Source organism: Xylanibacter ruminicola 23 (assembly GCF_000025925.1).
GTDB classification, from domain to species: domain Bacteria; phylum Bacteroidota; class Bacteroidia; order Bacteroidales; family Bacteroidaceae; genus Prevotella; species Prevotella ruminicola.
On the sequence record NC_014033.1, the window covers coordinates 173,014 to 230,684 of the forward strand.

Below are 57,671 nucleotides of genomic sequence, written 5' to 3' on the forward strand. Positions count from 1 at the left end.
GTTTCATCTTAGAGGATTATCAAAAGGAGGTGGAGCTGCAGCCTGTTCATAAGGCTGTCTATCTGTTGTTCCTAGCGCATCCTGAAGGTATTGAATTTAAACGTTTGTTTGATTATCGTGATGAGTTACTTCGTTATTATATGGCAACAGGCAAGATGATGGATAAGGAGAAGGTGATAGAAAGTGTAGATCATCTAGTAAATCCTCTCGACAATGCCATCAACGAGAAGTGCTCACGTATCAAAAAGGTGTTTCTTGATCTTATGGATGTATATACTGCTAGTTATTATATAATTAGTAGCCATACCCAGAAACAGTTTTCTGGTTCAGATCGCATATGGTATCAAAGATTGAAAAATATAACACTTCCAAGGGAATTAGTAATAGATTATAATAGATGAAAGATGAAGAAGATTTTGATATATTTAGTATTCCTACTTCTCCTTGGTTGTGGTAATAACAAGCAAGCGCGAGATGTCCAGAAAGAGACGAAAACAACTGGAGATTGTTCGTTCAAGAAGGAATATGTGTCTGATTCTACACCACACTGGGTGGAGAGGTTGAACGATATACCACTCCCGGATTATATGCAGGGCGATTCTTTGATTGATGTTTACTTCAAATATACCCAGGCAGTCAAGGGATATGAGGTGACAGGCAGATGGATGCCATACGATAAGTTAGCAGAAACAGGAAATGTGGTTGTCAACTTCCATCATAAGGAAACAGGAACTGAATTTCAGTACTTTGGCGAAAAATACCATTCATTCGATACTGATGATATTTCTTTTGCCAAGGATTTCAAAGGGCATAAAAATGGAGATATACACTATTTCAACTATACTTCCCCTGATACGATTGATATATACAAGGAGTATAATGATAACTCGCCTATTGGCTATTACTCGTCATTTCAGTTCTTAGATGTAGATTTTGATGGGAATGATGAACTTCTCATATCTGATATGTGTAAAGGACGGGCTGGCAACAATTATGAGGTGTATAAACTTTCTAAGGATGGCTTGCAGAAAGTGACCTATATGCCTTTAGGCGGATTGACGAATATGGACAAGATTGATCTTAAGAATAAGACCATAACGATTTATCAGAATGATGGAGCCTATGATGAAGCTGAATTCTTTTTCTCATTTAAGAAGCGGCGAGTTGCAATTAAAGATATTCCAAAATTCTATTCAGCCAGTGCAAGTTATTTTGACTTTGACAAATATAACAAGGAACTTGGCTCACCTTTCGTTTTAGATTCTATCAAGGAATACACGAAAACTGATAGCGAACGACGTGTGACATATCAGGTTCGTGGTAGTAGGTTAGTGAAAAAAAGAAGAAACTGATAATAATATAATAGACAAGAAAAGATGGAAAAATTTTATTGGTCAAAACTTATATTGAACAAAAACGAAGCTGCTACAAAAAGTACCTTGATTAAATACATACTTGGTATAAAAGATAGTTCATCAATTACAGTTGAACAACTAAAATGCTTGACGCAAGAAGTTATTGATGGTACTGATCAGAATTATGATTTGAAGGTGTTTTTGGAATCTATAACAGATTTTGAAGAGGCTGCTAGTTGGTTAAGTAAAAATGCCTATTCTTTAGATATGTCAAGAAACCTTCTGGGGATAATAAAGCATCCTAAGGGCAAGAGAGGTCTTTAATATGTTAATTATAAGGACGTTCAATTAGATTTAATTATGGGGAAGAGGGAGATAAAGTTTATCATAGTTGCCGTTGTAGCTATAATGATAACTTGCCTGGCATTAATGCTGATATGCAATCAGATCGTTGTGAACAATGCAGAGGGTAAGGTGTTCTCTAACATCGATAGCATCAAGTATAATAAGGTGGGACTATTGTTGGGTACCACTCCGCAGGCTCGCATAACAAGAATTTCAAACCAGTTCTTTACCTATCGTATTGATGCAGCTGAGCAGCTGTACAAGGCAGGGAAGATTGAGCAGATATTGATTAGTGGCGATGAGAATAGTCTTGATGGTGTCAATGAGCCTGAATGTATGAGGGATTCGTTGGTTGCGAGGGGGGTGCCATCGAGTGCAATAATCTTGGATGGTAAGGGGTATAGGACAATAAACTCTATTGTTGATGCTAACAAGGTGTTTGGTTTGAAGAGTTTTACGATAATATCTCAGGAGTTCCATAATGAGCGAGCCATTTACCAGGCAGAGCATCTTGGGCTGGATGTGGAGAACATTCAGGCATATAATGCAGAAATGCCAAAAGCAAGACGGGCGTTTCTTACCACAATCCGCGAGTATTTTGCAAGGGTTAAGTTGTTCATCGATTTGTGTTTTACAGATAGCAATGATCTCAGTCCACAAAACTCAAGGAAACTTGTAAAATGGAAGTCTGTACCTTGTCATCGAATTCCAAAAGAGTTTGCAGATAGTTTGAAAGTAGATAGATACAGCAAGGATAGTATCCTCGTTGTCTATAGACAGCCGGTTAATGGATATAAAGTGAAAGCTATTGCCAAGTTGGCTGTATCTGATGATGATATTATCTCTGCAGATTTTACTTTTACGAAAGGCGGACAATCATTTAAGCTCCATACACAATGCTTTGGAGATACAGCGTTCTGTAAAGGTAGGCTGGACTTCCAATTTGAGAATCCAAAGTTATTCAAAAAGTATAAGAACAAGACTATAAAGGCTAATTATCATTATTATAAAGATGAAGATCAGTTGATGCCGATGTATACACCATTCTTCTTTATGGACTTGGATTTCGACGGAAAAGAGGAATTGGTTATAGTGCACAAGTCTATGGCTGTTAGATATCACGATGGTTACGATGTGTATCGTATTGTAGAAGGACGTCCTGTGCTCATAGACTATCCTCCATATAATGATAATAAGGATGGCTGGGGATTTGGTATGACCGACTACCCTGAGTTTGATTTTAAGAAGAAAACAATATCATGCCCATATCCTGAAGGTGAACTAAAGTGGGCTGGCCGTACCATCTATGGCGTCAGTAAAAAGCATAAAGATACAGTGGTGGTGAATGGTAAGAAACATCTATTTAACCATATGGAAGTGATTAAGGAGATAAAGTTTGATGAATGATCTGCCTGGCTTTATAATAAATACCCTCAGGCTTCGTGTTGGAAACCTGGGGGTGATTATGCCTGCTGCAGTATGCGTGGCGGGCCGCGCAAGTGCAGGTCCTTGGCTGTTCGCAGGGCTTCACAGTCCCGAAATATGAGATGGAAAAGTCGTCTATAGTGTTTTAGACCATTTTCCTGACGTCAGGAAAACGATACCAATGCCTAGATGCTATGGGATAGCTCATGGTATTCTGAGGACCATTTTGCTGACGCTAGCAAATTGGTATCACTAATTTCAGAAACGGAATGTGAGGTGGATGATTTAAAAAAAGCGTATAGAGCTTGCGAAACAAATCAGGGAGTGCATAAACACTCCCTGATTCTATTATAGGCCCATGCAGCTCGTGGCACCAAGGGCAGTTACAATCGCAGTTGCGATACTGGCAATCATCTGTACGATGAACTTCAATGTCTCTTTCTTTGTCATAATTATTAATGGTTATAGGTTAATGTTTCATGTTTAATGTGAAGGGTGGGGCTTGCGCCCCAACCCTTAGTCTCCGATAGGCTCGTGGCTTCCACCACCGGTATTGCCACCGCCGCTATTCCCGCCGCCTCCGGTGTTTCCACCGGTATTGCCGCCCTGGCTGCTACCACTGCCGTTGGTGGTCTTCTCACCATCGCCGCTCAGCAGACTCTCGGCGTTTACAAACTCGGCCTTCTTCAGGAACTCTCGACTCGAGATATTCATCTCCTGCTCCTGCTCAGGCATAAATCGGATGTGGAGAGCCTTCAGGTTCTTACCCACATTAAACTCCTCCTTCTTGGGAGCACCACCGGGCTCGTTCTCCAGGGTAGTGAAGAAGGTGCCCAGACCGTCGATCTTCACTCGCTTCGACTCCAGCAGCATCTCCACCAGACAGCTGCGGAACTTCTCCAGCACACCAAACACTACATCCTGCGTATAAACGCTACCGTGCTCGCTGATGTGCTTGGCCAGCTTGCGGGTGTTCAGGATTTCAATACTCTTGCTGTGGGCAAACCACTTGCCAAATACCTGCGACTTGTTGTTTTTGTTCTGTCGCAACTCATAAAAAATCTTTGCCATACTCTAATACTTTTTAATTTTAATGGTTAATACTAATGTTAATTACTCTCGTGTGTGTCTCAATCCACGTGTGCACTTTGTTTCTTTTTGACGATGCAAAGGTACAAAGAAAAATGTTACCCTCCAAACGTTTTTTGAACCTTGTTTTTGTGTGTAAATAAATCTTACTTTAAAATATGGCGCTCCATTACCAATCTTTAAGATAGTACCTTGCAATCAAAAAGAAAGTTCGGCAGATTTTGCAAAAATCTCGTTAACTATCTACCAGATTCTGCCGTACCGCTTAAAACACCCTGCTGGCGGCAAAGATTGGTACAATGGTACATTGGTACAAATTGTAAAATTAAGTAGTGCAACTTGTGGCTTTTATCTCTTTATATAATTTATATATATTTTAATATATATAAATTTAATATATAATATATAGAATATCTTCTTTGTGCAACAATTGCCAGCGTGCCGCCCTCTTTTACTTTGCATCAGATTTTGAAAATGTACTAATGTACCAATGTACCATCGTGCATATAATTTTGGTTTTAACATTAATTACACTTCTAAACCCGTAACATTTTGGTTTTCTGCATACTTATATGTAGAAAAAGCATTATTTTTGCAAACGATTATGACAACTGAAGAGATAAGAGCTTTGCTCAATGATATTGAGAGTGATAGAGTTGAACGAACAATTTCGACTACTAACACTGATAAGTTTGGACAGGCAATCTGTGCATTTGCTAATGATTTGCCTGACCATCGTTTGCCCGGATATCTTTTCCTTGGCGTAAAGGATGATGGAACTGTAACAGACCTTAACGTAACGGATGAACTATTGAAGAATATTGCTGCTATACGTACTGATGGCAATATTCAACCGCAACCATCAATGACTGTTGAGAAAGTATCGATGGACGAAGGTGATATTGTTATGGTAAGGGTAGAACCATCAGTGTTTCCTCCTGTCAGGTATAAGGGGCGAATATGGATTCGCATTGGTCCACGTAAGGGTGTGGCTAACGAAGATGATGAAAGCATCCTGATGGAGAAACGTCGCACAAATGTTACTTCATTTGACGCTTCACCCTGCATCAATGCGACCATCGACGATTTGGATTTGCAGAAGTTTAAGCATTACTATCTGCCCAAAGCAATGACGGATGACGAAATAGAGGAAGATCGCAAGGAAGGACGAACTGTGAAAGAGCAGATGGCTTCGTTCGGTTTCTTTGATACAAAATATGATTGCCCTACGAATGCGGGTATGCTTTTCTTTGCCAAGAATCTGCGAAGGTTTATCCCTGGGGCATATATCCAGTATGTGCGCTTTGCAGGTAAAGATCGTGCGGGCGATATTATGACGGAGCATGAGTTTAAAAGCAATTTGTGTACAACCTTGGAAGAGTTGGATACTTTTGTGGAGACAACTATTGCCAATCGTCGTCCGATACCAGTAAGCCCCACCCGTGAAGATCCTTTTGTAGATTATCCTTACTGGGCAACTCGTGAGCTGTTGATGAATGCTATATGTCATCGCGACTATACCAGTAATGGTCCAATACAGTTCTACCAGTATGATGACCGCATCGAAATTATGAATCATGGTGGACTGTATGGAAAAGCAAACGAACAGAATTTTCCAAAGGTTAATGATTATCGCAATATCATTGTGGCCGAAGGCATGAAGGTGCTAGGCTTTGTGAATCGTCATAGCCGAGGAGTGCAGAGGGTACAAAGGGAACTTATGGCTAATGAGAATGGCGAGGCTGAGTATGACTTTAGTTACCAGACGGCTGTGATGGTGAAAGAAATGAAGTCACCTCTCGGTGAGCGGGCCTTGCAGGAAGCAATAGCTCGAGGTTTTGTGACGGAAAATGGAGAAAAACGGTCAGATTTGACCATTTCTGAAGATAAAAATGGTCACAAAAATGGTCACAAAAATGGTCATGAGGGTGACCGGAAAACATCACAAAAAACACCTAAAATGAAGGTTTCTAAGTTCCCAGCTCCTATTGTAGAGCAGGTGTACAAGTCCCTTAGGTTAAATCGTAAGGCAAAATACTCGTGGCTTCAGGATAATCTTGGAGTTAGTGAGGCAACAATAAAACGTGCCATTAGCGATTTGAAGGAACTAGGATACATCAACAAGGAACACTCGAAAATTAAGGGCGAGTGGCAACTACTAAAATAGAACACCATACTTAGTATTGTAATCCCGTCTTTCATTATAAGAGGAGTGAGCAGTGATGCTCATTCCTCTTTATTGTTTGTGCTTGTTTTGCGTTGGAAAAATTTGGTGATTAACAGAAAATGCTGTACCTTTGCAACTCTGAAACTAAAAGATTGTTTTTATAAGATATCAACAAATATATAATGGAGGACGTAAGGTACAAACAAAAATTGTACAGGCTAAGATTAACCAGTTGTCAACGATCCATATTTGGCGGGTTCGAAGATCTTGATTCGGATCAGTTGGATGTGTTTGTTGACGCCATTGAAAATGATATTAACGAAACCCGAAAATTAAGATTTGAAAATCCAAAAAATGGTACTATATATGAACGGCACTACGTATTCCGCCTGGTAGAGGGCATGGTGATACTACATGTGGGTAGATTCAGGAAAAATAACGATTATGCCTCGATAGTTCTACACCTAAACAAATGTGGAAATCCGCCATATGTGGTATTGGTTGACTATGAAAAATCATTTGCTAACGACAAAATATTGGTCGAGATTGTTGAACGTGCTTTTAACTGGGCGTTGAACGATAAGGGGGTAAGGGTAGTGCTCGAGAATTGGGAATTGTCGCAGGAGTGCATCAAAGCCATGTGGAACTCGGATTATTCGGATGCACATATTCTTGCTAAGAGAAAACATCCTGAAGCGCCCGTACTTAGGAGTGGCTATGAAAAAATTAAACCCATGATGGAGAAGGTGAGGCTACGGGAGAAACTGAAACACCAAAAGCACACTACTATGAAAAGAACACGAAAAGCATATATCGACTATATTGAGGCCAGTGATAAGGAGATGGTGTTGTATATTCTGCACGAATATGCTGATAAAACAGATAAGCCCAAGCGGGCCATTATAGGGCAACGTGTACTGATGGATTTGAAAATGAGAAACGATGCCATACCGCATCCGGTATTTACTGACGAGTTTGGTAGCGGGAAAGGTCGTGATAGTAGCTCGTACAGTACTTACCTTAATGTAACAACCGACTATAGCGACGATCCTTTATATAAGAAAATATACAAGAGTTTACTGCCTTATAGGCTAAAATAAAATCGGAATTTTCGGAACATTCGGATTTGCCGAAAGTCTCGGAAATGTATGCGAGGCCATGTTCGTATTCCGAGCTTGGCTTCGTTTATTTCTGTAGAACTCTGTATATTTGTCCCCGCTGAAGCAAGAACCTAAAAGTATAACCCCGAGGGAGGGATTAGGCCTAAGACTGAACTCATAATTCTTATAAAGGATATGAGAAATGAAGAAAAGGAGTATGTATGGCACGATGGTATCAGAATCAACGATGCTCAACTTGTAACTTTAGCCATGAATGCTGGTAGCTATCATGTGGCAGAACATTATCTGTTGTCGCTGTTGGCCCATGGCGTGATGCACCATTTACCTGACTATATAAATAAGGTAAACCAGGTGCGCGAGTTCTATGGTGTGGCTCCCATACCTGCCCCCAAAAACAACTTTACTGAGGATGCTAAACCTAAAAAGTGTGACATGGGCACCAAGGTGCGCAGGCTGTACCTGAAGATGACGGCTAGCGAACACGAGGAGTTGCTAAGCCAGTGCCTGCTGGTAATGATGGCAAACTATCCCAAACTGTTTAAGTTTAAGAACCAGTGGCAGGGCATTTATCTGGTGATGAGAGACAGATTGGATTACGGATTATCGCAAATGGATTTTCTGGTGATGGCGATTAAGGCCACACCTTCAGGATGGCCTAAACGGCTGCAGATAAGCGAGAGTGTGATAAAGAACTTCAGTCATGGCATCAAGATAATGGATGCCGATGATGCTTATTACGAGATGACCGACAATCCGCAACGTGAGCTCTGTGATATATTCTGGGAGGTGCTGATGCAGCAATTATTGACGGTAAAATACGGAGCCGATACGGAGTTAATCTAAAAAATACGGAGAAAAATACGGAGTTGATACGGAAATACGGAATCAACCCGAGAGTAATGCTTAATGATCTACCTTTGCATCGTCGATAAGCGACAAAGGTAGATTTTTAAGTATTAAAATAATAAGAAAAAATGAAGAAAGTGAAAACAGTATTGAACCCTTGTGGTTTGCGAGTAAAGAAGTGTTGTGCCAGTTGTATCAACAAGTTAGTAGATAACGATGGCATGAGATTGTGCCCCATCCATAACCTGTTTGTGGAGTCTGGCCATGTGTGCAAAAAGTGGCAGATGGACTACAATACATCGCAGGCAGGCGTGTGCCGAGGTCGCGTTCACAAAAAGGAATATCTGATGTTTGCACTGGCCATCCGATTAGGTGAGAGTGTTGAGGCATTGAAAGCCAAAAAGCAAGGCAAACCTGAGCCTGAGTCAAGAACGATCGAGAGCATCAGACGTGAGTATGAAACGGATTATGGTACCACAATTTTACTGGATATATAATATAATGGCAGAGGAATACTTACTTTACGATGTAGATGGTACAGCTGCAAAAGTAATGCGCTATGTAAAGCATAGAATAAGTAGTGGCTTGTATGAATACTTGTTGCAAATTCTGTTGCCTTATTCAAGCAGGGTTCAGCAGGATATGGCAGAAAACATAGTAGATTATGTGAATGATGTGCCAGTGCAGGATATTGGCTATCAGAGCGCAGACGAGGCGCTGGCATACTGCTACCGACTGATTGATGAAGAGATTTATTAAACAATAGTAACTAACCGAGTCAAATGGGCCCAACGACTCACTAAAAACAAATTGATTATGCGAAAATACATTGAAATCGACGAAGAGGTGCTTAAAAGCATCATGGAAGGAACGTATGTGCAGGGCTCGTTGCACTATAATAAGCAGGCCAAGCGTATCGACTTTAACCACTATAAGCGTAAGAAACGCTTGAAGGATAAGGTAATTGCTATCCTGGAGCACGGCTGGCTGAAAGAGAGCCCTAAGAGAGTGAAGTACTACATCTCACTAAAGAAATCCATCGGAACAGCGCGTATGATTGCTGCCATGGAACGTGAAAACCGCGTGGCCAGCAGCCACCTGATGGATCGAGAGATTGTAGATAGAGTTTAACTTAAAAATTGGAATATATGGAAAAGAAACTGTATAAAGAAGTAAAGAAACTTGGATACAAGGTAATTGACTTTTATTGTCATTGGAGTTTCTATCGTCGTAAGAAAGATAAGTCGATTATGCTGACTGCCCGTAAAGGTGACCTGTTGGCACGCGACATCTTTAGACTGATAATTGACAATGTTGAGCCAGATGCTGAAGGCCTGGTAATAGCCATGATTGGCATTATGCAGAGCTATAATTACCTGAAACTTGCGTTGCCTATGACTACTGGCAAGGAGGCACAGAAGCTGATAGAAGATTTTGATAAATTATTCTATGGTGATTCATGGCGATGGGTAAAGCACGACCACATGCAGATAGGTTATGATTTCTTTTTTGGTGGTCACAAAGTTGATGGCGACAGATTTAAAGAAACAATCGACAATATGCTTGCCCACGAAGATAGTAATAACGAATAAAAAAGGAGGTTGAATGAGTTTTTGTTATCAGAAGAATTTCAGTAATCCTACTTTGCCCGTTGACGAAGCGCAGTTTTATGCGCTCGTCAGGGCAGGGAAATGGAACGAAAACATTGATAAGTTCAGAGAAACGGGCGATGCCAGTCTAAAGCGTAAACTGCCTGCGTTTATCTTCCAGGCTACGTTTGATGCAACAACATCGAAGGCTGGTAAAACAGGTGCCTGGCGCAAACAGGCTGCCACCCTGTTAACGGGACTTGTGGTAATGGATATCGATCACGTGGAAGACCCCAAAGGGGTGTTCGACAAATGGGGATTAGGCACGGATGAACACGGCTTTATAAATAAAGACGCGGCTAGGAGAATACTTTTGGTGTATATCACACCCAGCGGTAAGGGATTGAAAGTTGTGTTTAAGGCTGATGCTGCGGTAGGTAATCTCATCGACAACCAGCACCGGATGGCTGAAATCCTGGGTGTTGAGGTTGACGAAAGTTGCAAGGACGCATCACGCATGTCGTTCATCTGCAAGGAATCGGATATATTATACATTGATAAAGAACTGTTTACGTATGAGAACAAAGAATTTGCCGAGAAATACAATGCTGAGTATAGGGCTGGTCACAGTGGTGTTACTCAAACTGATACTGTGGCCCACCAAGATGGCCAGCAAGCAGCTGAGCAGAGTGGGGACGTGGATAATCATGAAGTGGAAATAAAGTGGAGGGATTATGATATACAGTGTATTATTGATAAGCGCTATAGCGCAAAGCTGCCCTGTGCAGCCGACAGCAACCGACACAACGAAAGTCTTAAACTGGCAAGCGACCTGCTGGTGCTGTTTGATGGCGACCGAAAGCTGGTGCAGCGGATACTTGAACGACAATCGTGGGTGCAGGAGATTATCGAGGAGCGCGACGAGAATGTGGCACAGACGGTGGCATCGGCAGCAGAACGCATGGCGGATCGCGAAAAGAAGTACCTTACCCAATGCCCTTCAAAGGCTATGCAAGAGGCAATTAGCCAAGCGTGCGGCCAAACATGGAAACAGATTACGCAGGGCGAAACGACAGACACCGCCACCATAGGTGAGGAAGAGATTGAGCAGTGGCTGTGGGATTGGGGTGAGAAGATAGAGGCGCTGTTCCCTTATTATCCTGCGCTGCAGGATGCCTGCAAGGGTCTTAAGCGCAATCAGTACCCTGCGGCCTTGATAGTATCTGGAGCCCTGATGATGACGTTGATGACACGCTGCACGTATCGCTTTTATCATCGCCCCTCGAAGCTGCGCCGCCTGAATGCCTCGGCATTGATTATCGGCGATCCTGCCAGTGGTAAGAGTTTCGCTACCCGCCTGTACGAGTTCCTGGCAGCCCCCATCGTGGCAGCTGATAAAGCAGGTAAGGACACCATCAACCGCTATCGCGAGGAGATGAAAACCAAGGGGGCTAACAAGGAGAAGCCTAAGAAACCTAAGGTAGTGGTACGTGTTCACCCCTCGCGAACCAGTAACGCCCAGTTTATCCAAGACATGGTGAATGCTGTGGAGAATGTTGATGGCACGGATATGCAGCTGCACATGTTGACGTTTGATACCGAGCTGGATAATACCCTGAGTGTACAGAAGGGTGGCAGCTGGATTGACAAGCAGAACCTGGAGCTGAAAGCTTTCCACAACGAGGAGGATGGTCAGGCGTACTCGAACATGGATTCTATCATGCAGGATTTTAACGTGACGTGGAACTACGTTTATACCGGCACGCCCATCGCCTTGAAAAAGAAGGTGAACGAACAGAACTTCGGTTCTGGATTGGCAACCCGATTAACCTGCATCCCTCTGCCCAGCACGCACTTTGAAATGATGGACCTTGATGAAGAAGTGGATGAGGACAGCGACAACCGCCTACTGGAATGGGCCAAGAAGTTGGATAAGACCAAGGGCGAACTATCCATTAAACGCATTGTTCGAACGATGTACGACTGGACGGCACGTCGCATGGCCGATGCCAAGGACAATGAGAGCAAGGCCGATGAGATGCTGTTGAAACGTTGTGCCTACCATGGCATTAACTACTCGGCACCCTTTATCGTGATGCGCCACTGGGGCGACTTGCACCAAGAGGGTGACTACTGGTGCGGTGAGTTTGAGACAGACGAGATTGACGACCAGTTGGCTGAGTTAATCGTAAACATCCAGTTTGCCTGTCAGCGCCACTACTTCGGATCATTAGCTGAGAAGTATTTCGACGACAAGTTGCGTGATGCATCAACCAATCGTCGCCATCATCAGCGAACCATCGAGGAGTACAATCGACTGGCTGAAGAGTTTACGATTGATGATGTAGCGAACAATTTCCACATAAATATCAATGCAGCTCGTATGCGCGTTAAGCGCTTACTGAAAGATGGTGCTGTAGAGAAGTGTGGTGAATATACTGAGAATGGCACATGCAAACATCGTTATAGAAAAAAGGCCGTGCTGGTATTCTAAGATTGGTACATTGGTACAATGGTACATTTTAAACATTAAACATTGAACATTAAACATTAAAGAGTATGGAACAGATAGTACAGTTAAACAGTAAAGCAAACCTCTCCCAGCACTTCACGCTGGGGGAGTTCACCAGGAGCAAGTATCCTGAGGTGTATAACATCCCTAGCCATGAGGCTATCGCTAACCTTAAGCGATTGTGTGAGTGGTTGGAAGTATTGAGGGAGAAAGCCTCACATCCTATTATCATCAACTCAGGTTATCGATCACCGCAGTTCAATCGTAAGGTTGGTGGAGCTCCCACCAGTAATCACATAACAGGCTGTGCGGTAGATATTCGCACATCTGGGTATGAACAGGCCATCTGCTATGCGGCCATCATTATCGATTATGCTAAAGAGAGTAATCAGGACTATGATGAGCTGCTAATAGAGAAGAACCGTTATGGTGCCGTGTGGTTGCACTTTGCAGTGAGACCGAAAGATAATCGACGTAAGGTTGCATTTATTATTGTTTAAAACAATAATCCCCGCTCAGTGATGGGCGGGGATTGGTTTGGATAGATGTATGTAATCCTGATTACATAGTAACCTCGACTACGTGCTTGCCAGCAGAGTAGGGGATAACGGTGCCATCAACGGGCTGGCCATCGAGGGTGATGGCTTTAACACCCTTCTGGGCGCCGTTTGGATGGATGGTAATCTCGTACTCGGCATCGCGGAACTTACGCTGTACGGTGTAGTCGGTTGCTGTCTGTGGCAGACAGGGATCGATGCGGATACCATCGTAGTCGGGCTTGATACCCAGGATGAACTCTGATACGGTGTACCACATCCAAGCTGCAGTACCTGTGAGCCATGAGTTCTTACCCTCGCCTGGCTTAAAGGCATCCTTACCGGCTACCATCTGGCAGTTAACGTATGGCTCAACCTTGTGCAGGGTCTGGTACTTCTCCTCGACGTATGAGGGGAGAATCTTTGCGTAGTGGCTCCAGGCATCGTTACCGCGGCCTGCCAAGCACTCGCCGATGATGACCCAAGGATTGTTGTGGCAGAAGATACCAGCATTCTCCTTGTAGCCCTCGGGGTATGATGAGATTTCGCCGTACTCGTAGATATACTTGGTGAAGGCGGGGTTGTTAAGCACCATACCGTGCTCGCACTCGAGGTATTTCTTACAAGAGTCGAGACTCTTGGCAACCATACCTTCCTGAGCGCCAATCTCGGCCATGGTACACCAGCCCTGGCTCTCGATGAAGATCTTAGCCTCGTCGCACTCGTTGCTACCAATCTTGTTACCATAGAAATCGTAAGCACGCAGATACCACTCGCCATCCCAGCCGTGCTTCTTCACAGCCTCGATCATAGCGTCGATAGCCTTCTGCATGCGCTCGGCCTCCTGGGTCTTACCCAGTTTCTGGCACAGGGCAACGTAATCCTTACCTGTTACTACGAACAGGCCGGCAATCATGAGGCTCTCGGCCTTGGTGCCCTCGGATACGTTCTCGGTGGTCTGGAAGCTCTCGTTTGGATCCCATGAGAAGCAGTTGAGGTTCAAGCAGTCGTTCCAATCGGCACGGCCGATGAGTGGCAGCATGTGAGGACCGAGGTTGTTGATAACGTGATCCATCGAAATCTTGAGGTGCTCGAAGAGGGTTACCTCAGAGCCTGGCTGATTGTCGAATGGTACCATCTCGTCGAGGATTGAGAAGTCGCCTGTTTCCTTGATGTAAGCCACGGTACCGAAGATGAGCCAGCAGGGATCGTCGTTGAATCCACCGCCGATATCGTTGTTACCGCGCTTGGTGAGGGGCTGATACTGGTGATAGCAGCCGCCATCGGGGAACTGGGTTGAGGCAATATCGATGATGCGCTGACGGGCGCGTGATGGAATCTGGTGTACAAAGCCTACGAGGTCCTGGTTAGAATCGCGGAAGCCCATGCCACGGCCGATACCACTCTCGAAGAACGAAGCCGAACGAGAGAAGTTGAAGGTTACCATGCACTGGTACTGGTTCCAGATGTTAACCATGCGGTCGAGCTTATCGTTGCCTGTACGTACATTATATATATTAAGGAGGGCATCCCAATACTCGCACAACTCGGCGAAGGCCTTATCCACCTTCTCGGTGGTGTCGAGCTCGGCAATGAGCGCATGCGCCTTGTCCTTGTTGATGACCTGAGGGGCAGAAAATTTCTTGTCCTGTTCGTTCTCGATGTAACCCAGCAGGAACACGAAATCCTTGCTTTCGCCTGGCTGCAGGGTTACCTCGATGTAATGCGAGGCGATGGGGCTCCAACCATGGGCGTGGCTGTTGCGGGGCTTGCCCTCGATCACTACCTGGGGATCGGCAAACTCGTTATAGAGACCTACGAAGGTTTCACGATCGGTATCAAAGCCCTGGATAGGGGTGTTTACATGGTAGAACGCATAATGGTTGCGACGCTCACGGTACTCGGTCTTGTGATAGATGGTGCTACCCTCGATCTCGACTTCGCCAGTAGAGAAGTTGCGCTGGAAATTCTCCATATCGGTAGCAGCATTCCACAGGCACCACTCCTCGAACGAGAATAATTTGAGGTTCTTAACCTCGTTGCTCTGGTTGGTGAGTGTGAGCTTCTGTACCTCGGCCCATTTTTTGAGGGGAACGAAGAACAGCACGCTGGCCTCGACGCCGTTTTTACGACCAGTGACACGGGTGTAGCTCATACCATGACGGCACTCGTAGAAATCGAGTGGAGTTTTGCAGGGCTTCCATCCTGGGTTCCAAACGGTGTCGCCATCCTTGATATAAAAGTATCGGCCACCATTGTCCATTGGTACATTATTGTAACGATAACGAGTGATACGGCGGAACTTGGCATCCTTGTAGAATGAGTAACCACCGGCGGTATTAGAAATTAAAGAGAAAAAATCCTCGTTGCCCAGATAGTTAATCCAGGGCCAAGGAGTCTGCGGGTCGGTAATCACGTACTCGCGGTGCTGGTCGTCGAAATGACCGTAGCGTTTCTGTTGTTCCATGATGCGAAAAATATTTTATTAACGATAGTAATCAATAATTGCGGATGCAAAGTTACGAAATTTGCACAAACGTACAATAGTTGGAGCAACTTAGCGCAAGAATTGAGCATAAAATACCATATATTTTGAAAAAAACTTGTGAGTATTAAAAAAAATTCTTAACTTTGCGCCCTCATTCCAGTGATATTGATTAAAATTTTAGAAAAAAGAAGAAGATTAGGTCGATAATTTTGGTTTATTAAGTTGAATAGTAATTACTAATATATTTTTTATACTTTTAAATTAAATGAAAAGACTCAGTATGATGTTGGCTGGGCTGTTCCTAAGTGTGGGGATGGCGCTGGCACAAACAACGGTTACTGGTACAGTGGTAAGTTATGAGGATAACGAGCCTATTATTGGTGCCACCATTCAGGTGGTTGGCAATGCAGGCATTGGTACCATTACCGATTATGATGGTAACTTCACACTCGAAGTACCAGAGGGTATGAAAACACTGCGTATTACCTATGTGGGCATGGAACCACTTGAGGTGGCAGTAAGCACAAAAACTTTAAAGATTCAGTTAAGAAATGATGTACACACCCTGGACGAGGTAGTGGTTGTGGCCTACGGTACACAGAAGAAGACATCGCTTACCGGATCTATTCAGGAGGTAAAGAGCGACGCCATCGAGCTGCGTCCTACCACTTCGGTAGCATCGGCTCTGGAAGGTTCGGTAACTGGTGTTCAGGTGAACAGCACCGTTGGCGCACCTGGTGAAGACCCACAGATTCGTATTCGTGGCGTGGGAACCGTCAATGGTTCTTCGTCACCACTCTATATTCTTGATGGCGTGCCTTATAGCGGTAGCATCAGCGACCTGAACCCACAGGACATCGAGTCGATGTCGGTACTGAAGGATGCTGCTTCGGCTGCTTTGTATGGTAACCGTGCCTCTAACGGTGTCATCCTGATTACCACCAAGAAGGGTAAGCAGGGTAAGATGAACATCACCTTCGATGTGAAGCAGGGTACCTATTCACGCGGTATTGCCGAGTACGACCGTCTGGGCGCCCGCGAGTGGATGGAGGCTCAGTGGCTCAACATGAAGAACAACCGCATGGCTGCTGGCGACGATGCTGCTACAGCTGGTGCATACGCCTCGAAGCACCTGATTGCCGACCGACTTCAGCTGAATATCTTCGACAAGGCCGACGAGGCACTCTTTACTGCCGACGGCAAGCTGGTGAGCGACGCCCGCATAAAGGGTACCTATGGCGAGGATCTGGACTGGTATAAGCAGGCCATTGGTCACGGCTATCGTCAGGAGTACAACTTCAACGCCAACGGCGCTACCGAGAAGTCAGACTATCTGGTTTCATTAGGCTATCTCGACGAGCAGGGCTACCTGAAGACCTCTGGTTTCGACCGTCTGTCGGCTCGTCTCTCGGCTAACATCCAGCCAGCTGAGTGGCTCAAGGTGGGTGTTAGTCTTAACGCTACCCACCAGAACTTCAATGCCGGCTATGGTACTGGTAATGCCAATACCAACCCATTCAACTTCTGTCGCAAGATTTCGCCCATTTATCCTGTTCATGCCCACAACCTGACTACAGGTGAGTACTATCTCGACGGTATGGGCAACCTGATGTACGATGGCGGATCATATATCGATCCCGATGGTCAGGTGGTTCACACCCGCAATCAGTATCCCGATCGTCACATCATCTGGGAGAACCAGTTGAACACCGATAAGATTATCCGCAATACCGTTAACAGTATTGCCTACGCCAATATCATTCTGCCTTACAACTTCACACTCTCGCTGAAGGGTAGTCTGAACCTGAGCAACGACTCAGAGAACAAGTACTACTCGGCTGTGATTGGCGACGGTAAGGCCAACAACGGCCGTTTGCGCCGTACCGATGTTCGCCAGAAGAACTACACCTTCCAGCAGCAGCTGCATTGGCGCCAGGAGTTTGGCGTACATTCTGTCGACGCTCTGCTGGGTCACGAGAGCTACAAGCTCACCCGCAACTACATGGCTTCGGGTAAGGATTCAGAGATTGTGCCCAATCTCACCAATCTGCTCAACTTCACTCAGTTTGCTCAGCTCTACGACTACAACGACAATTACGCCCTCGAGTCATACCTGGGTCGTGTGCGCTATGGCTACGACAGCCGTTACAACATCGAGTTCTCGTTCCGTCGCGATGGTTCGTCGCGCTTTGCCAAGAATGCCCGTTGGGGTAACTTCTGGAGCACAGGTGCCAGCTGGGTCATCTCTAACGAGAAGTTTATGAAGCAGTATGACTGGGTGAACTACCTGAAGTTGCGTGCCGACTATGGTGAGGTAGGTAACGACTCTGGTTCTGGTCTCTATGGCTATATGGCCCTCTATCAGCAGGATGTTCATGCCGGCAAGGGTGCCTACTATATCTCTCAGCTGCCTAACGAGGATTTGAAGTGGGAGACAGGTCAGTCATGGGGTGTTGCCATCGAGGGTCGCCTCTTCAACAAGCTCAACTTCAATGTCGAGTACTTCGACCGTCGCAACAAGGACCTTATCTTCAACGTCTACAACCCACTCTCTGCGGGTGCTACTGATACCACCACACCTCAGTCGGTAACCACCATGAATCTGGGTACCATCTCAAACCACGGTGTCGAGATTTCTGGCGATATGGACGTTTACAAGTCGAAGAACTGGAGCGTGAACGTAGGTGCTAGCATCACCTTCGAGAAGAACAAGGTGGTGAAGCTGCCCGAGCAGAACCGCGATGGTATCATCGATGGTACCAAGAAGATTGTTGAGGGTATGGACCGCTATCAGTTCTATACCTACACCTGGGAGGGCGTGAACACCAAGAACGGACTCTCGCTCTATAAGTTCAACGGCGATGAGTACTTCTTTACCGATGGCGGCACTACCTACGGTAACCCTGCCGGTGCAGAGATTACCGGTTCGCAGAAGAACGCTGTGGTTGTGATTGATGGCACACCTTACAGCTATCTCACCACCTATGGCAAGCGCGAGTTCCACGGTTCGGCCATGCCTACCGCCTATGGTAGCTTCAACTTCAGCGTGAGCTACAAGGCCTTCTCGCTCTACACCCTGTTCACCTATCAGCTGGGTGGTAAGGTGATGGACAGCAACTATCAGCTGCTGATGAACTCACAGAGCACCCCAACCGCCCTGCATAAGGACGTGCTGAAGGGCTGGACCGCCGAACAGGCTACTGCTACCGATGCTATCGACCGCAACGGTGTGCCTATGCTGAGCGACGTTCCTGTCATCGTGAGTGGTCTTGAGGCCGACCTCAACTCTACCTCTTCACGTTGGCTCACCAGTGCCAGCTATCTCATTCTGAAGAACATCAACCTTAGCTACCAGCTGCCTAAGGAACTGGTGCGCAAGGCTGGTATCGAGAACGTGATGCTCACACTGACCTGCGAAAACCTCTTCACACTGACTGCACGCAAGGGTATGAACCCACAGCAGAACTTTGCTGGCACTCAGAGTGCTACCTTCGTTACACCACGCATCTTCTCTGCAGGGGTGAACATCAAGTTTTAAGAGTGAATAGTTAATAGTTAATAGTGAATAGTTTTATGAAAAAGTATATATATATAGGTATCGCAACGCTGGCACTCAGCGCTTGTAGCAAGGATTTCCTGGATACCGCTCCCGAGTCGGAGATGGGTACTCCCACCGTGCTCAGCAACACCCAGAATGCCGAGATGGCACTCAATGGTATCTGCAAGGCCATGACTACTCAGTATATGAGCAAGCAGGGCTGTAATGGCGAGGGCACCATCCTGAACTGGTATGGCACCTTTACAGGTAACGATGCTCAGAAGAGCAATAACTCTGGTTGGCAGGGTGTGTGGAACTCAACCTACCACCTGCGTCCAACTTCTGATTATACCGTTTATCCTTGGTTCTATTATTACAAGTTGGTGAGCAATGCCAATGCCATCATCAACAATATCGATGCTGCCGAGGGTGAGGAGAACGATAAGAAGTTTATCAAGGCTCAGGCCCTTACTTTCCGTGCTTACTCGTTCTTCCGTCTGGCTCAGCTCTACACCAACCGTTGGAGCGATCATCAGGGTAATACCGATGGTATCGTGCTGCGTGTCGACGAGAGTCTGGGCGAGCAGGCCATCGCTACTCAGGCCGAGACCTATCAGCAGATTTACAACGACCTCGACGAGGCCATTGCCCTCTATCAGCAGAGCGATCGCAAGCGCGAGGAGTTCTTCCAGCCCGGTCTCGATGTGGCCTATGCCGTTTATGCCAAGGCAGCTCTCAACCGCGAGGATTGGCAGAATGCTGCCAAGTATGCAGCTCTGGCTCGCGAGGGCCACAAGCTGATGACGGTTGAGCAGTATCAGGACGGTTTCCACACACCTAACAACGAGTGGATATGGGGTGTGTATGAGGATGAACAGCAGAACATCTCTTACTATAGCTTCTTTGCTTACATCGGTGCCAACTCAAGTGCCAGCAACTGCCGCACTTATCCTGTAGCCATCAGCAAGGAGCTCATCGATCAGATTCCTGCCAGCGACGTGCGCCGCTCGCTCTATCTGGTACCAACCGAAGAGGAGTATGCCGAGTGTAATGCAGCTGGTCGTAGCACTGGTATGCTCTACAACCGCGCAAAGGCTGAGTACAAGGATCGTTTGTATTTCGACCAGAGTGGCAAGCTTACCTCGCTTGTCTATGCTTATATGCAGTTTAAGTTCTTGGTTGACTTCTATCCTGGTGGTGGTTCGTTCCCCATCATCCGTGCAGCCGAGATGCTCTACACCGAGGCTGAGGCTGATATGCACCTGGGTAAGGAGACTGAGGCACAGCAGCTGTTGTTCGACGCTGTGAAGCAGTACGATGCTGCCTATGCCAAGAGCACCAAGACTGGCGACGACCTGATGACTGAGATTAAGTTGTATCGTCGTTTCGACCTCTTTGCCGAGGGTAACGACTGGTTCGACTACAAGCGTTGGGGACAGCCCATCGTTCGTAAGAACCGCAAGCAGGGTGGTAGCTTCTACGAGGGTGTGTTCGACATCACCATCCAGCCTGAGGAGACCAATGCATGGACATGGGTTATCCCTCAGAAGGAGACTGACTACAACGGGCTTGTTGACTAATGGCGCAAGCTACGGTATAAGCGGTGGTCCAAGCGGCTTGGAAATTAAAGCCACCTGTGACACCATCGATATCGAGAACCTCTCCAGCGAAATAAACGCTGGGGAGGTTTTTGCTTTCTAAGGTGTTGGGATTCACACTCGCCAAGTCGACACCGCCACAGGTCACAAACTCGTCCTTAAAGGCCGAACGACCTGCTATCTGGTACTGATCGTTGCACAGGGCATTGGTCAGTCGGTTCAGCTCCTTCTGGTTCAGATTCTGCCAACGGTTCTGGGCACGTTCGCCAAGGGTCTTGGCTACGAGGTAATCCCACAAACGGCTGGGCAATCCAAAGGGACGGATGGTGGCAATCTGTTTTTGCGGATGCTGGGCGATGATGGTGCGCAACTCCTGCTGGATGTCGGGCTCCTTGAGCGAGGTCCAGTTCACAGCCAAAGGCATCTGGTAGTTATGCTCGTGCAAATCGCGAGCGGCATGACTACTGAGCTTCAGAATGGCTGGTCCGCTCATGCCCCAGTGGGTGATGAGCAACGGACCGTTACTGCGGAACTTGGTGCCTGGGATCGAGGCGGTGGCATCTTCTACCACCGTGCCCATCAAGGCACGCAAGGCCTCGTCGGCAATGCTGAAGGTGAACAATGACGGAACGGGTTCGATGGTGGGTACGCCAGCCATCGATGCAGTACCACCACCTGTGGTGATGACCTTGAAATCAAAGTCGTTCAGCTCGTCGAGACTCTCGATTTTATGCTGGATGCATATCTCGATGTTCTTTCGGCGGGCTTCGGCCAAGAAGAGATTAATGATGGTATGCGAATCCTGTGAGGCGGGAAATACGCAGTTGTCGTCCTGGGTGGTAAGCTTTACCCCATGGTTCTCGAACCACGCATAGGCATCGCGGTAATCGAAGGTTTTAAACAGTCGTTTCAGCAAACGGTGCCCACGTGGATATACCTGTTGCAAATCGCTTACAGCCTCGAACGAGTTGGTGCAGTTACATCTGCCACCACCAGATACCTCGACCTTGGCCAGCACCTTCTTGGATTTCTCAAAAATGGTGATGTCCATATCGGGACACATTTCCTTGAGGTTAACGGCCAGGAAGAATCCAGCCGCACCTCCACCTACTATCGCAGTCTTCATTTTTACATTCTTACATTTTTACATTTTCTCATTTCTCAATGAGAATGCGAGCGTCAACGGCTACTACGTCGTTCTCGTCGGCCAGGAGCGGGTTAATGTCCATCTCCTTAATCTCTGTGGCGAAACGCAGCAGGGTTGACAGGCGCACGATAATCTCGGCAAACTTCTGCTCGTTGATGCCCTTCTGTCCGCGTGTACCTTTTAATATCTTGTAGCCCTTTAGCGAGTGAATCATCGAGTAGGCCTCGCCATAGCTCAATGGGGCCAAACCGCTTGATACATCCTTCAGCACCTCGACAAAGATGCCGCCCAAGCCGCACAGGATAACGTGGCCGAAACGCGTCTCGTACTTGGCACCGATAAACAGCTCGGTACCCTTCATCATCTTCTGTACCATCACGCCTGTGGCATCCTTAATCTTCATCATGCGGTCGAACTCCAACTCTAAGTGCTCGGGGGTGCGGATGTTCAGCGTTACACCACCCACATCGCTCTTGTGGATAGGACCAACTACCTTAGCCACTACGGGGAATCCCACACGTTCGGCAAAGGCACGTAGCTCTTCCTTGCTGGTGCTTACCATCTCGGGAACCTGGGGGATGCCTGCGCACGAGAGGATGTCGCGTACCACCTCGGGCGATACGTATCCATTGTTCTCGATACCCTTAATAATAATGTGTAAGCGGGGCAGGTCGATGCCATAAAGCTGCACCTCGGGTGGTGCAGGGCGTGGGGTGCGCATAATCTGACTGAGTGCTGTGGCCAGCGTCACCTCGTCGCTGAAGTTAACATGACCACGCTTCAGGAATTCCTCAACCTCGGGACCTGCTGTGTGCAGACTGGGTAGGATGGGGAAGATAGGCTTTTTGCACTCCTTGATTTTCTTGTCGAGCACATCGTAGGCCTCGTACAGATGGGTGAGGCCAGGGGTGCCGTAGATTACGGCGATGGCATCGATATGATCAAACTTGTTTTCGCAATAATCAATCACGGTACCCAACTGCTCGGCGGTACCTGTGGCTAAGAAATCGATAGGGTTGGCTACTGATGAACCTGGGAAGAGTTGTGCTTTCAGTTCGTCGGCCTCAGGACCTTCGATCTTGGGCACGTTCAGTCCGCCTTTCGACAGGGCATCGGTCAGCATCACGCCAGGACCGCCTGCATGGGTTACAATCGCAAAGTTCTTACCCTTCAGTTCGGGCAATGTGAAAATGCAACCCACGGTGGTGAGCTCCTCGCGTGAGAAACAGCGCACGATACCGGCCTTACGGAACAGCGCCTCTACAGCCGAATCGCTCGAGGCAATGGCACCTGTGTGCGATGAGGCAGCACGACTGCCACTCTCGCTCGAACCAGCCTTGATAGCTGCAATCCTACAACCCTTACGTATCAGGTTGCTGGCATGATACAACAACTTATCGGGGTTAGAGATATTCTCGATATAAAGCAGTTTTACCTTCGAATCGGTCTCGGGGTTAAAGCGCTCGTCCATATACTGTAGCACATCCTCGATACCAATCTGTTTACCGTTACCAATGCTCCATACGCTGTTAAACTGCAAGCCCTTGATAACCGCACTCTCAAGAATAAATACCGCTGTGGCACCCGATCCCGATACGAAATCAACACCCTGTGGATTCAGGTTGGGGATGGGCAGCGTAAACACACTATGGTGGTTGCGGTTCAGCAGTCCGATACAGTTAGGTCCGATGAGTGCTGCTCCGAACTTTTTGCACGTATCCAGGATGCGCTGTTCCAGTTCGGCACCCGCCTTGGTCTCCTCGCCAAATCCGGCTGAGATAATCACAAAGGCGCGCACCCCTTTCTCGGCACAAAGATAGTCCACATAATCGGGACAGAACTTGGCGGCCACCACGAGCACGGCCAAATCCGTGTTGGGGATATCCTTTACGTCATGATAGGCTTTGATTCCCTGCACTTCGTCTTCCTTGGGGTTTACGATGTGCAGCGGACCATCGAAACCACCATTCTTAATGTTACGTACTATAGCGCCACCGGGCTTATGCACGTTGTTAGAGCCGCCGATAACGACGATGCTCTTGGGATTCAATAATTGTTGGTTAATCATAGGTGCAAAGATAGTGCAAATCGAACAAAATACAAAATAAAAAACGTTATTTTTCTTTGTATTTGGGAAATAAATAGCTACCTTTGCATAGTTAAACCAATTAAAGTGGGCTTTATGAAGAAATTTCTCATCATAACTATAGCTTTGATCATGCCAATGTTCCTATTCGGACAATCCTATTCGGCACTCTGGAAACAGGTTTCAGAGGCTGAAGAGAAAGATCTGCCCAAGACCCAGTACGAGGTGCTGCAGAAGATTGTGAAGAAGGCCGAGAAGGAACAACAATACGGACAGCTGCTCAAGGCCGAACTCTATGCCGCCCAAACGATGGTGGATATCGCCCCTGATTCGCTGAAACCTGAGGTGGACCGCATTGTGGCACGCTATCAGAAGGCTACCGATAAGGTGCAGCGATTGGTTTACCAAACGGTGCTTTGGCAGATTGATAACGAGAACTATAGCATTGATTTAGGCATCAAGAAACCCCAGCTTACCCCCGAACTGTGCCAGTTGTTGGCTGCAACCAAGGAGCGCTCGTATCAGCCTTTTGTGGTGATGGGTGCCGATGCTTCGGTGTTTGGCAACGATATGCTGAGTGTGATAGGTGCCGAGTTGGGTGAGTATCAGCAGTTGCGCGATTATTATCAGAAGACAGGCAACCAGAAGGCCGTGAGCATTATCGATGCCCATCTGGCTATCGACAGATATAATGCACTGCCTTATAACACCCCCGCTGTGGATCGTATCGCTTTTATTGATGATGCCATTGCCAAGTGGGGTAGATGGCCTGAGATTAACTATCTGCGTAATGCCAAAAAAGAGCTCACCAATCCCCAGTTCCACCTGTCGTATCCCCTCTCTGTGGTTCGTCCCATGCAGGCCCAGCAGGTGATGCTGAATGATTTACGCCATCTGTCGCAACTCACTATGACGGTGTATCCCGTACGTTGCGAAGGTGATATCGAACACTCGCCATCAAGCGAAAAGGGCTGGACTAAGATCCGCCCGTTGTTAGGAGCCCCTGTGGTTACAGAAACGAAACATTTTGCCGCTCGCCCCGATTACGAGATTTTCGAAGATAGTATGACGCTGAAGGGTCTGCCTATAGGCATGTACCTGGTGGAGTTTAAGAGCAATCCCACTACCGAGGTGATTCGCACGCTGTATCATGTCACCAACGTCTTTACGATTGCCGAGGCCCAGCCCGATGGCAAAACACGTTACGAGGTGGTGAATGCTACGACTGGTCAGCCTATCGCCGATGCCCATCTGCGTATCAAGGAACGTCCATATTCGGTATTTGCCTATACCGATACCGACAAGGCGGGTGCAGTGCTGTATGGTAATGGTCGTTACGAATTCTACGGGGCTGATCGTACGGTGAATCAGACCGCTATTTTTACCGATCGCAGCATTTATCGTCCAGGTCAGACGGTACATGCTTCGGCATTGGTGTATCAGGTGGAGAAGGGCATCAAACAAACCGTTCGTGCCCATCAGACTTTAAAATTTGTGCTGCGCGATGCCAACCATAAGGTGGTGGCCGAGAAGCAGACCGAGAGCGATGCCTATGGTGTGGGGGCAGTAGATTTTACCCTACCTGCCAAGGGACTTACAGGCTTGTTTACCATCCAGGTTGAGAATGCCTCGCGGCCCATTCGTGTTGAGGAGTACAAGCGTCCCACATTCCATGTGGATTTTGCAGAATATAAGGATGCCTATAAGGCTGGCGATGTGCTTGATATCAAAGGTACAGCACTCAGCTATGCGGGTGTGCCTGTTCAGGATGCCAAGGTAGCGTATAAGGTATTGCGCCGTACCGCCCTTTGGTGGTGGTCGTACAATCGCTATTACGACGAGGGTGCTCTGGGCTACAGCAATCACGGTACCGAGATTTGTTCGGGCGAAGCTACCACCGATGCCGATGGTAACTTTGTGATAAAAATGCCACTGGAGATGCCCGAAACCAAGTACACTATGTTCTACAACTTTGTGTTGCAGGCCGATGTAACTGATATGGCTGGCGAAACGCACCAGGGACAGTTTACGTTGCCTTTGGGCAATCGTCCAACCGCACTCAGCATCGATCTCGACGAAAAAGTGCTGGTTGAAGATAACCCCCAAGCCACATTCCATCTGCGCAATGCCGCAGGTAAGGATATCGATGCCGAAGTACGTTATCGCATTGATGGAGGCGAGTGGCAGATGGCCAGAACAAATCAGCAGATAGCATTGGCTAAGTTGGCTTCTGGTAAGCATCGTGTAGAGGCTGCGTATGAGGATCAGACCATCGATCGAACCTTCGTGGTATTCTCGCTCGATGATGAGAAACCTGCTACTGATACAGATGATTGGTTCTACCAGTCGGCTACCCAGTTTCCTAACGACGGCACGCCTGTTACCATCCAGGTGGGTAGCTCGGATCAGAATGTGCATATCTTCTATAGCATCTTCTCGGGGCATAAGCTGATAGAGCAGGGGAGTGTGGATAAGAGTAACGAGCTGATAAACCGTAAGTTTACCTATCAGGATGAGTACGAAAACGGCTTGCTGCTTACCTTTGCTTGGGTAAAGAATGGCAAGTGTTATACCCATACCGCCCAGATACAGCGCCCTATGCCCAATAAGAAATTGACGCTGGAGTGGGCCACCTTCCGCGATCGTCTGACACCAGGACAGAAGGAAGAGTGGACACTGACCATCAAGGATTGTGAAGGCAACCCTGTTGACGCTAACTTGATGGCTACACTCTACGATCAGAGTCTGGATCAGTTGGCTAAGCATCAGTGGAATTTCCGTCCTTATCAGTGGATAGCAATGCCTTCGGTAAATTGGCAGTATGTTTCGCCCCGTAGCTTTGGCCGATTTGCATCGCACGATTGGAAGGGCTTTAGCTTTGACGGGATAGGTTTCAGCTTGTTTGATCACAATGTTTATCCCCAGGCATTCTATCGCCACTCGTTCCGCGGTGTTAAGACTTTGAGTCGTGGCCATGTGGGTGATGATATGATATTAGAAGTGGCCGAAGCCGCTCCTATGGCTGCCGATATGAAGATGATGAAGCAGAGCACCGATTCGGGGATCGCTTATGCCGCTAATGGTGCCGAAGAGGCTGCTAATGAAGAGCAGACTGCAGCATCAGATGTGCAGGTACGCGAAAATCTCAATGAAACCGCTTTCTTCTATCCCCAGCTTACTACCGATGCCAATGGTCGCGTGGCTATCAAGTTTACTTTGCCAGAGAGTTTGACTACCTGGCAGATGTTAGGCTTTGCGCACACGCGCGATTTACATTATGGTAACATTGCGGGTGAGGCTGTGGCTAAGAAGGATGTGATGATACAGCCTAACGTGCCTCGCTTTATCCGCGAGGGCGATAAGGCCACCATCTCTGCCCGTATCTTTAGCGAGAAACAGGCACAAGGCAAGGTAACCCTGCAGCTCATCAATGCCGAGACTAACGCCATCGTCTACGAAAAGTCGCAGCAAGTATCGCTCGCCGCAGGTTCTACAACCCCCGTCGAGTTTGAATGGTCAATGGTCCATGGTCCGCTCGGCTTTGCCGCTTGGCACGTCCAAGAATGTTCAATGTTGATCGTCAAAATGACGATCAGCGGTAAAGGCTTCAGCGATGGTGAGCAGCATTATCTGCCTGTATTGCCAGCTACCGAGCGAGTTACTGTTTCGCTGCCTATCACCCAGCACCAGCCTGGTACTGCTACCATCGATTTGAACAAGTTGGTTCCTGCTGATGCTAAGAACACCAAACTTACACTCGAATATACCAACAATCCCGTTTGGCTCATGGTGCAGGCTCTGCCAGCAGTAGGCTCGCCCAGCGACGATAACGCCATCTCACTGGCCGCCTCGTTCTATGCCAACGGACTGGGACGATATATCATCAATCAGAATCCACAGATCAAGAACGTGTTCGAGCTCTGGAAGCAGGAGCCTAACGAGGCCTCGCTCACCTCTCAACTGGAAAAGAATGAGGATTTGAAGAATCTTGTTCTGAACGAAACTCCTTGGGTGCTGGATGCCGACAACGAGACTGAACAGAAGCATCGCTTGGTTGACTTCTTCGACGAGAATCTGATGAACAACCGTCTTTCTACCACCGTCGAGAAGTTGCAGAAACTGCAGAACGCTGAGGGTGCGTGGACCTGGTTCCCGGGCATGCCAAGCTCGTTCTATACCACTGTAGCTGTAAGCGAAATGCTGGTACGCCTGAATTCCCTCACCCAGAAGCAGAGTTCTACCAGCACCATGCTGAATAAGGCCTTTGGCTATATGGGCAACGAGATAAAAGATCTGGTAAAGGAACTGAAGAAAGCCGAGAAGAAGGGCGAGGTTTACTTCCCAAGTTATAAGGCGCTACAGTGGCTGTATCTGGTAACCCTTGATGATCGCCAGTTGCCAGCCGATGTTCAGCAGGCCAACAGCTATCTCATCGAGCTACTTAAAAAAGATATCAAGCGTCAGAGCATTTACGATAAGGCCCTTGCAGCAGTCATCTTTGCCAAGGTTGATGCCAAGCGTGCTCAGGAATATGCCCAGTCGCTCAAGGAGTACACCGTTTACCGCGAGGATATGGGACGCTATTACGATACCCCACGTGCAGGTTACTCTTGGTTTGATTATAAGATTCCAACCCAGAGTATCGCCATCGAGGCCCTGCAGCAGTTAACTCCTGATGATGTGCAGACTATCGATGAGATGCAGCGCTGGTTGCTGCAGCAAAAGCGCACCCAGGCTTGGGATACACCTATCAACAGCGTGAATGCCGTTTATGCCTTCCTGAAAGGTCAGGAGAGCCGTTTGGCACAAAGCTCAAACATGCCTGCTGTCCGTATCGATGCCCGCACCGTTGCGCTGCCCAAGGCAACAGCAGCTATCGGCTATGTAAAGACCGAATTGCCAAAGGGTAAGCAACTCACCATCCGCAAAATCACCGATGGAACCTCATGGGGTGCCGTTTATGCCCAGTATTTCCAGCCCGCCAAGCAGGTTGAGAATAGCGGCAGTGGTCTCACCATCAAGCGCGAGTTCTTGAAAAATAATTGTCAATTGTCAACTGTCAATTATCAATTCACGGTCGGAGACCGTATCCGCGTCCGCCTTACCATCACTGCCGATCGCGATTACGATTTTGTGCAGGTGGTTGATAAGCGTGCGGCTTGCATGGAGCCCGTTAAGCCGTTGAGTGGTTATCATGCGGGTGCTTATATCACACCTCGCGATAATGCCACATGCTACTTCTTCGGCATGCTGTCGAAGGGTACCCATGTGATCGAAACCGAGTATTATATCGATCGAGCCGGAACCTACGAAACAGGTACCGCCACCGTAGAGTGTGCCTATGCACCCGAGTTCCGCGCCGTTACTCACTCGGAAACATTAAAGATTAAACATTAAATATTATAATATTGATGAAGAAATTAACAGTAATACTACTCTCAATTCTCGCTTCTCAGCTTTCGCCTCTCCAGGTGAATGCACAGCGTCTTACCGTAAAAACAACCACCATCGATGTGGGTGCTACGGGCTACGAACAGCCTGTTACAGCCACCTTCGAGATGCGTAACAAGGGTTTGCGCCGATTGGTTATTCAGAGTGTGAAACCCGATTGTGGTTGCACCAAAATAGAATATCCCAAAGAGGTGGGTATTGGCGAGCGATTCACTATTAAGATGACTTACGATGCCCGTATGTTAGGTCACTTCCAGAAGATGTGTCTGGTAAAGAGTAATGCTTCAAAAAAGCCGTTCTACCTTACCATGACGGGTGTGGTTAAGAGTGATTTCAGAGATTACTCGGGTGAGTATCCTATCGAGATGGGCGACCTGCTGTTGGATAAGGCCGTGCTTGAGTTCGATGATGTGAACAAGGGCGATGTGCCTGAGCAGGAGATTCACATCCTGAATAACGGAAAGAAGGCCATGCGTCCTAACCTGATGCACCTGCCTCCTTATCTCACCGCTATCACCAGTCCCGACCATCTGTTACCTGGTCGTGCGGCTACCATCAGCGTGAAGTTGCTCTCAGAGAAACTGCGTGATTATGGCTTGACCAAGACCACTCTTTATATGGCCCATAACCCAGGCGATAAGGTTCGTCAGGATTTCGCCATCGATGTGGCTACCGTACTGTTGCCCGATATGAAGCAGTTCGAGAAAGAGAATAAGGAACTGGCACCACAGTTGCAGATGTCGGCTACCGATGTGGATTTTACCGACTTTGGCGGCAAGACCAAGAAAACGGCTACTGTTACGTTGCAGAATACAGGTGTTTCGCCCTTGAAGATTACCTCGCTCCAGCTCTTTACGGCTGGCTTGAAGGTTACCCTCTCGAAGAGTGAGATTGCCCCAGGTCAGAGTGCTAACTTAAAGATTACGGGTATTGCCGAAGAGCTCCAGAAGCTTCGTACACGTCCCCGTATCCTGATGATTACCAACGATCCCGACCACGCCAAAGTGGTGGTCAACATCAAGTTGCAGTAAAAAGAATGTTCAATCTTCAATGTTCAATGTCATATGGAACATCCCGAAAATAGCTCAGAATATGCAGGCTTGCAGGTAAACAGTGGGGTAGAGCAACCCTCTATCGTTAACCCCTACCTCAAGCGTGGTCGTTTCCGTCGTCACGAACTCTCTGTAGGTGAGATGGTAGAAGGCATCCTCAAGGGCGATGTCACCATCCTCTCGCAGGCTGTTACGCTGATTGAGAGTGTGAATCCCGACCATCAGGCCCGTGCTCAGGAGGTGATCAACAAGTGCTTGCCTTATAGTGGCAATTCCATCCGCATTGGTATCAGTGGTGTACCAGGTGCAGGTAAAAGTACCTCGATCGACGAGTTCGGTATGCACGTACTCAAGGAGAAGGGTGGAAAGCTGGCTGTGCTGGCCATCGACCCTAGTAGTGAGCGCACCAAGGGCTCGATTCTGGGCGATAAAACACGTATGGAAAAGTTGGCACAACATCCGTCGTCGTTCATACGTCCTAGCCCATCAGCTGGCTCGTTGGGAGGTGTGGCCCGCAAGACTCGCGAGACGATTATTCTGTGCGAGGCCGCTGGTTTCGATAAGATATTTGTTGAGACCGTGGGTGTTGGTCAGAGCGAAACAGCCTGCCACTCGATGGTAGATTTCTTCCTGCTCATTCAGGTGGCTGGTACCGGCGACGAGTTGCAGGGTATTAAGCGCGGCATTATGGAGATAAGCGATGGCATCGTGATTAATAAGTGCGATGGCGATAATGTGGATCGTTGCCAGATGGCGGCTACCAATTTCCGTAATGCCCTCCACTTCTTCCCCATGCCCGATAGCGGTTGGAGTCCTAAGGTGCTATGCTACAGTGGATTCTACGGTACAGGCGTAAAAGAGATATTCGACATGATTTACGAGTATATCGATTTTGTAAAGGCCAACGGCTATTTTGCCTATCGTCGCAATGAGCAGGCTAAATACTGGATGTACGAGAGCATCAACGAGCATCTGCGACTCAACTTCTACAACAATCCCGCCATCCAGGCTCAGTTGGGCACCGCCGAAACTGCTGTTCTCGCAGGTCAGAAAACATCGTTCGTAGCTGCTCAGGATCTTCTCGACGAATATTTCTCTTTGCTCAAAAAATAATGTTTAATCTTTAATGTTTAATGTTTAATATTTAATCATTCATGATTATCGAAATAGATAACGGCAGTGGTTTCTGCTTCGGAGTTACCACCGCTATCAAAAAAGCCGAAGAAGAGCTCGCTCAGGGCGAAACACTCTATTGTTTAGGTGATATTGTACACAACGGTATGGAGTGCGAACGCCTGCGCGAGATGGGACTCATTACCATTAATCACGACCAGATGCGCGAACTGCACAACGCCAAAGTGTTGCTGCGTGCCCATGGCGAGCCTCCCGAAACCTACGAACTGGCCCGCAAAAACAATATCGAGATTATCGATGCTACCTGCCCTGTGGTGCTGAAACTGCAGAAGCGTATCAAGGAGCAGTACGAAACCTCGCCCAATCTTCCCGAAGGTGAGGAGGCACAGATTGTGATTTTTGGTAAGAAAGGTCATGCCGAAGTGCTTGGTCTGGTGGGTCAGACTCATAGTAGTGCGATTGTGATTGAGAGTAGCGACGAGGTGACTAAGCTTGATTTTACCCGCGATATCTACCTGTATTCGCAGACCACGAAATCGCTCGACGAGTTCCGTCGCATCATCGATTATATCCAGACGCATATCTCGCCCAACGCCACGTTTAAGAGTTTCGATACCATCTGTCGTTCGGTAGCCAACCGCATGCCCAATATCTCGCAGTTTGCCACCAAGCACGATCTGGTACTCTTTGTGTGTGGCCGAAAGAGTTCAAACGGCAAGGTGCTTTACAACGAGTGCCTGCGTGTAAACCCCAATACCCACCTGATTGAGGACCCACAGGAGATTGAGCCCGAGTGGTTGAAGGGTATCGAGAGTGTAGGTATTTGTGGTGCCACCAGCACGCCCCGTTGGTTGATGGAGCAGTGCCGCGACGCCATTCAGAATATGCAGCAATGATACAGGTAAGTGTGTCTTCCGAAATATCCAGCGTGTGCCCCAATTTTGTGGGGGCATGCGTTGAGGCTCAGGTGGTAAATACGCCTTATAGCGACCGTTTGTGGCATGCTATCCACGAGGTTGAGGAACGTTTGCGCCAAGAGCTTACTACCGAAAGCGTAAAGTCGTTGCCATCTATCGCCGCCACACGTGCGGTATATAAGTTATGTGGCAAGGATCCCTCACGCTATCGTCCTGCCTCTGAGCAGCTTATCCGTCGAATGCTACAGGGAAAGGAGCTTTACCAGATTGATACGTTGGTAGATCTGGTAAACCTGGCTTCGATTGCCTATGGTTACAGCATTGGTGGATTTGATGCCGATAAGTTTGTGGGGCCCGAACTGGTGCTAGGTGTTGGTAAAGAGGGTGAGCCCTACGAGGGTATCGGTCGCGGTCCGTTAAACATTGCCGGACTGCCCGTTTATCGAGATGCCCAAGGTGGTGTAGGTACGCCTACTAGCGACCATGAGCGCACCAAAATGACGCTCGGGACTACCCATCTCGTTGTGCTCATCAACGGCTACGATGGTAACGAAGAACGTGTTCGTGCCAATGCCGAATACATTCAGAAACTCCTTATCGATTACGCCCAGAGCGATGGCGGAACTATTACGCTATATAGATAATTTAGGTTCAGGTGGTTTTATTTCTTGCCGAAATTACCAAATTTTTTCATAAAAATATGGCATTAGCATATTTCTTGGCATTTTTGCTCCCACACGTGGGAAATATTTTTTCCACACGAGAGCGCTATTTTTTATGCTTGTAAAGGTTATACTGTATACGATTTGTGTAACGAATAATGTAAAATATTATGAACTATCTTTGTATTTGTGCGGATACAGAAATACAGAATACAGTTTTGTTGTGAGCATTGTCAATCCAAAAATTCAGTAATTCAGAATTCAGTTTTCTCATGAGCACAAAGATGACTCAGATATCAGATATCAGTTTATTTGGCTAAGCATTTGTAACTTTAAATATACTCTATTAGAATATTATATATTATTATATATATTATAATATATATAATAATATATAATATTTATAAGATTGATAATTAGAGAGTGAAGCGATAGTTGTATTAGCTCACAAGAAAACTGATATCTGATATCTGAGTCACACACAGATTATCCCTCTCCAAATAACCTGTATTCTGTATTCTGTATCCACTGATGTTTCTTTATCAGTGGATATATAGCTTCCTAAAAAACTGAATTACTGAATTCTGAATTTTCTCGCTCAGTTTAGATAAGTTGGTGGTATGGTGTTGCTAATAAAAAAACGAAAAAATTTGTTTTTTCGCTTACTTATTCGTACCTTTGCAGCACAATTTTGATTATGGGAAAAGGAAAGTTAGCTAAATTTGCGGACATGGAAACGTACGAGAACGTATTCCAGTATCCGTTTTCGGTGATTGAGAATGTGCCATTCGAGATGAAGGGGCACTGGCACGAGCAGTACTTCCACAATAATAACCCGATAGTGCTGGAACTTGGTTGCGGTAAGGGAGAATACACAGTGGAACTGGCCAAACTGTATCCCGACATGAACTTTATTGGCGTGGATATCAAAGGTGCACGTATGTGGACTGGTGCTACACAGGCCCTGAACGAGGGACTGAAGAATGTGGCTTTTCTGCGTACGAATATTGAAATAATTGAACGTTTTTTTGCAGAGGACGAGGTGCAGGAAATCTGGCTCACATTCAGCGATCCGCAGATGAAGAATCCTCGTAAGCGATTGACATCCACCTATTTTATGAACCGCTATCGTAAATTTCTGGTGGATGGCGGCGTGATACACCTGAAGACTGATTCGAACTTCCTCTTTACTTATAGTACCTATATGGTAGAGAAGAATGCGCTGCCCGTAATTTTCCGTACAGAGGATTTGTATCACGATGAGCGTATCGACGAGGGTACGAAGAAGATTCTGGCTATTCAGACTTATTACGAGGGTATGTGGATTGCCCGCGGACTGAATATTAAATATATGAAGTGGAATCTGCCTCGCAACGGCGAGCTGGTTGAACCCGAGGTGGAGATTGAACTGGACGACTATCGCTCGTATCACAGATCAAAAAGAAGTTCATTAGATAAGGCGAAATAATGGAAAATGTAATATACCCCAAGATGGTGATGGATGCCTTGGCTACGGTAACGTATGCAGGCACCAAGAAGAATGTGGTGGAGAGTGGTATGGTGGCTGATACACCTGCTGTGGCTGCTCCACAGAAGGATGGTGAGAACTGGAAAGTAAAGGTGGTGCTGGAGTTTCCACGCGATACCGATCCTTTCCTGAAATCAACTGTAAAAGCTGCCGAGGCGGCTATCAAATACCACTGCGGCAAGGAGGTGGAGGTAGAGATTGAAACAGAATTCAAGTCGAAACCACGTCCAGAGGTAGGCGAGATGCTGCCTGGCGTCAAGAATATTATTGCCGTTAGCTCGGGTAAGGGTGGTGTAGGTAAAAGCACCGTATCGGCTAACCTGGCTATCGCTTTGGCCCGTTTGGGTTACAAGGTGGGATTGCTTGATACCGATATCTTCGGTCCGTCAATGCCTAAGATGTTTAATGTTGAGGATGAACAGCCTTACGCTGTAAAGAAAGACGGTCGCGATTTGATTTGTCCCATCGAGAAGTACGGTGTTAAACTGCTGTCGATTGGTTTCTTTGTATCGCCAAACACTGCTACTCTGTGGCGTGGCGGTATGGCTACAAGTGCGCTGAAGCAGCTGATTGCTGATGCCGATTGGGGCGAACTCGACTATTTTATCCTGGATACACCTCCAGGCACCAGCGATATCCATCTTACATTGCTGCAAACACTGCCTATTACAGGCGCGGTGATTGTGTCAACCCCACAGCAGGTGGCTTTGGCTGATGCACGTAAGGGTATCGATATGTACCGCAACGAGAAGGTGAACGTGCCCATTCTCGGTTTGATTGAGAATATGGCCTGGTTTACACCCGCAGAGCTGCCCGAGAACAAGTATTATATATTTGGTAAGGAGGGTTGCAAGCAGTTGGCCGAGGAGATGCAGGTGCCTTTGCTGGCACAGATACCACTAGTACAGAGCATCTGCGACAATGGTGACAAGGGTACGCCCGCTGCTCTCACCAGCGAAACGGCTACCGGTCTGGCATTCATCAATCTGGCACAATCGGTTGTTACCGTTGTGAACAGGAGAAACAAAGAAAAGCCTGCCACGAAAATTGTAGGTATGCATAAATAAAAATAAAGCCCACTCGATGTTGAGTGGGCTTTATTATTTAAGCTTCTGTCTCGCTGATATATTTGGGCGAATCGCCGTACTGGTTGGCGGTTGGCTTGCTATCGAACAGACACATGATGATTACAATGAGTGCCGCAATGCCATGGATGGTGGACAGAAAACCAACGGAGGCAATCTCGCCTAAGTTGTTTTCTACAATCTTCTCTATGGCATGCTGGCTGGAAGAAATGTAGCTTGATTCTTCTATCAGCATGTTCATGCTTTTGGATGTGGCCACATGGAGATTGGCTACACAGCCTAAAGCATAGCTGACATAAACCCATAGTGCGCTCTTGCCTGAATCGTGCAGTCGACGAGCAGTTACTGCCAGACCGAAGAACATGGTGATAATCTCGATAATCACGCTAACCAGAATGTTGGAGGTGAGCAGCGTAATCAGCCATCCCACCACGATAATTACCAGCATCCACCACCAGAATTCTGAGCGACGGCTGCGGCCTTTGAAATCCAGAATACGACTAGAGGCCAGTTTGATTGCCTCTGCAAATCCGAGCGTAGGTAACTCTCTCATACTTTTCAAAGATCCGATTAGTCGATTACTACCGTAGTCCAACCGTGCTTGTCCTCGAGTTCGCCGTACTGAATACCACGGAGCGTATCGAAGAGTTTCTTTGACTGTGGACCTGGCTTGTCGCCGAATGAGTAGCGCTTGCCGGTATCGAGGTCGTCGATATAAGAAATAGGGCTGATAACAGCGGCTGTTCCGCAAGCGCCAGCCTCCTCAAAGGTCTCGAGCTCCTCCTCGGGGATAGGGCGGCGCTCAACCTTCATGCCCAGATCCTCAGCAACCTGCATCAAGCTCTTGTTGGTGATAGAGGGCAGGATAGAGGTCGACTCTGGTGTGATATAGGTGTTGTTCTTGATACCAAAGAAGTTGGCTGCACCGCACTCGTCGATGTACTTCTTCTCCTTTGCGTCGAGATAGAACTCGCAAGCATAGCCCTTTTCGTGAGCCAGGTTGTTGGCAAACAGGCTGGCAGCGTAGTTACCACCTACCTTATACTTACCTGTGCCGAGAGGGGCTGAACGGTCGTAATCGCGAACAATCACATAAGGATTGCTTGAGAAACCACCCTTGAAGTATGGGCCTACTGGTGTAACAAAGATGAGGAAACAGTACTCCTTAGAGGGGTGAACACCTACCTGAGCGCTGGTACCAATAAGCAGCGGACGAATATAGAGTGTTGCGCCACTCTCATAAGTAGGAATCCACTCCTGATTCAGGCGAACCACCTTCTTAACCATCTCGGTAAACAACTCGGTTGAAACCTCTGGCATCAAAATGCCGCGACAGGTGCTCTGCAGGCGCTTGGCATTCTCGTCAACGCGGAACACACGAACCTTGCCATCGGGGCAACGATAAGCCTTAAGACCCTCGAAAGCCTCCTGACCGTAGTGCAGACAGGTTGCAGCCATGTGCAGATTCAAATACTCGTCGGAGCAAACCTCGATTTCGCCCCACTTTCCATCGCGATAATAGCAACGTACGTTGTAGTCGGTCTTCATGTAGCCGAATGACAGACTACCCCAATCCAAATTCTTCATATTACTTTTTTCTATGTTTGAAATTTCAAATTTGCATGCAAAAGTATATAATTAATATCAAATTAGCAAAACTTTTAGCCTAAAATCTTTTATTCTGTAAGTATTTTCTTGATTTCGGCGTCGGTTTTGGTAAGTTTGTCCTTGCAGAGCTTGATTAACTGCTGGGCACGTTTAAGCTGCTCGGCCATCTGGTCGATGTCGAGTTCGTCGTTCTCCATCTTGTGTACGATGGACTGTAATTCGGCTATAGCAGCCTCGTATTTCAGTTCTTTTTCCATTGTATTTTATACGGATTTAATTACTGAGTGAATGGTACCCTTGGCTAGGCGGGTCTCGATTTCGGCGCCGGGGGGCAGCTGCGATGCGTCTTTTACGGCCCGGCCGTTATGCATAGTGATGCTGTAGCCGCGAGCCAGCAACAGGGTTGGGTCGAGGGCTTTGAGTTTCTCGTCCATCAGTTGCAGACGATGTCTCTCTGATGTGAATCGGCGCTCTATCAACATTGGCAGGCGGGTATAGAGGGCATCAATCTTAGCCTCCTGTCGGGTTTTTACAATCGAGAACAATCGGGGGATAGCCTCGGATATAATTGACAATTGAGAATTGGCAATTGAAAATTTTTGCTGAACGTAGTGCGTAATCATGCTCTGGGCTCCTTCGATGGTTTCGAGTACGCCCTTCAGGTGGTCGATGAGCAAGGCGGCTGCAGCTGTGGGTGTTTTTACGCGGGTGTGCGATATCATATCGAGTATGCTCTCGTCGCGCTCATGGCCGATACCTGTTATGATAGGTATTGGGAAGTTGGCCACATTTTCGGCCAAAGCCAAGGTGTCGAAACCGCTCATATCGCTGGTAGCACCACCACCACGGATAATCACTACGCAATCAAATGGCATATCGTAAATCTGCTCCAGAGCACTGATGATGCTCTGTTCAACGCCCTCGCCCTGCATGATAGCAGGAAAGAGCTGTGTCTCGAATTTAAAGCCGTAAGGGTTATCAGCCAGTTGGTTGCAGAAATCGCCGTAGCCAGCGGCTGTTTGCGATGAGATAACGGCAATACGCTGGCAGAAAACGGGTAACTGTAGTTCCTTTTGCAGGTCGAACACGCCCTCGGCCTTAAGCTTCTGGATGATTTCCTGACGCTTGCGGGCCATATCGCCTAAGGTGTAGGTGGGGTCGATGTCGGTCACGATCCACGAGAAACCGTAAGCCTCGTGAAACTGCGGGTAAACCTGTAGCAGCACTTTCATACCGGCATGCAGTTGTTGACCGGTAGTGCGCTCGAAGTAAGGACGGATGGTGAGCCACTTGTTGGCCCAGCATTTGGCTGAGGCTTTGGCGATAGGTGTGGCGGTTTGTTCATCCTTCTGAATAAGCTCCATATAACAATGACCACGTGATTCGCGGCACTCGCTGAGTTCGGCTTCTACCCAGTATTCCATGGGCAAAGCATCCTCGATAGCCTCGCGTACCAAGCGGTTAAGCTCGAATAATGTGATATGGCGCTCTGTATTCAACTTTTTAATTCTTCGGTTTTACTTTATCTTTCCAATCATGTACGCCCGCCAGAAATTAGGGGTACCGTAGCCGTAGATATTATCGGGCTTCTGATAACTATCGCTGTTCTGGCGTACCAGATTAATGATTTCGAGAGCTGTTTTCTCGGGTAAGGCCTGCCACAAGCAAGCAACCAGTCCGGCTACGATGGGGGTTGAGAACGAGGTTCCCATATCGCGAACAATACCGCCACGCCCTGAAATAAGGTTGGCAGGACTGCCCAGGGCCATCACGTCGGGTTTGATACGCATATCCTGTGTAGGTCCAACGCCGCTAAAGGGGGCGTTTACACGTTGATGATTCAGTGCGCCCACCGTCAGGCAGTTATCGGCATCGGCTGGGAAAGTGATTTTCTTCCAAGGGCCCATGCCGCTATTTCCAGCTGAGTTTACCAGTACCATGCCCTTTTGTGCCACCATCGACGCTGTGCGCGATATGAGGGCTGTGCGACCATCCAGATCGTGCTGGTGGTAATAGCCATGACGGTTATCGTATTCGGTGTAGCCTAAGCTCGATGTGATGATGTCGGCGCCTAACGAGTCGGCAAACTCGGCAGCCATCGCCCAATAATCCTCCTCGACAGGCTGCTCGGTTTCCTGATCCTCGCATCGCAGCAGCCAGTAATGGGCATCGGGGGCTGTACCTATCAGCACCTCAGGCTCGTTGGCGGCCATGGTCGACAGGACCTTGGTGCCATGATCGGTTTCCTGATAAAAGTTGGGACTATTGGGGTAAACAAAGTCTTTTACGCCTGATATGATAGCGTGCTGAAAGGTGGGTAGAACGTTGCAGTTCTGGAATCCGCCATCGAGCACGGCGATGGTGATGCCTTTTCCACGACAACCGATATTATGCAAACGATGACCGTTTAGCATCTCGATCTGTTCGCGACCATGACCATAGAAAGATCCTTTCAGACTGTCCCATGAGTTGAATCCTGCGTTGGCCTTTATCTTGATTTGACGCTCGATGCTATCGGGGGCTTCCCACACCATCTCGCAGTTCTTTACGTAAGCTTGCTCGCCCAAACGACGCAAAAAAGTGGTGTCGGCCGAACGAACCAATACGGTGTTGTTCCATCGGCTGGTACCGATAACCATCGATTCGGTTTGTGAGCGTTTAACGTTGCGATTGGCATCGTTGATCATGCGATCGATGGCTTTCAAGTAGCCGCTGCTTACGGGCAGGTCGGTAGAATCCAAGGGTAATCCCTGCTTGCGGCGGCGCTCAATACTTTTGTGCGAGAGCCAGCGCTGAGGGCGGTCGAGCGTATAACTTGATTCGCGTTTATCCTGCAAAGTATAACGCCAAATATAGCATTTGCCCCCAGGATATTTCCTCTTGGGAAGTGTGGCTGCACTGGCTGTTATGGCGCAGAAAAGTGCGGCAATCAGTAGGTTTATCAAACGTAAATTGGTCATTCAATTTGATTTTACGAGTGCAAAGATACAAAGATTATTTTAAAAAGTGCATCTTATCTCGGAAAATATTCGTACCTTTGCAGCGTTTTAATAAATATGTACGCGAATGAGTGATAACAAACAAGCCGCTTTGGCATTAGGAACGAAACCCGTAGGGCAATTGCTGTGGCAGTATGCCCTGCCTGCAATCGTGGCCATGTCGGCTTCGAGTCTCTATAATATCATCGACCGTGCTATGATTGGTCAGATAGTAGGCCCCGAGGCTATTGCAGGCTTGGGCATTACCTTCCCCTTTATGAACCTGAGTGCAGCCTTTGGTGCAGCAGTAGGTGTGGGATCGAGTGCCAGCATTAGCGTAAAGCTGGGACAGAAGGATTATCCTACAGCGCAGAATCTGTTAGGTAATACCCTGACGCTGAACCTGATTATTGGTTTCTCGTTCATGGTTATCTGTCTGCTTTTCCTGGATCCCATCCTGTATTTCTTCGGTGCCAGCGAAGTAACACTGCCTTATGCACGCGAGTTTATGACCGTTATCCTGCTGGGTAACGTAATGACCCACATGTATTTTGGTATGAACGCTGTGCTGCGTGCAGCAGGCAAACCCAAACATGCCATGTACTCGGTGCTGTTTACAGTGGGCATGAACATATTGCTGGTGCTGGCGTTTGTATGGTGGTTCCGTTGGGGCATCCGTGGTGCAGCTTTGGCTACCGTAACATCGCAAACGATTGCTATGTGCTGGCAGTTGTGGCTATTCTCGAACAAGAACGAGATGCTGCACCTGAAACGCGGCATCTATAAACTGAAGAAACGATTGGTAAGCAATATCATTGCTATCGGTATATCGCCATTCCTGATGAACGTTACATCGTGTGTAATCGTGATTTTCATGAACAACCAGTTTGTTCGCTATGGTGGCGATATGGCTGTGGGTGCCTACTCGATAGCCAACTCGGTGGTGATGATGTTCTTTATGTTTGTAATGGGTGTGTGCCAAGGTATGCAGCCTATCGTGGGCTATAATTACGGTGCCGAGAAGTACGACCGCATGTTGCGATGCCTGTTTATGGCCATCGGATGTGCTACAACTATCCTGCTGGTAGGTTGGATACTGTCAATGCTCTTCCCCCGCGAGATTGCTCGCATCTTTACCACCGACGAAACACTTATAGAACTGTCGGCCACGGGTATCAAACTGGATATGCTGGTATTCTTCGTGGTAGGTGCGCAGGCTACCATCACACATTTCTTCCAGAGCATCGGAAAAGTAAAGGTTTCGATATTCCTCTCGCTGTCGCGACAGCTCTTCTTGCTGCTACCGATGGCGTATGTGTTCCCGCTGATATGGGGGCTCGACGGTGTGTGGTATTCGATGCCAGCCAGCGACTTCCTGTCGTTTGCGATGACAATACCCTTGCTGATGTGGTATATGAAGAAATTTAAAGCTGCGAATGCGAATAACTAAAGAATAATGAAACATATTATTATTAACGTAGGCAGACAGGTTGGTGCTGGCGGACAGGAAATAGGACGCATGCTGGCCAAGGACTTTGAAGCGAAGTATTATGATCGCGAGTTGCTGAATTTGGCTGCTAAAGAGAGTGGATTCTCAGAGAAGTTCTTTAAACAGAACGATGAGAAGAAAGGCTTTTTGCGTGGATTGCTGAATGTGCAAACACCACATTTTATGGGTGGCAACTTGTACGGTTCGAACTTCTCGCAGGAGAGCCTTTTTAAGTTTCAGAGCGATGCCATCCAAAAGGCAGCCAGCGAGGGCAGTTGCGTGTTCATGGGCCGTTGTGCCGACTACATTCTGCGAGATTTCGAGAATGTGGTGAACGTGTTTATCACCGCCTCGATGGACTTCCGCGTAGATATCGTATCAAAAGTAAAACAGTTGGATGCTGAGCAAGCCCGTAAACTGATTGAGCATGTGGAAGCCCGTCGTGCGCAATACTATAATTACTATACTGGTAAGAAGTGGGGCGCTGCTGAAAGCTACGACCTGTGCGTGGATGCCAGTTTGCTGGGACTTGAAGAAACCGAGAAACTGATTGCCGATTTTATTCGCAAGCGTTTTGGATTATGAAGAGAATAGGCATACTGAGCGATACTCACAGCTATTGGGACGATAAGTATCTGCACTACTTTGAACCCTGCGACGAAATTTGGCATGCTGGCGATATCGGTAGTGTAGAGGTGGCCGAGAAGTTGGCTGCATTCCGTCCCTTCCGAGCTGTATGTGGAAACTGTGATGGGGGCGACTTGAGACTGATGTATCGCGAGCTGAACCGATTTAAGTGCGAGGATGTAGATGTGCTGATTAAGCATATTGGCGGTTATCCTGGCAACTACGATCCCAGTGTTCGCTCTACGCTCTATGCCATGCCGCCACAGCTGTTTGTGGCAGGACACTCGCACATACTGAAAGTGAAATATGACAAAACCCTGAATCTGCTGCACATAAACCCAGGTGCCGCTGGAATACAGGGATGGCATAAAGACAGAACCCTGGTCCGCCTTACCATCGACGGAAAAGAATTTAAAGATTTAGAAGTTATAACATTAGGAGATTAAAAAAATATATAGATATGAAAAGAACTATCGTTATTACTGGAGGTGCAGGCTTTATTGGAAGTCATGTAGTGCGCCTGTTTGTGAACAAGTATCCCGAGTATCACATTATTAACCTCGACAAGTTGACTTATGCTGGTAACTTGGCTAACCTGAAAGATATCGAGAACAAACCCAACTACGAGTTTGTGAAGATGGATATCTGTGACTTTGATGCTTTCTACAAGCTGATGCAGGATAAGAAGGTTGACGGTATCATTCACCTGGCTGCTGAGAGTCATGTTGACCGTTCGATTAAGGATCCATTTACATTCGCCAAGACCAACGTGATGGGAACCTTGAGCCTGTTGCAGGCTGCCAAGTTGTATTGGGAGAGTCTGCCCGAGAAGTACGAGGGTAAGCGCTTCTATCACATCAGTACTGATGAGGTGTATGGCGCATTGGAACTGACACACCCCGAGGGTATCGAGCCTCCATTCACAACTACCGCATCAAGCTCAGAGCACCATCTGGCTTACGGCGATAAGTTCTTCCTGGAGACAACCAAGTACAATCCTCACTCACCATATTCGGCTTCGAAGGCTTCTAGCGACCACTTTGTTCGTGCATTCCACGATACCTATGGCATGCCTGTAGTAGTAACCAACTGCTCGAACAACTACGGTCCTTACCAGTTCCCCGAAAAGCTGATTCCATTGTTCATCAACAATATCCGTCATCGCAAGCCTCTGCCTGTTTACGGTAAGGGCGAGAACGTACGCGACTGGCTGTATGTTGAGGACCACGCTCGTGCTATCGACGTGATTTTCCACGAGGGTAAGATTGCTGATACCTATAATATCGGTGGCTTTAACGAGTGGAAGAACATTGATATCATCAAGGTGGTGATTAAGACCGTCGACCGCTTGCTGGGTCGTAAGGAAGGCGAGGATATGGACCTGATTACCTTCGTTACCGACCGTGCCGGACACGATTTGCGTTATGCTATCGACAGCTCAAAACTCCAGAAGGAACTGGGTTGGGAGCCTTCTCTGCAGTTCGAAGAGGGAATCGAGAAAACCGTTCGCTGGTATCTCGACAATCAGGAGTGGCTGGATAATGTAACCAGCGGCGATTATCAGAAGTATTACGATAATATGTATGCCAACAGATAACTTAACTAAAGAACTCCACTCGTATCTGGTGCGTATTGGTATCAATCCCACCAGCGTTACTCCCCAGATGGAGCACTATCTGGAGCATCTGCTCTACTTGTTGCCACCTGAGGAAGAGGAGGCTGTGACGCATTACTATGGACTGTTTGGCTGCGAACGCAAATCGTTGCAGGAGATAGCCAAGGAGCTGAAGATGAGTCAGGAAGATGCTATGGCGCGTATCGACCAGTGCGTACGCAAGTTGGCTGTAACGCCCGAGTGGCAAATGTTGAAACAAACAATAGAAAAATGAAAAAGATTCTGCTTTTAGGCTCAGGAGAACTCGGTAAGGAGTTCGTGATAGCCGCCATGCGTGCAGGCCAGTATGTGATTGCCTGCGATCGTTACGACAATGCGCCAGCCATGCAGGTGGCTGATGAGCGCGAAGTATTCTCAATGCTCGATGGCGATGCTCTTGAGGCTGTGGTAAACAAGCACAAGCCCGATATCATCGTGCCTGAGATTGAGGCTATACGTACCGAACGACTGTTTAAGTTCGAGGAGCAGGGTATCCAGGTGGTTCCATCTGCCCGCGCCGTAAACTTTACAATGAACCGTCGTGCTATCCGCGATCTGGCATCGAAGGAACTGGGACTGCGCACAGCAAAATATTTCTATGCCAAGACCTTTGATGAGTTCAAGGCTGCAGCCGATGAGATTGGATTCCCATGTGTTGTTAAGCCATTGATGTCGTCATCTGGTCACGGTCAGAGCTATGTACACAACGACGACGAGCTGGAGCAGGCCTTTAAGGAGGCTATGGAAGGTAGTCGTGGCGATGTGAAAGAGGTAATTATCGAGGAGTTTATCGACTTTGATTCGGAGTTTACCCTGCTCACCGTTACACAGAAGAATGGTCGGCCCACACTGTTCTGTCCTCCAATCGGACACGTACAGAAGGCAGGCGACTACCGTGAGTCGTGGCAGCCATATAAGATAAGCGATGAGGCTTTGAAGCAGGCACAGATAATGGCCGATAAGGTAACTAAGGCCCTTACTGGTGCTGGTATCTGGGGCGTTGAGTTCTTCCTGACCAAGCAGGGCGAGGTTATCTTTAGCGAGCTGAGTCCACGTCCGCATGATACTGGTATGGTAACACTCGGACATACCACCAACCTGAGTGAGTTTGAGTTGCATTTCCGTGCCGTAATGGGAATGCCTATACCCGCAATTCATCTTGAGCATGCTGGTGCATCGGCTGTAATTCTCTCACCAAAGGAGGCTTCTACGCCTGTCGATCGCTCATTACTCGACTACAACTTCGACGAGGCACTGAAGGAGGATCGCACACGTATCCGTATCTTCGGTAAACCCGAGGCCCATAAGGGTCGTCGTATGGGTGTAGTACTCTGTTACGGTGAGGTTGGCGACGATGTAAATGCGCTGCGCGACAAAGCTAAGCGTCTGGCTAAGACCGTACTGGGTACCGATCCATACACTAAGTTTGAACACTAAACATGTGTAACTATTGAATGAACCGCTTAGAGGTTAAAATCATAGATTTGCCCAGGATCACTGATCCGCGTGGCAATCTGACGTTTGCTGAAGCGCAGGCTATGATTCCCTTCGATATCAAGCGCGCCTATTGGGTATATGATGTACCTGGTGGTGAGAGTAGGGGAGGGCATGCGCATAAAAAGCTCCGTCAGTTTGTGATTGCTCTAAGCGGTTCGTTTCATGTAACGTTGGATAATGGTTACGAACGCAAGACTGTGTTACTGAATCATCCTTGGCAAGGCTTGCTGATCGATACCAATATCTGGCGAACACTTGATGATTTCTCTTCGGGCGGCGTATGTCTGGTTCTGGCTTCGGAACATTACGACGAGGATGATTACATCTATGATTACGACGAATTCTTGAAATACATCGGATGTTCGAAATAAAACGATACACACCCGACTTGGCCACCGAATGGAACCAGTTCGTGGCTACATCGAAGAACGGCACTTTCCTCTTCGATCGTAACTATATGGACTATCATGCTGACCGATTCACAGATTTCTCGCTGATGATTTATCGCCGAGGAAAACTCTATGCGTTGCTGCCCGGTAATGTGGATGGCGATACGTTTTATTCGCATCAGGGCTTAACGTACGGCGGACTGCTCATGAACGGCAAGGCTACAGCTGCCGATGTTGTTGAGATATTTAAACTATTGGCAGAAAAATGGCGCTCAATGGGTTTAAAGAAAGTGGTGTATAAACCTGTGCCTTGGATATATCACGAGCAACCTTCGGAAGAAGATCTTTATGCTATCGTTGAGGTTTTCGATGTGCGTATTACACGTAGTTTATCTACAACCATCTCCCGTGAGCAGCCAAATACGTGGTATCGTATCAGAAAAAGTGGGGCAGAAAAGGCCCTGCAGGCAGGTGTGGTGATCGAGGAAACCGAGGACTATCAGCCTTTCTGGAAAATTCTGTCGGCTAATCTGCAAGAGCGATATAGCCTGAAACCTGTGCATACACTCGATGAAATAATGTTGTTGCACGAGCGTTTTCCTGAGCAAATACGTTTGTTTGTTGCAAAAGAAGATTGCGAAACCATTGGTGGTTGTGTGCTTTATCTTACTAATCAGGTGGTTCATTCGCAATACATTGCAGCCAACCCAAGGGGGAGAGAGTTGCATGCACTCGATGGATTGTTTGAGCAGGTGATCAGTCTGTCTTTTTGTAATCATCGATTTTTTGATTTTGGTATCTCAACCGAAAATCAAGGTACATATTTGAATAAACAATTGATTTATCAGAAGGAGGGTTTTGGAGGGCGTGGCATTTGCTACGATTGGTATAAATGGTCACTTTGATATCACAAAAAAGAGGTCGATGTGATAATCGACCTCCTGAATGTGTTTAATGCTTATACCTTTATTCTGGCAGTAGTAATACGGTGGCGCTTCGGGCCGCTTGGGCACCCATCACCAGTACTTGTGCAATATCTGCCGTTTTCGACGGTCCGCTGATAAACGTACCATATCCATCGTATTCGTTATCAAACTCAATGCGCTTGTAAGCCTCGTGCATGTTGTTTACAATCTGACTCTTAGGTAGCAGGATGATCAGATTCTCGGAGATGAAGCAAACGGCTTTCTCCTTCATGGTTTGTGGAATCCAGATGCACGCGTTTTCTGCTACACCAAATTTACCTCGGATAATGCCAACATCTGTGCCGTTAAGATCGCGGGCTCTGCCAACAGTATCAGGATTTCTAGTGGCGATGGTTATCTCTGGCAGATTTGAGGCAATCTCCTTGGCGTCAGGAAACAACTCCTTGATAAGCACGTTGATATCGCGGCCAGGATCAACTTCTATCACTTGTCCGCCTACCATCTCTGTCATCTTCACAAACTGAACCAGTGGGTTGGGGTAGGTGGTTGCTTTGATATCACTCAAATCGGGCATGTCGTATTTCTCTCTCACATTCGCCCTGTATCTCTTCAGAATATCGTCTTTGTTACTCATAACTTAATGTTCAATATTCAATGTTCAAAGTTATTTCACTTTTCCTTTCTTCCATAGCGAGTGGAATGTTTCCTTAGGGAATTCCATCATCTTATGCCCCTCGGCCCATGGATTCATGCCGCAGTTGATAAGTGGCGATGGAATGAGGTTGGCCCAATGAGCCAAAGCCGTACCAAGATTGTAAACGCCCTCGTTGCCATATACCATACTCATGCCCTTACACATCATCTTCTTTTGCGGGTTAGCAGTACCGAACTCGTCTAACTGCTGGCGCCACATGTAAATCTGGTCGCCTAAGTTTACCTTGGCTGGGCAGAGCGTCTGACATGAGTTACACAGGGTGCAGGCACTAACATTACCGGAATGCTTTTGTGGATCGCGAAGCATACCAAGGTTAATGCCGATGGGACCTGGGATGAAGTAGCTGTACGAATAGCCGCCACTACGACGATAAACAGGACAGGTGTTCATACACGATCCGCAACGAATACACTTAAGTGCTTCCCAATGCTCAGGGTTACCAATCCACTCGCTGCGTCCGTTATCAACCAGCACAATGTGCATGGGGTTCGCAGTAGGACGTGCCTTTCGGAAATGCGAGGTGAACGTAGTGGTAGGCTGGCCCGTTCCAGCTCTACAAAGCATGCGCTGGAACACGGCTAAGCAATCGTAATTAGGAATAATCTTCTCCAATCCGATAGCAGCAATGTGCAGTTTGGGACATGAAGTCGACATGTCGGCATTACCCTCGTTGGTACAAACCACGATATCGCCTGTTTCTGCGATACCAAAGTTGGCGCCCGTCATACCAGCATCTGCGGTAAGAAACTCGTTGCGCAGACTCAATCGGGCTACATAAGTAAGGTACGTGGGATCGTGGTTGCCCTTCTCGCTGCCAAGTTTCTCCTCGAATAGTTCGCCTACATCGTCGTGGTTCAGGTGGATAGCTGGCATCACGATATGGCTCGGTGCCTGACCTTTCAGCTGGATGATGCGTTCGCCCAGGTCGGTCTCAACCACCTCAATACCATGCTGCTCCAGGTACGGATTCATCTCGCACTCCTCTGTCAACATCGACTTCGATTTAACGAGTTTCTTGACGTTATGGTTTTTCAGGATACCATATACGATTTCGTTGAATTCGTGCGCATCTTTGGCCCAATGCACAATACAACCATTTTCTTCGGCCTTTGTGGCAAACTGGTCAAGATACTCGTCCAAATGGGTGATGGTATGGCGCTTGATGGCGCTGGCCTTCTCGCGTAGTTGCTCCCATTCATCAAGTCCGTATGCCATATTGTCACGTTTGGTGCGTACTGCCCAGAAAGTGGCGTCGTGCCATTTTGCGTATGTCTGGTTCTTCAAGAACTCCTTCGCTGCGTTACTATGTGCTGTACTCATAACTCTTAATTTTCAATTCTCAATTTTCAATTATTAAAGTCCTGCTGCTAAGATCTCTACCACATGCTTGAACTCCACATCCAAACCTTGCTTCTTGGCAATACCTGCCATGTGCATCAGGCACGAGCAGTCGGGACCGGTTATGAATCGTGCACCGGTTTTCTTGTGGCGCTGCACTTTATCTATACCCATCTGCTCGCTAATGGCTGTTTCCTCAACCGAGAACATACCGCCAAAACCGCAACATTCGTCAGGGCGCTCAGGCTCTAATACCTGTATGCCCTCTACAAGGTTCAACAAATCCTTGATTTTATTGAACTTGGGGATATTCTCCTCGCTAGGCGAGCTCAGCCCCAATTCTCTCACGCCGTGACAAGAGTTGTGTAAACTAACCTTGTGCGGGAAGGTGCCTAATGGATGGTTGACCTTCACCACATCGTGCAGGAATTCAACAACATCCATCGCTTTCTTGGCAGTCTCGCACTCCGTTTTACCTTTCAATAAGCGGGGATAGTTTAGCTTTATAAACGCAGTACAACTAACCGAGGGCGATACCACATAGTCGAAACCTTTGAATTTCTCTTCAAACTTTTCGGCAAGTGGGATAGCTTGTCCCTCAAATCCGGCATTAGCCATCGGTTGTCCGCAGCAGGTCTGGTTTAGCGGGTAGTCCACATCCAGCCCTAGATGCTTTAATAGTTTGTAAGTGGCTATTCCTACCTGAGGATAAACCACGTCAACATAGCAGGGAATAAATAAACCGATCTTCATTTTCGTTAGTGTATTATTATATTTGTTTTTTTAGTTATTCATGGGCAAATATAGTGAAAAATTTCCAAAAATACTAATAAATCGGTATTTTTGTTGCTTATTTATGTTTTATTAAAAGTAAATGCTTACCTTTGTGGCATTAAATTTGCGGTAACATTAATGAATCTCGAAATAAAATAATGAGTATGAATTATAACGAATTTAACTTTGATGGTCTGACACGTGAGCGAGAGCTCTCTATGTCGGCTGCTTTCCCCGCATTGATGCGGAAAGTGTATGTATGGATGACGCTGGCTCTTGTGCTTACAGGTGTTACAGCGTATGGTGTGGCTACAAGTCCTGGTATTCTTACCGCCTTGTACTCTAACAGTGTGCTCCTTTGGGGACTGGTAATAGCCGAGTTCGCCATCGTGTTTGGCGTAAGTGCTGCCATTAACCGATTGTCGCTCACTACAGCTACGTTGCTGTTTGTGCTGTATTCGGTTATTAATGGTGCATTGTTCTCGTCTATCTTCATTGTCTATACAATGTCGAGTATCGCCAGCGTATTCTTTATCACTGCTGGTACATTTGCGGTAATGGCACTCATCGGTTATACAACCAAGACCGATCTTTCGTCGATGGGAAAGATTCTCTTCATGGCGCTGATAGGTATTATTATCGCTACTGTTGTGAATATCTTCCTGAAGAGTTCTGGTCTTGAAATGATTGTGAGCTATCTGGGCGTTTTGATATTCGTGGGTCTTACTGCTTACGACTCTCAGAAAATCAAAAATATGCTTTTGATGGCACCCGATGCTGGAGAGGCTGCTCAGAAGATGGCGCTTTTGGGTGCTTTGACCCTCTATTTGGACTTCATAAACCTCTTTATTTATCTGCTGCGTATTTTTGGACGTCGAGAATAGGCTTTTCGCGTACATTATATATAATAAGAGGTAAAAATGCTAAATATGTAAATATTCCCGAAAACTTTCGTGTTTTTGGGAATTTTTTTTCGAAAATATTTGGATGGTATTAAAAAATGTCGTACCTTTGCACCCGCTTTCGCTTAAAAACGATAGCACACTAAGAAAGAGTTCTTTGAAAGATTTACATAGACAGAAGTAGTACAAGAAGCAAGAGCAGAAATGCTCTTGGGTAACAAGAAACAAACCGTTTCAATTTCTTGAATTTGGATAGTTGTTCTGAGACAGATAACTTCTAGTTAATCTAGGTTTTCTAGGTTATCTAGTAAAAGATGCAAATTTTTACAATGAAGAGTTTGATCCTGGCTCAGGATGAACGCTAGCTACAGGCTTAACACATGCAAGTCGAGGGGCATCAGATCGAAAGCTTGCTTTTGATGCTGGCGACCGGCGCACGGGTGAGTAACGCGTATCCAACCTTCCCTATAGTAGAGAATAGCCCGGCGAAAGTCGGATTAATGCTCTATGTTGTATTTAGAGGACATCTGAAGAATACCAAAGGTTTACCGCTATAGGATGGGGATGCGTCTGATTAGGTAGTAGGCGGGGTAACGGCCCACCTAGCCGACGATCAGTAGGGGTTCTGAGAGGAAGGTCCCCCACATTGGAACTGAGACACGGTCCAAACTCCTACGGGAGGCAGCAGTGAGGAATATTGGTCAATGGACGGAAGTCTGAACCAGCCAAGTAGCGTGCAGGATGACGGCCCTATGGGTTGTAAACTGCTTTTATATAGGGATAAAGTCGGGGACGTGTCCCCGTTTGTAGGTACTATATGAATAAGGACCGGCTAATTCCGTGCCAGCAGCCGCGGTAATACGGAAGGTCCAGGCGTTATCCGGATTTATTGGGTTTAAAGGGAGCGCAGGCTGATGATTAAGCGTGACGTGAAATGTAGCCGCTCAACGGCTGAACTGCGTCGCGAACTGGTTATCTTGAGTGAGTTCGATGTTGGCGGAATTCGTGGTGTAGCGGTGAAATGCTTAGATATCACGAAGAACTCCGATTGCGAAGGCAGCCAACAAGGCCTTTACTGACGCTAAAGCTCGAAGGTGCGGGTATCGAACAGGATTAGATACCCTGGTAGTCCGCACGGTAAACGATGGATGCCCGCTGTTTGCGATATACTGTGAGCGGCCAAGAGAAATCGTTAAGCATCCCACCTGGGGAGTACGCCGGCAACGGTGAAACTCAAAGGAATTGACGGGGGCCCGCACAAGCGGAGGAACATGTGGTTTAATTCGATGATACGCGAGGAACCTTACCCGGGCTTGAACTGCCAGCGAACGATTCAGAGATGATGAGGTCCTTCGGGACGCTGGTGGAGGTGCTGCATGGTTGTCGTCAGCTCGTGCCGTGAGGTGTCGGCTTAAGTGCCATAACGAGCGCAACCCTTTTCTTTAGTTGCCATCAGGTAATGCTGGGCACTCTGGAGATACTGCCACCGTAAGGTGTGAGGAAGGTGGGGATGACGTCAAATCAGCACGGCCCTTACGTCCGGGGCTACACACGTGTTACAATGGGGGGTACAGAGAGTCGGATATACGCAAGTATGTTCTAATCCTTAAAGCCTTCCTCAGTTCGGATTGGGGTCTGCAACCCGACCCCATGAAGCTGGATTCGCTAGTAATCGCGCATCAGCCATGGCGCGGTGAATACGTTCCCGGGCCTTGTACACACCGCCCGTCAAGCCATGAAAGCCGGGGGCGCTTGAAGTCCGTGACCGCAAGGATCGGCCTAGAGCGAAACTGGTAATTGGGGCTAAGTCGTAACAAGGTAGCCGTACCGGAAGGTGCGGCTGGAACACCTCCTTTCTGGAGAGAACACTATAATAAAGAATACAAGAAGTTGGTTTGAATCAAAACCCAGTGCTTCTTTACTACCGAAGTTTATAATATAGAGAAAGATGAAGCTGAGCGTTAGTAGAGGCGAAGCTTGAAGCCAGTCCTATAGCTCAGTTGGTTAGAGCGCCACACTGATAATGTGGAGGTCGGCAGTTCAAGTCTGCCTGGGACTACATCTGACTCCGGAACTGAAAAGTTGGGGGATTAGCTCAGTTGGCTAGAGCACTTGCTTTGCAAGCAAGGGGTCATCGGTTCGACTCCGATATTCTCCACTAAGTACAGACAACCTCTGAAATTTAATGTTTCATGTTTAATGTTTAATGTACAACGATCTTTGACATGTTGATACACAAGAAACTGTAAGTAAAAGACTTTGTTTTTAGAAACTGAGTAGATTTTTTGAAAATCTCAATTACAGCTGATAGTATGAGCTACTTTTCGATAGCAATATCGAAAGTAATAGGCGAAAGAAAGTTAGGGCGTCTGGTGGATGCCTTGGCTCTCGGAGGCGATGAAGGACGTGATAAGCTGCGATAAGCCTCGGGTAGGTGCAAATAACCTTTGATCCGAGGATTTCCGAATGGGACAACCCAGCTGGCTGAAGGCCAGTTATCTACACCTAAGTGTAGAGGCAAACGCAGGGAACTGAAACATCTTAGTACCTGTAGGAAGAGAAAATAAACTAATGATTCCCCCAGTAGTGGCGAGCGACCGGGGAATAGCCCAAACCGCATGTGTAGCAATGCATATACGGGGTTGTAGGACCACGCCGTAGTACTTGAATCGTGAGGAGAATCTTCTGGAAAGTTGATCCAAAGAGGGTGAAAGGCCCGTAACCGAAGCGAGACGAGACTTAGTGGTATCCTGAGTAACGCGGAGCACGAGGAATTCTGCGCGAATCTGCCGGGACCATCCGGTAAGGCTAAATACTCCCGAGAGACCGATAGCGTACCAGTACCGTGAGGGAAAGGTGAAAAGCACCCCGAGTAGGGGAGTGAAATAGTACCTGAAACCAGACGCCTACAAGCGGTCGGAGCTAGTTTATCTAGTGACGGCGTGCCTTTTGCATAATGATCCTACGAGTTACCATCACCAGCAAGGTTAAGTATTTAAGATACGTAAGCCGCAGTGAAAGCGAGCCTGAACAGGGCGTCAAGTTGGTGGGGGTAGACGCGAAACCGAGTGATCTACACATGGTCAGGATGAAGTCCCGGTAACACGGGATGGAGGTCCGCACCGATAAGCGTTGAAAAGCTTCCGGATGAACTGTGTGTAGGAGTGAAAGGCCAATCAAACTCGGAGATAGCTCGTACTCCCCGAAAGGCATTTAGGTGCCGCGTCGGATGGTCACCGTGAGAGGTAGAGCGACCGATAGGTCAAGAGGGCTTCACCGCCTATCGAGACCTGACGAACTCCGAATGCTCACGGTCTGCAGTCCGGCAGTAAGGGCATGGGTGCTAAGGTCCGTGCCCGAGAGGAGAAGAATCCAGACCGCCGTCTAAGGTCCCGGAATCCTGTCTGAGTTAGTCTAACGAAGTCTGGTCTCGATGACAGCTAGGATGTTGGCTTGGAAGCAGCCATTCATTCAAAGAGTGCGTAACAGCTCACTAGTCGAGAGACCGGGCGTGGATAATAATCGGGTATAAGACAGGTACCGAAGGCGCGGGATAGCATTAAAAAGTATCGGTAGGGGAGCATTCTTGCGGCGCTGAAGCCATCGGATGACTGGTGGTGGAGCTTCAAGAAAAGCAAATGTAGGAATAAGTAACGATAAGGGGGATGAGATTTCCCCCCGCCGAAAGACTAAGGTTTCCCGGGCGATGTCAATCACCCCGGGGTAAGTCGGGTCCTAAGCATAAGCCGAACGGCGAGGGCGATGGCTGACACGGTTAATATTCCGTGACTTCCATAATGGGCGATTTGTGGTGACGGAGCAGTGACACTGCCGCGCGGCGACGGATGTCCGCGTTGAAGGATGTAGGCGTTGAGGAGTGCAGGCAAATCCACACTCCGAGCTGAACTCTGACAGTACAGGATCCTCTTCGGAGGAACTTGATAGCGCAGGTAATCAGACTCCCGAGAAAAACCGCTAAGCTTAACCATTATGGAACCCGTACCGCAAACGGACACACGTAGTCGGGTAGAATATACTAAGGCGTTGAGAGATTCGCGGTTAAGGAACTAGGCAAACTGACCCTGTAACTTCGGGATAAAGGGTCCTCCAGTAATGGAGGCGCAGAGAATAGGTCCAGGCAACTGTTTAACAAAAACACAGGGCTGTGCAAACTCGAAGGATGAAGTATACAGCCTGACACCTGCCCGGTGCTGGAAGGTTAAGAGGAGATGTCAGTCGCAAGATGAAGCATTGAATTGAAGCCCCAGTAAACGGCGGCCGTAACTATAACGGTCCTAAGGTAGCGAAATTCCTTGTCGGGTAAGTTCCGACCTGCACGAATGGTGTAATGATCCGGACGCTGTCTCAACCGCGAGCTCAGTGAAATTGTAGTATCGGTGAAGATGCCGATTACCCGCGATGGGACGAAAAGACCCCGTGAACCTTTACTACAGCTTAGCACTGACCTTGGTCATCGGATGTGTAGGATAGGCCGGAGGCTTTGAAGCGGGCGCGCCAGCGTTCGTGGAGCCATCCTTGAAATACGGCCCTTCTGCTGCCTGAGGTCTAACTTGCGATGCAAGGACACTGTTTGGTGGGTAGTTTGACTGGGGTGGTCGCCTCCAAAAGCGTAACGGAGGCTTCCAAAGGTGCCCTCGGGCCGATTGGTAACCGGCCTAATAGAGTGCAATGGCATAAGGGCGCTTGACTGGGAGGCAGACATGCCGAGCAGGTAGGAAACTAGGGCATAGTGATCCGGCGGATCCGTATGGAAGGTCCGTCGCTCAAAGGATAAAAGGTACTCCGGGGATAACAGGCTGATCCCCCCCAAGAGCTCATATCGACGGGGTGGTTTGGCACCTCGATGTCGGCTCGTCACATCCTGGGGCTGGAGAAGGTCCCAAGGGTTGGGCTGTTCGCCCATTAAAGTGGCACGCGAGCTGGGTTCAGAACGTCGTGAGACAGTTCGGTCTCTATCTATCGTGGGCGCAGGAGTCTTGCGTGGTGCTGACACTAGTACGAGAGGACCGTGTTGGACAGACCTCCGGTTTACCGGTTGTACCGCCAGGTGCACCGCCGGGTATCCGAGTCTGGATTGGATAAGCGCTGAAAGCATCTAAGTGCGAAGCCAGCCGCAAGATGAGGACTCCATTGAGGGTCGTCATAGACGATGACGTTGATAGGGTGCAGGTGTAAAGACGGTGACGTCAAAGCCGAGCACTACTAATTGCCCGAAATCTTTCGCTTCATGCTGATATTATCAGATGTAGTTGTTTCCAAGAGCAATCTTGAACTACGTTTCTTGTGTCGACAATGTCAATAACCTATATTAGGTGGTTATTGCAGTGGGGTCCCACCTCTTCCCATTCCGAACAGAGAAGTTAAGCCCACCTGCGCCGATGGTACTGCAATGCAATGCGGGAGAGTAGGAAGCCGCCGTCTTTATTTTAACGATAGCCCTGGAGATACACTTCTCTAGGGCTTTTTTATTTTCAAAAACTAACGAACTATGAAGAGATTAAATGTATTAGCCGTATTGCTTCTGATGGTTGTCGCCATCAGTGCACAGAATTACAAAACTGTTTCAAATATCAGTTATACTTCAAAAACTGATGCTTATGCTAAAGAGCGTTTGAAACTGGATGTGTATTACCCAGAAGGCAAGAAAGATTGTCCTGTAATAGTATGGTTTCATGGTGGCGGATTAGAGGCTGGCCAGAAAGAGATTCCACAACGATTAAAGGATAAAGGGTATGTGGTGATAGGTGCTAACTATCGTTTATTGCCTAAAGTTACTGTTGATAAAACGATTGATGATGCTGCCGAAGCTGTTGCTTGGGCTTTTCGTCATGCTAAAGAGTATGGTGGCGATGTGCGAAAAATAGTTGTAACAGGTCACTCTGCAGGCGGCTATCTCGCCATGATGCTTTGTTTAAATAAGGCTTGGCTTAATAACTATCAGGTTGATGCTGACAGTGTTTGGCAGTATATTCCTTTTAGTGGTCAAGCTATTACCCATTATAATGTACGTAAGATGCAGGGCATTCAGCCTTTGCAGCCAACTATCGACCAGTATGCGCCGCTTTATTGGGTGCGTAATGATTGTCCACCATTGGTGTTGATTTGTGGTGATCGTGAGTTGGAATTATATGGTAGATACGATGAGAATCAGTATCTGGCCCGTATGATGAAATTAGTTGGTCACAAACAAACCTATTTGTATGAGATAGATGGTCATGGTCATGGTGGTATGGTAGATCCTGCCTTCCATATTCTTGATACACATATCAAGCAGATGCAGGGACTGCCCGTAAATCCTTGATATGTAGATTCTTATACGTAATGGCTAAGTGTCCCTTAGCCATTACGTTTATTGATATAAATAGCTACACCAATGATGATGAGTGCTACTACTGCAATAATGTGTAATAAATCCATAATGCTTAATATTAATTTGTTTCACGTTGCAAAGATAAATAAATTAACTAAGAAAATGGTGTAGTTTTAAGAAAATCTTTATACAAGGCTGAACAGAAACTGCTGGTTAGTATATTGCCAGCTGACTGTTCCAAAACGGATAAGTCGCGCCAGGAGTGTGATAACCTTGTGGCGTGGTAGGCGTGATTGGCGAACAATCTGGTTAAGTGTTTGCTGTGTGGGCATGGCGTCGAGTAGTTGACGGATTGTGTCATCGTAGGTCATGACAGCTCCTTGGGGTTTCTGTGATTCACGCCACAGGGCCAGGTGCACAGGAGAGACCACAATATTCTCGTCGTTGATGCGGATATATGCTCGTGCCTTACCTTCTGCATCGATGGCGCAAACAGGTTTGCGGGTAGATGGCGGAACGGTAGCAATCACAATGGTACGTCCCTCAATATGATAGGTGTCGAACTTAATGCTTGCTTCGGGCTTGCAGTATTTGTAAGCCGCCTGGTGCATCATGTATATTTCCTCTTCGGAACGGACGCCTGATAGATTTCCATCATCGCGTACGCCTATCAGCAACCGTCCTCCATCGGTATTGGCAAATGCCGATACAGATTTAGCCAGTTTACAGGCGTCAGACACACGGTACTTGAAGTCCTGTTGCTGGTGTTCGC

Annotated in this window: 46 protein-coding genes, 2 tRNA genes and 3 rRNA genes (2 of these 51 only partly in view); 37 read left to right on the forward strand and 14 right to left on the reverse strand. The window is 47.5% G+C overall.

The features are described 5' to 3' along the window. The 4 genes in view from PRU_RS00680 to PRU_RS15130 are tightly spaced (at most 36 nt apart) and all read left to right on the forward strand, a layout consistent with a single transcriptional unit that may run on beyond the window. Window positions 1-401, forward strand: the 3' portion of a protein-coding gene (locus PRU_RS00680) for a hypothetical protein (protein ID WP_013064501.1). Its footprint begins 181 nt before the window's first position; the window shows 401 of its 582 coding nt (coding positions 182-582); its start codon lies beyond the left edge, outside the window; the stop codon is at window positions 399-401. A 3-nt stretch (window positions 402-404) separates the two neighbouring features. Then, window positions 405-1,352, forward strand: a complete 948-nt coding sequence (locus PRU_RS00685; protein WP_013064164.1) for a hypothetical protein — start codon at window positions 405-407, stop codon at window positions 1,350-1,352. A 24-nt stretch (window positions 1,353-1,376) separates the two neighbouring features. Beyond that, complete coding sequence (locus PRU_RS00690; RefSeq protein WP_041385490.1) at window positions 1,377-1,679, forward strand: hypothetical protein; 303 nt, start codon at window positions 1,377-1,379, stop codon at window positions 1,677-1,679. Window positions 1,680-1,715: 36 nt separating this feature from the next. Further along, window positions 1,716-3,107 (forward strand): SanA/YdcF family protein, encoded by a 1,392-nt coding sequence (locus PRU_RS15130; RefSeq protein WP_049769046.1) that lies wholly within the window; start codon window positions 1,716-1,718, stop codon window positions 3,105-3,107. Between the two features lie 366 nt (window positions 3,108-3,473). On the opposite strand, the gene PRU_RS15935 is transcribed toward PRU_RS15130, so the two are convergent. After that, on the reverse strand, window positions 3,474-3,575 hold the full coding sequence (locus tag PRU_RS15935) for a smalltalk protein (RefSeq protein ID WP_013063239.1): 102 nt from the start codon (window positions 3,573-3,575) through the stop codon (window positions 3,474-3,476). A gap of 66 nt (window positions 3,576-3,641) precedes the next feature. Next, window positions 3,642-4,196 carry an HU family DNA-binding protein gene (locus tag PRU_RS00700; RefSeq protein WP_013064899.1) on the reverse strand — a complete coding sequence of 185 codons (555 nt, stop codon included), beginning with the start codon at window positions 4,194-4,196 and terminating at the stop codon, window positions 3,642-3,644. Between the two features lie 622 nt (window positions 4,197-4,818). Between PRU_RS00700 and PRU_RS00705 the strand changes: the two genes are divergently transcribed. From PRU_RS00705 to PRU_RS00745, 9 genes are all read left to right on the forward strand, one after another. Further along, window positions 4,819-6,381, forward strand: a complete 1,563-nt coding sequence (locus PRU_RS00705) for an RNA-binding domain-containing protein (RefSeq protein WP_013064494.1) — start codon at window positions 4,819-4,821, stop codon at window positions 6,379-6,381. Between the two features lie 182 nt (window positions 6,382-6,563). Continuing rightward, window positions 6,564-7,481 carry a hypothetical protein gene (locus PRU_RS00710; RefSeq protein WP_041385491.1) on the forward strand — a complete coding sequence of 306 codons (918 nt, stop codon included), beginning with the start codon at window positions 6,564-6,566 and terminating at the stop codon, window positions 7,479-7,481. 195 nt (window positions 7,482-7,676) lie between these two features. Further along, on the forward strand, window positions 7,677-8,345 hold the full coding sequence (locus PRU_RS00715; RefSeq protein ID WP_013064741.1) for a hypothetical protein: 669 nt from the start codon (window positions 7,677-7,679) through the stop codon (window positions 8,343-8,345). Between the two features lie 131 nt (window positions 8,346-8,476). Continuing rightward, entirely contained in the window at window positions 8,477-8,845 is a 369-nt protein-coding gene (locus PRU_RS00720; protein ID WP_041385492.1) for a hypothetical protein, read from the forward strand. A 4-nt stretch (window positions 8,846-8,849) separates the two neighbouring features. Beyond that, on the forward strand, window positions 8,850-9,107 hold the full coding sequence (locus tag PRU_RS00725) for a hypothetical protein (RefSeq protein ID WP_013064831.1): 258 nt from the start codon (window positions 8,850-8,852) through the stop codon (window positions 9,105-9,107). 57 nt (window positions 9,108-9,164) lie between these two features. After that, on the forward strand, window positions 9,165-9,479 hold the full coding sequence (locus PRU_RS00730) for a hypothetical protein (protein WP_143040140.1): 315 nt from the start codon (window positions 9,165-9,167) through the stop codon (window positions 9,477-9,479). 17 nt (window positions 9,480-9,496) lie between these two features. Then, a complete protein-coding gene (locus tag PRU_RS00735) occupies window positions 9,497-9,940 on the forward strand; it encodes a hypothetical protein (RefSeq protein WP_013063043.1) in 444 nt (147 codons plus the stop codon). A gap of 13 nt (window positions 9,941-9,953) precedes the next feature. Next, window positions 9,954-12,431 (forward strand): BT4734/BF3469 family protein, encoded by a 2,478-nt coding sequence (locus PRU_RS00740; RefSeq protein WP_013063639.1) that lies wholly within the window; start codon window positions 9,954-9,956, stop codon window positions 12,429-12,431. A 65-nt stretch (window positions 12,432-12,496) separates the two neighbouring features. Continuing rightward, a complete protein-coding gene (locus tag PRU_RS00745) occupies window positions 12,497-12,949 on the forward strand; it encodes a YcbK family protein (protein ID WP_013065708.1) in 453 nt (150 codons plus the stop codon). A 61-nt stretch (window positions 12,950-13,010) separates the two neighbouring features. Here PRU_RS00745 and PRU_RS00750 read toward each other — a convergent pair whose 3' ends face one another. Then, window positions 13,011-15,452 carry a GH36-type glycosyl hydrolase domain-containing protein gene (locus PRU_RS00750; RefSeq protein ID WP_013064774.1) on the reverse strand — a complete coding sequence of 814 codons (2,442 nt, stop codon included), beginning with the start codon at window positions 15,450-15,452 and terminating at the stop codon, window positions 13,011-13,013. Window positions 15,453-15,738: 286 nt separating this feature from the next. On the opposite strand from PRU_RS00750, the gene PRU_RS00755 reads away from it, so the two are divergent. Continuing rightward, window positions 15,739-19,011 carry a SusC/RagA family TonB-linked outer membrane protein gene (locus PRU_RS00755; RefSeq protein ID WP_013063432.1) on the forward strand — a complete coding sequence of 1,091 codons (3,273 nt, stop codon included), beginning with the start codon at window positions 15,739-15,741 and terminating at the stop codon, window positions 19,009-19,011. 35 nt (window positions 19,012-19,046) lie between these two features. Further along, the gene (locus tag PRU_RS00760) at window positions 19,047-20,591 is read left to right on the forward strand and encodes a RagB/SusD family nutrient uptake outer membrane protein (protein ID WP_013065237.1); all 1,545 of its coding nucleotides are present in this window, start codon (window positions 19,047-19,049) and stop codon (window positions 20,589-20,591) included. Here PRU_RS00760 and PRU_RS00765 read toward each other — a convergent pair. Both PRU_RS00765 and PRU_RS00770 read right to left on the reverse strand, forming a co-directional pair. Then, window positions 20,548-21,735, reverse strand: coding sequence for an aminoacetone oxidase family FAD-binding enzyme (locus PRU_RS00765; protein ID WP_013064709.1), 1,188 nt, complete (start codon window positions 21,733-21,735; stop codon window positions 20,548-20,550). The genes PRU_RS00760 and PRU_RS00765 overlap by 44 nt on opposite strands. A 28-nt stretch (window positions 21,736-21,763) precedes the next feature. After that, window positions 21,764-23,824 carry an acetate--CoA ligase family protein gene (locus PRU_RS00770; RefSeq protein ID WP_013064205.1) on the reverse strand — a complete coding sequence of 687 codons (2,061 nt, stop codon included), beginning with the start codon at window positions 23,822-23,824 and terminating at the stop codon, window positions 21,764-21,766. A gap of 114 nt (window positions 23,825-23,938) precedes the next feature. On the opposite strand from PRU_RS00770, the gene PRU_RS00775 reads away from it, so the two are divergent. From PRU_RS00775 to PRU_RS00805, 7 genes are all read left to right on the forward strand, one after another. Beyond that, complete coding sequence (locus PRU_RS00775) at window positions 23,939-29,239, forward strand: alpha-2-macroglobulin family protein (protein ID WP_041385494.1); 5,301 nt, start codon at window positions 23,939-23,941, stop codon at window positions 29,237-29,239. A 14-nt stretch (window positions 29,240-29,253) separates the two neighbouring features. Further along, entirely contained in the window at window positions 29,254-30,324 is a 1,071-nt protein-coding gene (locus tag PRU_RS00780; protein WP_013065746.1) for a DUF1573 domain-containing protein, read from the forward strand. 33 nt (window positions 30,325-30,357) lie between these two features. Beyond that, window positions 30,358-31,458: a methylmalonyl Co-A mutase-associated GTPase MeaB gene (gene meaB / locus PRU_RS00785; RefSeq protein ID WP_013065696.1), complete on the forward strand. Its 1,101-nt coding sequence runs from the start codon at window positions 30,358-30,360 to the stop codon at window positions 31,456-31,458. A 41-nt stretch (window positions 31,459-31,499) separates the two neighbouring features. Beyond that, window positions 31,500-32,375, forward strand: a complete 876-nt coding sequence (locus PRU_RS00790; protein WP_013063493.1) for a 4-hydroxy-3-methylbut-2-enyl diphosphate reductase — start codon at window positions 31,500-31,502, stop codon at window positions 32,373-32,375. Then, window positions 32,372-33,040 (forward strand): B3/B4 domain-containing protein, encoded by a 669-nt coding sequence (locus tag PRU_RS00795; RefSeq protein WP_013063797.1) that lies wholly within the window; start codon window positions 32,372-32,374, stop codon window positions 33,038-33,040. The genes PRU_RS00790 and PRU_RS00795 overlap by 4 nt, the downstream gene beginning before the upstream one ends. 715 nt (window positions 33,041-33,755) lie before the next feature. Next, window positions 33,756-34,526, forward strand: coding sequence for a tRNA (guanosine(46)-N7)-methyltransferase TrmB (gene trmB, locus PRU_RS00800; RefSeq protein WP_028908156.1), 771 nt, complete (start codon window positions 33,756-33,758; stop codon window positions 34,524-34,526). Continuing rightward, window positions 34,526-35,653 (forward strand): Mrp/NBP35 family ATP-binding protein, encoded by a 1,128-nt coding sequence (locus tag PRU_RS00805; RefSeq protein WP_013064606.1) that lies wholly within the window; start codon window positions 34,526-34,528, stop codon window positions 35,651-35,653. The genes trmB and PRU_RS00805 overlap by 1 nt, the downstream gene beginning before the upstream one ends. A gap of 37 nt (window positions 35,654-35,690) precedes the next feature. Here the strand turns inward: PRU_RS00805 and PRU_RS00810 are convergent, their stop codons facing one another. The 5 genes from PRU_RS00810 to PRU_RS00830 form a co-directional block, all read right to left on the reverse strand. After that, window positions 35,691-36,224 carry a DUF805 domain-containing protein gene (locus PRU_RS00810; protein ID WP_041385495.1) on the reverse strand — a complete coding sequence of 178 codons (534 nt, stop codon included), beginning with the start codon at window positions 36,222-36,224 and terminating at the stop codon, window positions 35,691-35,693. A 17-nt stretch (window positions 36,225-36,241) separates the two neighbouring features. Then, complete coding sequence (locus PRU_RS00815; protein ID WP_258575527.1) at window positions 36,242-37,273, reverse strand: branched-chain amino acid aminotransferase; 1,032 nt, start codon at window positions 37,271-37,273, stop codon at window positions 36,242-36,244. A 74-nt stretch (window positions 37,274-37,347) separates the two neighbouring features. Beyond that, window positions 37,348-37,536, reverse strand: coding sequence for an exodeoxyribonuclease VII small subunit (gene xseB, locus PRU_RS00820; RefSeq protein ID WP_013065600.1), 189 nt, complete (start codon window positions 37,534-37,536; stop codon window positions 37,348-37,350). A gap of 6 nt (window positions 37,537-37,542) precedes the next feature. Then, window positions 37,543-38,778, reverse strand: a complete 1,236-nt coding sequence (gene xseA, locus PRU_RS00825) for an exodeoxyribonuclease VII large subunit (RefSeq protein ID WP_013063189.1) — start codon at window positions 38,776-38,778, stop codon at window positions 37,543-37,545. Window positions 38,779-38,796: 18 nt separating this feature from the next. Beyond that, window positions 38,797-40,239, reverse strand: a complete 1,443-nt coding sequence (locus PRU_RS00830) for a S8 family peptidase (protein ID WP_041385496.1) — start codon at window positions 40,237-40,239, stop codon at window positions 38,797-38,799. 106 nt (window positions 40,240-40,345) lie between these two features. Here PRU_RS00830 and PRU_RS00835 point away from each other — a divergent pair, with 106 nt between their 5' ends. From PRU_RS00835 to PRU_RS00870, 8 genes are read left to right on the forward strand one after another with little or no spacing between them, the layout of a single operon-like run. Then, window positions 40,346-41,707, forward strand: coding sequence for an MATE family efflux transporter (locus tag PRU_RS00835; protein WP_013063793.1), 1,362 nt, complete (start codon window positions 40,346-40,348; stop codon window positions 41,705-41,707). A 6-nt stretch (window positions 41,708-41,713) separates the two neighbouring features. Further along, window positions 41,714-42,331, forward strand: coding sequence for a cytidylate kinase-like family protein (locus PRU_RS00840; protein ID WP_013064578.1), 618 nt, complete (start codon window positions 41,714-41,716; stop codon window positions 42,329-42,331). Then, a complete protein-coding gene (locus PRU_RS00845; RefSeq protein WP_013063538.1) occupies window positions 42,328-42,819 on the forward strand; it encodes a metallophosphoesterase family protein in 492 nt (163 codons plus the stop codon). The genes PRU_RS00840 and PRU_RS00845 overlap by 4 nt, the downstream gene beginning before the upstream one ends. A 14-nt stretch (window positions 42,820-42,833) precedes the next feature. Next, window positions 42,834-43,970 (forward strand): dTDP-glucose 4,6-dehydratase, encoded by a 1,137-nt coding sequence (locus PRU_RS00850; protein WP_013063015.1) that lies wholly within the window; start codon window positions 42,834-42,836, stop codon window positions 43,968-43,970. Continuing rightward, a complete protein-coding gene (locus tag PRU_RS00855) occupies window positions 43,957-44,262 on the forward strand; it encodes a sigma factor-like helix-turn-helix DNA-binding protein (protein ID WP_013064158.1) in 306 nt (101 codons plus the stop codon). Before PRU_RS00850 ends, PRU_RS00855 begins: the two co-directional genes overlap by 14 nt. Beyond that, window positions 44,259-45,464: a formate-dependent phosphoribosylglycinamide formyltransferase gene (gene purT / locus PRU_RS00860; RefSeq protein ID WP_013064919.1), complete on the forward strand. Its 1,206-nt coding sequence runs from the start codon at window positions 44,259-44,261 to the stop codon at window positions 45,462-45,464. Before PRU_RS00855 ends, purT begins: the two co-directional genes overlap by 4 nt. Before the next feature lie 17 nt (window positions 45,465-45,481). Further along, window positions 45,482-45,895 (forward strand): sugar 3,4-ketoisomerase, encoded by a 414-nt coding sequence (locus tag PRU_RS00865; RefSeq protein ID WP_013065346.1) that lies wholly within the window; start codon window positions 45,482-45,484, stop codon window positions 45,893-45,895. Next, entirely contained in the window at window positions 45,883-46,818 is a 936-nt protein-coding gene (locus PRU_RS00870; RefSeq protein ID WP_013063749.1) for a GNAT family N-acetyltransferase, read from the forward strand. Before PRU_RS00865 ends, PRU_RS00870 begins: the two co-directional genes overlap by 13 nt. Before the next feature lie 61 nt (window positions 46,819-46,879). Here PRU_RS00870 and PRU_RS00875 read toward each other — a convergent pair whose 3' ends face one another. The 3 genes from PRU_RS00875 to PRU_RS00885 are packed head-to-tail and all read right to left on the reverse strand — an operon-like array spanning window position 46,880 to window position 49,645. After that, on the reverse strand, window positions 46,880-47,473 hold the full coding sequence (locus PRU_RS00875) for a LutC/YkgG family protein (protein WP_013064176.1): 594 nt from the start codon (window positions 47,471-47,473) through the stop codon (window positions 46,880-46,882). 30 nt (window positions 47,474-47,503) lie between these two features. Next, window positions 47,504-48,874 (reverse strand): lactate utilization protein B, encoded by a 1,371-nt coding sequence (locus tag PRU_RS00880; protein ID WP_013065339.1) that lies wholly within the window; start codon window positions 48,872-48,874, stop codon window positions 47,504-47,506. A gap of 33 nt (window positions 48,875-48,907) precedes the next feature. Then, window positions 48,908-49,645: a (Fe-S)-binding protein gene (locus tag PRU_RS00885; protein ID WP_013065657.1), complete on the reverse strand. Its 738-nt coding sequence runs from the start codon at window positions 49,643-49,645 to the stop codon at window positions 48,908-48,910. A 185-nt stretch (window positions 49,646-49,830) separates the two neighbouring features. Between PRU_RS00885 and PRU_RS00890 the strand changes: the two genes are divergently transcribed. From PRU_RS00890 to PRU_RS00920, 7 genes are all read left to right on the forward strand, one after another. Beyond that, window positions 49,831-50,550 carry a Bax inhibitor-1/YccA family protein gene (locus PRU_RS00890; protein ID WP_013063460.1) on the forward strand — a complete coding sequence of 240 codons (720 nt, stop codon included), beginning with the start codon at window positions 49,831-49,833 and terminating at the stop codon, window positions 50,548-50,550. Window positions 50,551-50,894: 344 nt separating this feature from the next. Next, a 16S ribosomal RNA gene (locus PRU_RS00895) occupies window positions 50,895-52,424 on the forward strand. A 129-nt stretch (window positions 52,425-52,553) separates the two neighbouring features. Next, window positions 52,554-52,627, forward strand: a tRNA-Ile gene (locus PRU_RS00900). A gap of 25 nt (window positions 52,628-52,652) precedes the next feature. Continuing rightward, a tRNA-Ala gene (locus PRU_RS00905) sits at window positions 52,653-52,726 on the forward strand. 191 nt (window positions 52,727-52,917) lie between these two features. Continuing rightward, window positions 52,918-55,815 (forward strand): 23S ribosomal RNA (locus PRU_RS00910). An 82-nt stretch (window positions 55,816-55,897) separates the two neighbouring features. Further along, window positions 55,898-56,010, forward strand: a 5S ribosomal RNA gene (rrf, locus tag PRU_RS00915). The 16S, 23S and 5S rRNA genes sit together here with 2 tRNA genes alongside, the layout of an rRNA operon. Window positions 56,011-56,077: 67 nt before the next feature. Continuing rightward, window positions 56,078-56,890, forward strand: coding sequence for an alpha/beta hydrolase (locus PRU_RS00920; RefSeq protein ID WP_013065376.1), 813 nt, complete (start codon window positions 56,078-56,080; stop codon window positions 56,888-56,890). A gap of 194 nt (window positions 56,891-57,084) precedes the next feature. Here PRU_RS00920 and PRU_RS00925 read toward each other — a convergent pair whose 3' ends face one another. Continuing rightward, window positions 57,085-57,671: the 3' portion of an AlbA family DNA-binding domain-containing protein gene (locus PRU_RS00925; RefSeq protein WP_013063019.1), read on the reverse strand. The gene runs 40 nt beyond the window's last position; the window shows 587 of its 627 coding nt (coding positions 41-627); the start codon falls outside the window, past its right edge — the gene reads right to left on this strand; its stop codon occupies window positions 57,085-57,087.

Coding starts and splice junctions, on each gene's coding strand:
- PRU_RS00685 (WP_013064164.1), top strand. CDS start 405: ATGAAGAAGATTTTGATATATTTAGTATTCCTACTTCTCCTTGGTTGT.
- PRU_RS00690 (WP_041385490.1), top strand. CDS start 1,377: ATGGAAAAATTTTATTGGTCAAAACTTATATTGAACAAAAACGAAGCT.
- PRU_RS15130 (WP_049769046.1), top strand. CDS start 1,716: ATGGGGAAGAGGGAGATAAAGTTTATCATAGTTGCCGTTGTAGCTATA.
- PRU_RS15935 (WP_013063239.1), bottom strand. CDS start 3,575: ATGACAAAGAAAGAGACATTGAAGTTCATCGTACAGATGATTGCCAGT.
- PRU_RS00700 (WP_013064899.1), bottom strand. CDS start 4,196: ATGGCAAAGATTTTTTATGAGTTGCGACAGAACAAAAACAACAAGTCG.
- PRU_RS00705 (WP_013064494.1), top strand. CDS start 4,819: ATGACAACTGAAGAGATAAGAGCTTTGCTCAATGATATTGAGAGTGAT.
- PRU_RS00710 (WP_041385491.1), top strand. CDS start 6,564: ATGGAGGACGTAAGGTACAAACAAAAATTGTACAGGCTAAGATTAACC.
- PRU_RS00715 (WP_013064741.1), top strand. CDS start 7,677: ATGAGAAATGAAGAAAAGGAGTATGTATGGCACGATGGTATCAGAATC.
- PRU_RS00720 (WP_041385492.1), top strand. CDS start 8,477: ATGAAGAAAGTGAAAACAGTATTGAACCCTTGTGGTTTGCGAGTAAAG.
- PRU_RS00725 (WP_013064831.1), top strand. CDS start 8,850: ATGGCAGAGGAATACTTACTTTACGATGTAGATGGTACAGCTGCAAAA.
- PRU_RS00730 (WP_143040140.1), top strand. CDS start 9,165: ATGCGAAAATACATTGAAATCGACGAAGAGGTGCTTAAAAGCATCATG.
- PRU_RS00735 (WP_013063043.1), top strand. CDS start 9,497: ATGGAAAAGAAACTGTATAAAGAAGTAAAGAAACTTGGATACAAGGTA.
- PRU_RS00740 (WP_013063639.1), top strand. CDS start 9,954: ATGAGTTTTTGTTATCAGAAGAATTTCAGTAATCCTACTTTGCCCGTT.
- PRU_RS00745 (WP_013065708.1), top strand. CDS start 12,497: ATGGAACAGATAGTACAGTTAAACAGTAAAGCAAACCTCTCCCAGCAC.
- PRU_RS00750 (WP_013064774.1), bottom strand. CDS start 15,452: ATGGAACAACAGAAACGCTACGGTCATTTCGACGACCAGCACCGCGAG.
- PRU_RS00755 (WP_013063432.1), top strand. CDS start 15,739: ATGAAAAGACTCAGTATGATGTTGGCTGGGCTGTTCCTAAGTGTGGGG.
- PRU_RS00760 (WP_013065237.1), top strand. CDS start 19,047: ATGAAAAAGTATATATATATAGGTATCGCAACGCTGGCACTCAGCGCT.
- PRU_RS00765 (WP_013064709.1), bottom strand. CDS start 21,735: ATGAAGACTGCGATAGTAGGTGGAGGTGCGGCTGGATTCTTCCTGGCC.
- PRU_RS00770 (WP_013064205.1), bottom strand. CDS start 23,824: ATGATTAACCAACAATTATTGAATCCCAAGAGCATCGTCGTTATCGGC.
- PRU_RS00775 (WP_041385494.1), top strand. CDS start 23,939: ATGAAGAAATTTCTCATCATAACTATAGCTTTGATCATGCCAATGTTC.
- PRU_RS00780 (WP_013065746.1), top strand. CDS start 29,254: ATGAAGAAATTAACAGTAATACTACTCTCAATTCTCGCTTCTCAGCTT.
- meaB (WP_013065696.1), top strand. CDS start 30,358: ATGGAACATCCCGAAAATAGCTCAGAATATGCAGGCTTGCAGGTAAAC.
- PRU_RS00790 (WP_013063493.1), top strand. CDS start 31,500: ATGATTATCGAAATAGATAACGGCAGTGGTTTCTGCTTCGGAGTTACC.
- PRU_RS00795 (WP_013063797.1), top strand. CDS start 32,372: ATGATACAGGTAAGTGTGTCTTCCGAAATATCCAGCGTGTGCCCCAAT.
- trmB (WP_028908156.1), top strand. CDS start 33,756: ATGGGAAAAGGAAAGTTAGCTAAATTTGCGGACATGGAAACGTACGAG.
- PRU_RS00805 (WP_013064606.1), top strand. CDS start 34,526: ATGGAAAATGTAATATACCCCAAGATGGTGATGGATGCCTTGGCTACG.
- PRU_RS00810 (WP_041385495.1), bottom strand. CDS start 36,224: ATGAGAGAGTTACCTACGCTCGGATTTGCAGAGGCAATCAAACTGGCC.
- xseB (WP_013065600.1), bottom strand. CDS start 37,536: ATGGAAAAAGAACTGAAATACGAGGCTGCTATAGCCGAATTACAGTCC.
- PRU_RS00830 (WP_041385496.1), bottom strand. CDS start 40,239: ATGACCAATTTACGTTTGATAAACCTACTGATTGCCGCACTTTTCTGC.
- PRU_RS00835 (WP_013063793.1), top strand. CDS start 40,346: ATGAGTGATAACAAACAAGCCGCTTTGGCATTAGGAACGAAACCCGTA.
- PRU_RS00840 (WP_013064578.1), top strand. CDS start 41,714: ATGAAACATATTATTATTAACGTAGGCAGACAGGTTGGTGCTGGCGGA.
- PRU_RS00845 (WP_013063538.1), top strand. CDS start 42,328: ATGAAGAGAATAGGCATACTGAGCGATACTCACAGCTATTGGGACGAT.
- PRU_RS00850 (WP_013063015.1), top strand. CDS start 42,834: ATGAAAAGAACTATCGTTATTACTGGAGGTGCAGGCTTTATTGGAAGT.
- PRU_RS00855 (WP_013064158.1), top strand. CDS start 43,957: ATGCCAACAGATAACTTAACTAAAGAACTCCACTCGTATCTGGTGCGT.
- purT (WP_013064919.1), top strand. CDS start 44,259: ATGAAAAAGATTCTGCTTTTAGGCTCAGGAGAACTCGGTAAGGAGTTC.
- PRU_RS00865 (WP_013065346.1), top strand. CDS start 45,482: ATGAACCGCTTAGAGGTTAAAATCATAGATTTGCCCAGGATCACTGAT.
- PRU_RS00870 (WP_013063749.1), top strand. CDS start 45,883: ATGTTCGAAATAAAACGATACACACCCGACTTGGCCACCGAATGGAAC.
- PRU_RS00875 (WP_013064176.1), bottom strand. CDS start 47,473: ATGAGTAACAAAGACGATATTCTGAAGAGATACAGGGCGAATGTGAGA.
- PRU_RS00880 (WP_013065339.1), bottom strand. CDS start 48,874: ATGAGTACAGCACATAGTAACGCAGCGAAGGAGTTCTTGAAGAACCAG.
- PRU_RS00885 (WP_013065657.1), bottom strand. CDS start 49,645: ATGAAGATCGGTTTATTTATTCCCTGCTATGTTGACGTGGTTTATCCT.
- PRU_RS00890 (WP_013063460.1), top strand. CDS start 49,831: ATGAATTATAACGAATTTAACTTTGATGGTCTGACACGTGAGCGAGAG.
- PRU_RS00920 (WP_013065376.1), top strand. CDS start 56,078: ATGAAGAGATTAAATGTATTAGCCGTATTGCTTCTGATGGTTGTCGCC.